Annotated in this window: 44 protein-coding genes and 3 pseudogenes (2 of these 47 running past the window's edge); 30 read left to right on the forward strand and 17 right to left on the reverse strand. The window is 58.1% G+C overall.

Features of this window, described 5'->3' with window-relative positions:
• Positions 1-719: the final stretch of a mercury(II) reductase gene (merA, locus tag SM754_RS16170; RefSeq protein WP_103992927.1), read on the forward strand. 736 nt of this gene lie to the left of the window's left edge; the window shows 719 of its 1455 coding nt (coding positions 737-1455); its start codon lies beyond the left edge, outside the window; it ends in the stop codon at positions 717-719.
• A gap of 3 nt (positions 720-722) precedes the next feature.
• Here merA and SM754_RS16175 read toward each other — a convergent pair whose 3' ends face one another.
• The gene (locus SM754_RS16175) at positions 723-1130 is read right to left on the reverse strand and encodes a CopG family ribbon-helix-helix protein (protein ID WP_011222470.1); all 408 of its coding nucleotides are present in this window, start codon (positions 1128-1130) and stop codon (positions 723-725) included.
• A gap of 103 nt (positions 1131-1233) precedes the next feature.
• Between SM754_RS16175 and SM754_RS16180 the strand changes: the two genes are divergently transcribed.
• A complete protein-coding gene (locus SM754_RS16180; protein ID WP_103992928.1) occupies positions 1234-2055 on the forward strand; it encodes a sulfite exporter TauE/SafE family protein in 822 nt (273 codons plus the stop codon).
• Here SM754_RS16180 and SM754_RS16185 read toward each other — a convergent pair.
• Positions 2002-2601, reverse strand: coding sequence for an ArsR/SmtB family transcription factor (locus SM754_RS16185; protein WP_103993006.1), 600 nt, complete (start codon positions 2599-2601; stop codon positions 2002-2004). The two genes, SM754_RS16180 and SM754_RS16185, sit on opposite strands and share 54 nt — an antisense overlap.
• Positions 2602-2732: 131 nt before the next feature.
• On the opposite strand from SM754_RS16185, the gene SM754_RS16190 reads away from it, so the two are divergent.
• Positions 2733-5009, forward strand: coding sequence for a heavy metal translocating P-type ATPase (locus tag SM754_RS16190; RefSeq protein WP_135830602.1), 2277 nt, complete (start codon positions 2733-2735; stop codon positions 5007-5009).
• On the opposite strand, the gene SM754_RS16195 is transcribed toward SM754_RS16190, so the two are convergent.
• Entirely contained in the window at positions 5006-5212 is a 207-nt protein-coding gene (locus SM754_RS16195; protein ID WP_049938502.1) for a heavy-metal-associated domain-containing protein, read from the reverse strand. The two genes, SM754_RS16190 and SM754_RS16195, sit on opposite strands and share 4 nt — an antisense overlap.
• A gap of 131 nt (positions 5213-5343) precedes the next feature.
• On the opposite strand from SM754_RS16195, the gene SM754_RS16200 reads away from it, so the two are divergent.
• The 4 genes from SM754_RS16200 to SM754_RS16215 all read left to right on the forward strand — a co-directional run bounded on the left by SM754_RS16200 (position 5344) and on the right by SM754_RS16215 (position 8120).
• On the forward strand, positions 5344-5559 hold the full coding sequence (locus tag SM754_RS16200) for a DUF8129 domain-containing protein (RefSeq protein ID WP_089649990.1): 216 nt from the start codon (positions 5344-5346) through the stop codon (positions 5557-5559).
• A gap of 123 nt (positions 5560-5682) precedes the next feature.
• Positions 5683-6684, forward strand: a complete 1002-nt coding sequence (locus tag SM754_RS16205) for a DUF6610 family protein (protein WP_011222476.1) — start codon at positions 5683-5685, stop codon at positions 6682-6684.
• A 71-nt stretch (positions 6685-6755) separates the two neighbouring features.
• Entirely contained in the window at positions 6756-7103 is a 348-nt protein-coding gene (locus tag SM754_RS16210) for a DUF8013 domain-containing protein (protein ID WP_089649951.1), read from the forward strand.
• 87 nt (positions 7104-7190) lie between these two features.
• On the forward strand, positions 7191-8120 hold the full coding sequence (locus tag SM754_RS16215; RefSeq protein WP_135830603.1) for an ArdC-like ssDNA-binding domain-containing protein: 930 nt from the start codon (positions 7191-7193) through the stop codon (positions 8118-8120).
• A gap of 124 nt (positions 8121-8244) precedes the next feature.
• Here SM754_RS16215 and SM754_RS16220 read toward each other — a convergent pair whose 3' ends face one another.
• Together SM754_RS16220 and SM754_RS16225 are read right to left on the reverse strand one after the other, a co-directional pair.
• Positions 8245-8940 (reverse strand): nucleotidyltransferase domain-containing protein, encoded by a 696-nt coding sequence (locus SM754_RS16220; RefSeq protein WP_103992930.1) that lies wholly within the window; start codon positions 8938-8940, stop codon positions 8245-8247.
• Positions 8937-9608 carry a helix-turn-helix domain-containing protein gene (locus tag SM754_RS16225; protein ID WP_049909607.1) on the reverse strand — a complete coding sequence of 224 codons (672 nt, stop codon included), beginning with the start codon at positions 9606-9608 and terminating at the stop codon, positions 8937-8939. The genes SM754_RS16220 and SM754_RS16225 overlap by 4 nt, the downstream gene beginning before the upstream one ends.
• Before the next feature lie 228 nt (positions 9609-9836).
• Between SM754_RS16225 and SM754_RS16230 the strand changes: the two genes are divergently transcribed.
• The 3 genes and pseudogenes from SM754_RS16230 (at position 9837) to SM754_RS16240 (ending at position 11842) form a co-directional block, all read left to right on the forward strand.
• A complete protein-coding gene (locus SM754_RS16230; protein WP_103992931.1) occupies positions 9837-10655 on the forward strand; it encodes a hypothetical protein in 819 nt (272 codons plus the stop codon).
• Between the two features lie 172 nt (positions 10656-10827).
• Complete coding sequence (locus SM754_RS16235; RefSeq protein ID WP_004594473.1) at positions 10828-11151, forward strand: DUF6788 family protein; 324 nt, start codon at positions 10828-10830, stop codon at positions 11149-11151.
• A gap of 93 nt (positions 11152-11244) precedes the next feature.
• Positions 11245-11842 (forward strand): annotated as a pseudogene (locus tag SM754_RS16240) (DUF8170 family protein).
• A gap of 454 nt (positions 11843-12296) precedes the next feature.
• On the opposite strand, the gene SM754_RS16245 reads toward SM754_RS16240, so the two are convergent.
• The 5 genes from SM754_RS16245 to SM754_RS16265 form a co-directional block, all read right to left on the reverse strand.
• On the reverse strand, positions 12297-13553 hold the full coding sequence (locus SM754_RS16245; protein WP_004594472.1) for an orc1/cdc6 family replication initiation protein: 1257 nt from the start codon (positions 13551-13553) through the stop codon (positions 12297-12299).
• 637 nt (positions 13554-14190) lie between these two features.
• The gene (locus tag SM754_RS16250) at positions 14191-15219 is read right to left on the reverse strand and encodes a Cdc6/Cdc18 family protein (protein ID WP_323677253.1); all 1029 of its coding nucleotides are present in this window, start codon (positions 15217-15219) and stop codon (positions 14191-14193) included.
• 159 nt (positions 15220-15378) lie between these two features.
• The gene (locus SM754_RS16255; protein WP_323677254.1) at positions 15379-15738 is read right to left on the reverse strand and encodes a hypothetical protein; all 360 of its coding nucleotides are present in this window, start codon (positions 15736-15738) and stop codon (positions 15379-15381) included.
• Between the two features lie 47 nt (positions 15739-15785).
• Positions 15786-16241, reverse strand: a complete 456-nt coding sequence (locus SM754_RS16260; protein ID WP_323677255.1) for a hypothetical protein — start codon at positions 16239-16241, stop codon at positions 15786-15788.
• A gap of 132 nt (positions 16242-16373) precedes the next feature.
• Positions 16374-17282 (reverse strand): hypothetical protein, encoded by a 909-nt coding sequence (locus SM754_RS16265; RefSeq protein WP_323677256.1) that lies wholly within the window; start codon positions 17280-17282, stop codon positions 16374-16376.
• Between the two features lie 209 nt (positions 17283-17491).
• On the opposite strand from SM754_RS16265, the gene SM754_RS16270 reads away from it, so the two are divergent.
• From SM754_RS16270 to SM754_RS16290, 5 genes are read left to right on the forward strand one after another with little or no spacing between them, the layout of a single operon-like run.
• Complete coding sequence (locus SM754_RS16270) at positions 17492-17719, forward strand: hypothetical protein (RefSeq protein ID WP_004594467.1); 228 nt, start codon at positions 17492-17494, stop codon at positions 17717-17719.
• Entirely contained in the window at positions 17712-21011 is a 3300-nt protein-coding gene (locus tag SM754_RS16275) for an ATP-binding protein (protein WP_323677257.1), read from the forward strand. Before SM754_RS16270 ends, SM754_RS16275 begins: the two co-directional genes overlap by 8 nt.
• Complete coding sequence (locus SM754_RS16280) at positions 21011-21652, forward strand: DUF7680 family protein (RefSeq protein WP_323677258.1); 642 nt, start codon at positions 21011-21013, stop codon at positions 21650-21652. Before SM754_RS16275 ends, SM754_RS16280 begins: the two co-directional genes overlap by 1 nt.
• 7 nt (positions 21653-21659) lie before the next feature.
• Complete coding sequence (locus SM754_RS16285) at positions 21660-24548, forward strand: DUF1156 domain-containing protein (protein WP_315908817.1); 2889 nt, start codon at positions 21660-21662, stop codon at positions 24546-24548.
• 17 nt (positions 24549-24565) lie between these two features.
• Positions 24566-28513, forward strand: a complete 3948-nt coding sequence (locus SM754_RS16290; protein WP_323677259.1) for a helicase-related protein — start codon at positions 24566-24568, stop codon at positions 28511-28513.
• Between the two features lie 79 nt (positions 28514-28592).
• On the opposite strand, the gene SM754_RS16295 is transcribed toward SM754_RS16290, so the two are convergent.
• Positions 28593-30032, reverse strand: coding sequence for a DUF8612 domain-containing protein (locus SM754_RS16295; protein ID WP_323677260.1), 1440 nt, complete (start codon positions 30030-30032; stop codon positions 28593-28595).
• A 329-nt stretch (positions 30033-30361) separates the two neighbouring features.
• Between SM754_RS16295 and SM754_RS16300 the strand changes: the two genes are divergently transcribed.
• The 4 genes from SM754_RS16300 (at position 30362) to SM754_RS16315 (ending at position 42066) form a co-directional block, all read left to right on the forward strand.
• Positions 30362-33010: a Piwi domain-containing protein gene (locus SM754_RS16300; protein ID WP_323677261.1), complete on the forward strand. Its 2649-nt coding sequence runs from the start codon at positions 30362-30364 to the stop codon at positions 33008-33010.
• A gap of 109 nt (positions 33011-33119) precedes the next feature.
• On the forward strand, positions 33120-37673 hold the full coding sequence (locus tag SM754_RS16305) for an AAA domain-containing protein (RefSeq protein ID WP_323677262.1): 4554 nt from the start codon (positions 33120-33122) through the stop codon (positions 37671-37673).
• A 138-nt stretch (positions 37674-37811) separates the two neighbouring features.
• Positions 37812-39257: a metallophosphoesterase gene (locus SM754_RS16310; protein ID WP_323677263.1), complete on the forward strand. Its 1446-nt coding sequence runs from the start codon at positions 37812-37814 to the stop codon at positions 39255-39257.
• A 142-nt stretch (positions 39258-39399) separates the two neighbouring features.
• Positions 39400-42066 carry an AAA family ATPase gene (locus SM754_RS16315; protein WP_323677264.1) on the forward strand — a complete coding sequence of 889 codons (2667 nt, stop codon included), beginning with the start codon at positions 39400-39402 and terminating at the stop codon, positions 42064-42066.
• A 376-nt stretch (positions 42067-42442) separates the two neighbouring features.
• On the opposite strand, the gene SM754_RS16320 is transcribed toward SM754_RS16315, so the two are convergent.
• The 3 genes from SM754_RS16320 to SM754_RS16330 are packed head-to-tail and all read right to left on the reverse strand — an operon-like array spanning position 42443 to position 44734.
• Complete coding sequence (locus tag SM754_RS16320) at positions 42443-44002, reverse strand: ThiF family adenylyltransferase (protein WP_323677265.1); 1560 nt, start codon at positions 44000-44002, stop codon at positions 42443-42445.
• Positions 43993-44442 carry a hypothetical protein gene (locus SM754_RS16325; RefSeq protein ID WP_323677266.1) on the reverse strand — a complete coding sequence of 150 codons (450 nt, stop codon included), beginning with the start codon at positions 44440-44442 and terminating at the stop codon, positions 43993-43995. Before SM754_RS16325 ends, SM754_RS16320 begins: the two co-directional genes overlap by 10 nt.
• A 1-nt stretch (position 44443) precedes the next feature.
• Positions 44444-44734: a hypothetical protein gene (locus SM754_RS16330; RefSeq protein ID WP_323677267.1), complete on the reverse strand. Its 291-nt coding sequence runs from the start codon at positions 44732-44734 to the stop codon at positions 44444-44446.
• Positions 44735-44798: 64 nt separating this feature from the next.
• On the opposite strand from SM754_RS16330, the pseudogene SM754_RS20590 reads away from it, so the two are divergent.
• Positions 44799-45177, forward strand: a pseudogene (locus SM754_RS20590) (TRAM domain-containing protein).
• A gap of 161 nt (positions 45178-45338) precedes the next feature.
• Positions 45339-45611 carry a hypothetical protein gene (locus SM754_RS16340; protein ID WP_092635495.1) on the forward strand — a complete coding sequence of 91 codons (273 nt, stop codon included), beginning with the start codon at positions 45339-45341 and terminating at the stop codon, positions 45609-45611.
• An 82-nt stretch (positions 45612-45693) separates the two neighbouring features.
• On the opposite strand, the gene SM754_RS16345 is transcribed toward SM754_RS16340, so the two are convergent.
• Together SM754_RS16345 and SM754_RS16350 are read right to left on the reverse strand one after the other, a co-directional pair.
• Entirely contained in the window at positions 45694-46389 is a 696-nt protein-coding gene (locus SM754_RS16345; protein ID WP_323677269.1) for a hypothetical protein, read from the reverse strand.
• Positions 46386-47060 (reverse strand): helix-turn-helix domain-containing protein, encoded by a 675-nt coding sequence (locus SM754_RS16350; protein ID WP_323677270.1) that lies wholly within the window; start codon positions 47058-47060, stop codon positions 46386-46388. Before SM754_RS16350 ends, SM754_RS16345 begins: the two co-directional genes overlap by 4 nt.
• Positions 47061-47468: 408 nt before the next feature.
• Here SM754_RS16350 and SM754_RS16355 point away from each other — a divergent pair, with 408 nt between their 5' ends.
• From SM754_RS16355 to SM754_RS16380, 7 genes and pseudogenes are all read left to right on the forward strand, one after another.
• Entirely contained in the window at positions 47469-48287 is an 819-nt protein-coding gene (locus tag SM754_RS16355; RefSeq protein ID WP_323677271.1) for a ParA family protein, read from the forward strand.
• Positions 48284-48691, forward strand: coding sequence for a DUF8160 family protein (locus SM754_RS16360; protein WP_323677272.1), 408 nt, complete (start codon positions 48284-48286; stop codon positions 48689-48691). The genes SM754_RS16355 and SM754_RS16360 overlap by 4 nt, the downstream gene beginning before the upstream one ends.
• A 273-nt stretch (positions 48692-48964) precedes the next feature.
• Positions 48965-50206 carry a site-specific integrase gene (locus SM754_RS16365; RefSeq protein ID WP_323677273.1) on the forward strand — a complete coding sequence of 414 codons (1242 nt, stop codon included), beginning with the start codon at positions 48965-48967 and terminating at the stop codon, positions 50204-50206.
• 254 nt (positions 50207-50460) lie between these two features.
• A pseudogene (locus tag SM754_RS16370) lies at positions 50461-50820 on the forward strand (transposase domain-containing protein); the annotation flags it as partial.
• A gap of 1425 nt (positions 50821-52245) precedes the next feature.
• Positions 52246-52524, forward strand: a complete 279-nt coding sequence (locus SM754_RS20595) for a DUF8139 family protein (protein ID WP_501993811.1) — start codon at positions 52246-52248, stop codon at positions 52522-52524.
• A 173-nt stretch (positions 52525-52697) separates the two neighbouring features.
• Positions 52698-53936, forward strand: coding sequence for an AGE family epimerase/isomerase (locus SM754_RS16375; protein ID WP_323677274.1), 1239 nt, complete (start codon positions 52698-52700; stop codon positions 53934-53936).
• Complete coding sequence (locus SM754_RS16380) at positions 53924-54985, forward strand: lactonase family protein (RefSeq protein WP_323677275.1); 1062 nt, start codon at positions 53924-53926, stop codon at positions 54983-54985. Before SM754_RS16375 ends, SM754_RS16380 begins: the two co-directional genes overlap by 13 nt.
• Positions 54986-55018: 33 nt before the next feature.
• Here the strand turns inward: SM754_RS16380 and SM754_RS16385 are convergent, their stop codons facing one another.
• Positions 55019-55786 carry an SDR family NAD(P)-dependent oxidoreductase gene (locus SM754_RS16385; protein WP_323677276.1) on the reverse strand — a complete coding sequence of 256 codons (768 nt, stop codon included), beginning with the start codon at positions 55784-55786 and terminating at the stop codon, positions 55019-55021.
• A 342-nt stretch (positions 55787-56128) separates the two neighbouring features.
• Here SM754_RS16385 and SM754_RS16390 point away from each other — a divergent pair, with 342 nt between their 5' ends.
• Together SM754_RS16390 and SM754_RS16395 are read left to right on the forward strand one after the other, a co-directional pair.
• The gene (locus SM754_RS16390) at positions 56129-57073 is read left to right on the forward strand and encodes a mannonate dehydratase (protein WP_323677295.1); all 945 of its coding nucleotides are present in this window, start codon (positions 56129-56131) and stop codon (positions 57071-57073) included.
• Between the two features lie 10 nt (positions 57074-57083).
• Positions 57084-57671: the 5' portion of an NAD-dependent epimerase/dehydratase family protein gene (locus tag SM754_RS16395; protein ID WP_323677277.1), read on the forward strand. Its footprint extends 303 nt past the window's final position; the window shows 588 of its 891 coding nt (coding positions 1-588); it begins with the start codon at positions 57084-57086; the stop codon falls past the right edge of the window.

Genomic DNA, 57671 nt, shown 5'->3' on the forward strand with positions numbered 1-57671 from the left:
GCACGCTAGCAGCCGACGGCGGCGCCGAAGCGATTCAGTCAGGCGTCGCCGTCGAAACGACCATCGACGGAGACGAGCGAACGGTCACCGGCGACGCGCTGTTCGTCGCGACCGGCGTCCAGCCGAATAGCGAGGGCATCGGCCTCGAAACGGTTGGGATCGAAACGAACCCCGACGGGACGATTCGTGTCGACGAGTACTTCCAGACGACGAATCCCGACATCTACGCGGCGGGCGACGTGATCGGCGAGCCCGAACTGGAGACCGTCGCCGCCAAGGAGGGCAATCACGCCGTCAAGAACGCGTTCGGCAACGAGGGCGTCAGCATCGACTACGACGCGGTGCCAGCAGTCGTGTTCACCAGCCCGGAAGTCGCCGCAGTCGGGACGACAGAACGCGAGTATATGGACGAGCACGGCACCTGCTCGTGCCGAACCGTCCAGATGGCGGATGTCCCGCGAGCGAAGGCCGTCGAGAACACGGATGGCCTCGTCCAAGTCGTCAAACACCACGAGACTGACGAGATCGTCGGCGTCCACATGGTCGGCCCCCGTGCCGCCGACATAATTATGGAAGCCACGCTTGCGGTGACGTTCGGCCTCACGGTCGACGACATCATCGACACCGTCCACCCGTTCCCGACGTTCTCCGAGGCGTTCAAACAGGCCTGTCAGGCGTTCCGACGGGACATATCGACGATGAGCTGCTGTATCGAGTGAATCTCACTCCGGGTCGGCCGGCGCAGTACTGCGGAGGAGCATCGTCTTCACACGACCAACCCCATCGAAATCACGGAGCCGATACACGAGTTCCCGCACCCGCGCCGCATCGCCATGACAGAAGACGGTCTCTAAACACCACTCGCCCTGGTGGGTATGGCTCATCGTTTCGATGACGTCCTGAAACTGGTGCTGGGCCGAATGGAGATCGTGAATCACCTCGTGGTGCTGGTAATCGAATGCCAGTACAGCGACGACCTCGCCTGAAACCTCCTCGAGTTGTGAATGTCCCTCGATGTATTCCTGCATCGCTTCACGAATCGCCCGCGAGCGGGAGTCCAACCCCTCAGCCTGCCATGTCTCGTCGAACTCCTCGAGAATGTCCTCAGACACGTTCAAGCTCGTGCGCATACTCCCCAATTGATCCCCTACTGTCTTGACCCCTCGATTATTACGGAATTCACGTTTCAGTCTTAACAACCGCTATACAGCGCAGGGATAGAGGAATATATGAATGCTCCACGGCGAGGCGTTTCCACTGTTGGTCGGCGCGATTGCGCTCGGATTCGTGCACGGCATCGAGCCCGGACACGGATGGCCGGTCGCCGCGAGTTATGCACTCGATCAATCCAATAAGTGGCTCTACGGACTCGCCGCCAGCTCGCTGATCGGCATCGGCCACCTCATTAGCAGTCTGGCGATGGTCGGCGTGTTCTTCTACGCGAAATCCTACTTTCAGCTGACCCAAGTGAACGAGCCGATCTCGATTCTTGGCGGCGTTTCCATCGGCGGTCCAGTCAGCATCGTCGCAGGCGTCTTACTCATCGGACTCGGGATTCGAGAGTACACGCACGGCCATTCTCACCAGCACGAGGACAGCCACGGACACGACCACGATGAGCATACGGAGGAGCAGTCGAGCCACCACAGTCACGGCACGCCACCCACGCACGAACACTCCCCGGATGGGCTCCTTACACGGGTGAAAATTCGGCTTGGAAAAATCGGAGGGCACTCCCACGAGCACGGGACCGATCCGGCTCCTGACGCCGACCGCGGACTCCTCGGAATCGCCTGGTTCGCATTCGTCCTCGGGTTCGCTCACGAAGAAGAATTCGAGATTATCGGCCTCTGTGCCGGTTCGACGTACTGTCTGGAGCTGATGACTGCGTATGCGCTGACGGTCATCGTCGGCATTGTCGGGTTAACGATGCTCCTCATCGCCGGCTATCAGGAGTACGAAGAAACAGTCGAGCGGTATACACCGTACCTGCCGCTGTTCTCAGCGACCGTCCTCATCGTCATGGGACTCGGCTTCATCGCCGGCGTCTTCTGAATCACGCCGAACACTCTCCAGCGTCCCATTCTCAGTAAGGTCAATAAGCGCGCGATTTAGCAGTTCACGGAGGACGAACTCCTCGTAATGCTGTGTTGCACAGTACTCGCACGGCTTCATTTCTCGTGCCACCGCTTCGATGTCGTCGCCGTGCTCCCCATAGAGCGTCTCAACGAGCCCTGCTAATTCGGCTGCCGCGGTTTCCTGCGCCCCAGCGAGCGTCTGCTCAGCGTCCTCTGGTAGGTCATACGAAAAAATCCGCGTGTTCGACTTGTAGTACTTCCGCGTCCCCCCACCAGCTTCTTCGAGCCGGGCAATCTCGACCATCCCCGCATCCTTCAGGACGTTCACGTGGTGGCGCACCGTCGTCTCCGCCTTTTCTTCGCCACGACGATGCAGTTCGTCGTGGATCTCCTCGATCGTCATTTCCTCGGTTGCGAGCATGTCGAGGATCTTCACCCGGACATCGTTCTCCAGTGCCTTCGCTTTCTCCGGGTCCGTCGTCACGACTTCGCGGATCGGCACGTCAGATTCGAGGAGCGCCATTCTTGTGACGACATAGACGGACAACGACAGTAAGAGTAACGCCATTCCAACGACAGTGGTAGTATGATATCGAGACCGCTATAACTCTCGTCATAATGGTTATCCGCGTCGCACGATAACCAACAGGTACGATGGGAACGACACACGACCAATTCAACGTCGGGGGGATGTCCTGCTCGTTCTGTGCCGAGAGCATCAAGAAGGCCTACAGTCGAACCGACGGCGTTGAGGACGTCGACGTGAGTCTCGCCCACGAGGAAGTTCTCGTCGAATACGACGACGACCTGCTGAGCGAGGTCGAGGTAAAGGACACGCTCCGAGACCTCGGGTACACCATCCGCGACCCTGACAAAGCGAAGCGGTACGAGCAACAGCAGGCCGAACTCTCCGACGGCAAGCGTCGCCTCCTCATCACCGGTGGCGCATCCATCGTTATCGCTGCCCTGATGGGATGGATGATTTTCGTGATGGGGCGCTTCGAGTCAACATCTCTCGGGATGGATCTGGTGACTCTGGGGCTGGCACTCGGGACGATGTTCGGGCCCGGCCGCTATATCAAAGAGAAAGCCTTCCAGAGCGTGCGCCGGGGTATCTTCAACCAGCACGTCCTCCTGGAAGCGGGCGCGTTCGCCGGACTCGTGGGTGGACTGCTTGGCCTGTTCGTCTTCCCGAGCTTCCCGACCGTTCACTTCTTCGCCGTCTCCGTGTTCATCACCACCTATCACATCCTTTCGGAGTACACCAGCCTCATCGTCCGCACGCGAGCTTCCCGAGCCGTCCAAGGCCTTCTCGACCTCCAGCCCGACACGGCACGCCGCGTCAGTGATGACGGTGATGTCGAGGAGGTCCCTGTCGACGACCTCGACGTTGGCAATCGCGTCCGCGTCAAGCCCGGCGAAAACATCCCCGTCGACGGCACGGTCGTCGAGGGCGAATCGATGGTCGACGAGTCGGTCGCTACCGGCGAGTCCATTCCCGAAGAGAAGGCCGCCGGCGACGCGGTGATCGGTGGCAGCGTCAACGAGACCGGGACGCTGCTCATCGAAGTAACTGCAACCGGGGAGGACGCGTTCCTAAACCAGGTCGCCCGCGAGATCGAGGAGGCGCGGGCGATGAAGCCCGGCATCATCCAGCTCGCCGACCGCGTGCTCAAGTATTTCGTCCCCGGCGTCTTGACGATCGCCGCGCTCTCGTTCCTCTTTTGGGTGGTCGCACCACTCGCGTGGGGGGCAGCCCCCAACGTCCAGCGCGGGGCGTTCGCAGCCTTGGCGGTTCTCGTCCTCGGCTATCCGTGTGCGCTTGGGATGGCGACACCGCTCGCCCTAATTCGGGGTGGCGGGAAGGCGGCGAACCGCGGCATCCTGATGCGCTCCGGTGACGCCTTCCAGATATTTCCCGACGTCGACCACATCGTGTTGGACAAGACCGGCACCATCACCGTCGGCGAACCCGCCGTCAGTGAAGTCGTCGCGTTCGGTGCCGACGAGGTGGATGTACTCACGACTGCGGCTAGCGCGGAGGCCTTCTCTGAACACCCGCTCGCAGATGCGATCCTCGAGTTCGCCGACGAGCAAGATGTCGAGTACGCTGACCCCGATGATTTCGACTCCGTGACCGGCAAGGGCGTCCGGGCAACCGTGGCCAGCGACGACGTGCTGGTCGGGAAACCGGGATGGCTCAGCGACGAGGGGATCGACCTGTCGAAGGGGAGCGACGACATCGAGCGACTTCAGGGCCACGGCCTCACCGTTGCCGGAGTTGTTCGTGACGGTGACCTACTCGGTCTGATCGGTATCGGTGACGAGGTCAAGAGCGACGCCGCTGCGACCATCCAACGGATGCGAGACGCCGGCATCACGCCCGTGATGATCACTGGAGACAACGAGCGCACCGCAGACGCGGTCGCCGAGGAGGTCAGTATCGACCGCGTCATGGCCGACGTGCTGCCCGACGAGAAACGCGAAGAGATCGGTCGCCTGCAGGACGAGGGTCACCGCGTAGCGATGGTCGGCGACGGCATCAACGACGCTCCCGCACTCACGCAGGCCGACATCGGGATCGCCATCGGCGCCGGGACCGACATCGCCATCGAATCGGCGGACATCGTCCTGATGGGCGACCGGCTTGGTGGCGTGATGGACGCCTACGAGATCGGGAACGAGAGCTACCGGAAGACCCGTCAGAACCTCGCGACGGCCTTCGCGTTCAACGGGGTCGGTGTCGCCGCCGCGACCACGGGGCTCGTTCACCCGGTGTTCGCGATGCTCGCGATGGTGCTGTCCGTCTCGGCCGTCCTCGCCAACAGCTTCGCTGGTCAGCTCCTCTCCGGCGAGGGTGTCAACACCGAGTTCGCCCTCGACGACCGCACCGACGGCGAGCGTGGAGACGGCCGAGTGACAGCCGATTAAGCCACTACGTCGTAGCCAGCTTGTTCGATTGCCGCGTTCACGTCGTCGTCTGAGACTCCATCCTCGAGGACCACGTCGACCGTGTCAGCTTCGTGGTCGGCCTCGATCCGATTCACATCATCGAGGTTTCGCAGGGCGGTCTCCACGTTCTGTTCGCACCCGTTGCAGGACATCCCGGTGACTGAGATCGTCTTTCGCTCCATGCGGGCCTGTAAACACTCGCGGGGAATGACCATTACGGTAACCGTTGTATCGGTTTCATCTCTATTAGAGGTGGACATTATCGTCCGGAGAGTTGTTTGTGTCGGCCCCAAAGGGGTGGAGGCTCTTTGAGATGGGAACCACTGACGACGAAGAGAGCGACGAATTCCCTCCAGAGAAGCGTCTGGAAGCACCGAACACGGGCCTGATCAAGGCAGGGATCGCGACGATTCCCGATATGGAAACCTTGCAAGAGTGTGTAGCCTACGAGAACGCCCACCAAAATCGAACGCAGATTCTGCGCCGGCTCAAGTGGAAAGCTGAAGAGTTGCGTGAGGACGAAGGGTAAGCGCTGTCCTTAACCAACACACTCCGCGTGAGTTTCCCTATTGTTGGTTAATATGCTGTGCCGCGGTTTTTCGGGCCCCTGAATGGGCGCGGGGCGACCAACAGCCGCCTCGCGAGTTCCGTTATGTCCCTCGGTTTGAGTCCAGACTCCAGCACGGCTAGCGACATCGCTGTCGCCAGACAAGCGGACCATGTGGCGTTCCTCCATCGAGCCCCATTCGTCGCCGATTCTCTCGCCCTCGGATTTCTCCCCGGGTTTCGGGAAGACTGTGGGTACCAGACGGACCAGTACCTGAACCTCGAGATTCCTGTCGGGATGCTCGACAACGATTTTCGGGATCCCGATCTGGAGCGGTTCGTCGACCGCTTTTTCGAGTACGAACCACGTGTCGGGGTCATCGGGGACGTCGACGAAATCGACGACGTCGACGCCCACGTCGCTGCTGCTCGTGAAATCCAAGCGAGCTACCCCGAAGCTGAGCTCATCGTCGTTCCGAAGTCGCGGGCGGTGATCGACGCGATACCTGAGAACCTCGTCCTCGGGTATTCACGGGGATACGCCGACCGCCTGGCCCACGATTTCTCCGATCCAGCCGATTGGAGAGGGCGGCGCGTCCACATTCTCGGCGGGAGTCCGCCCAAGCAGCTCGACGCTATTCGACAGTTGACCCGACCGACACTCACTGACGAGCCACCGGCCGATATCGTCGGCGTCGACTGGAACGGGCTGCATCGCGGCGCACAGTTCGGTGAGTTCTGGACGGCCGACGGCTGGGACGACAGCGGTCGCGACGCCGACCACGTCACCGTCCGAAAGACGGTGCGCCACAGCCTCGCTCGGGTCCGTGAGTTCTGGAGGGCGCACGGAATCTGGCCCGAAACGACACCGCAAGACGAGGGGCTCAACGTCGAGTACGAGGGACCGAGCCCTGCCGATCTCGAGGACGCCGCCTGTACCGAGTGCGGGACGAACGTCTGGCGAACCCGCCGCGGCCCGTACGTCGCCGAGTACGATACCGGCGCAATCTGTGGATACTGCAGCTACGAGTGCTACTTCAGCCACCGTCATCGGAACAATCTAGAGGAAATCGCCGGCGATCAGAGCGTCTACCTCCCGCCGGCGTGACTTCGCGACCTGTTTTTCGTGCCCCCAGAGAGGGCGAGGGCTCCTTCGAAAGCTCTCAGAGGTGACTTCCAGTGAGTCAACAACAGAGTCCCGACAACGTCTCGGTCGACGATATTCCCGTCGATATCGACAACACGCAATCAGCGGAGGTCGATCCAGCCGACGTCCCCGACGAAATCGAATCCATCACCCGTGGGCTCGCCGGTGAGCAGCCGCCGACGAATCCCATAGTGGTTCTCAAGGCGGCCCGGTGGTGGTACATTCACGGCAAGGGCGGCACGGATCCCGCCTTCCAGTGGGCCATCGAGTGGGCGCGTCATCTTGCGACCGACACGCCCAGTGACGTCGAGCAGTTCGACGAGTTCCTCGAGTACCTCGTTACGGTCGGCTTTGCAGACGAACGTCACGAGCTCCGCTAACCGACAGAGCGGTTTTTTGGACGCCCCTGAAGGGTGCGGTGCGGTCTGAACAGACGCAGTCGCCGTGAATTCGATTCGGTGATCACGATGTCTACGACCAGAGACTCGTCGGTCTCCTTCGACCAGACCGACACGCGATCAGACGAGATGAACAGTACCATCGAACAGTGGATCGACGACCTTGTCGCCGGCGTCGACGACGCGCAGGCCAGCGAAGAGTTCCAAGAGTGGCTCGATGTCCAGAGTCGTTTCCACGACTACTCCTACCGGAACACGCTCCTCATCAAGCGACAGTGTCCCGAGGCGAGCCGGGTGGCTGGCTACCGGACGTGGCAGGAGGAGTTCGACCGCCACGTCAAGGAGGGTGAGTCGGCCATCTGGATCTGGGCGCCGATCATCACCAAGCAGTGCCCGGAATGCGAGAACTCGCCGAGCTACCACGAGGACAGTGACTGTGAGTACGACGAGACGCCGCCCGAGGAGTGGTCGAAAGGACTGGTTGGATTCAAACCAACGGCAGTCTTCGATGTGTCTCAAACCGAGGGCGAACCGCTCCCCGAGCTGGAAACCGAGGCAGCTGGTGACGCCGACGACCTGGTGCCAGCGCTCCTTGATGCAGCAGCTACGCTCGATATCGACGTCCGTGTCGTCGACGCTGCCGAGTGGGAGCATGGCGACGCGAAAGGCGTCTGCAAACACCGGACTCTCCACGGATGCCAACCCGTCGTCGAAGCGAAAGCCCGCTCAAATCAGGCCGATCTCGCCGTGACGTTGATTCACGAGTACGCCCACGCACTGCTCCATTTCGATGTCGACGACGAACCCGAGCGTGCAAAACGCGAGATCGAAGCCGAAGCCGTTGCGTACATCGTCGGGCGGTATTTCAACCTAGATACGAGCGGATCAGCGTTCTATCTTGCCGCGTGGCAGGACGACGATGCGGAGAGCATTCAGGAGCGACTCGGCCGGATCAGTTCGACCGCGCAGGAGGTCATCGGGACAGTTGTAGACGGCTGAACACCTCCTTCCCGGCTGTTAACCAACGCCGGAGGGTACTATCCCACTCTGTTGGTTAATTCGTTCGGCGTCCGACCCTGCGTGTTTCGATCGGTCTCAAGACATACCCCACCGGCAGTCGATGTTATAGTTCAGAATCGATTCGGCGCTGCTGGTCACGAAGGAACTCAACGACGGCATCGATATCCTGTTCGGGAACCGTTTGCTGTTCGAAGACCCCTTTGAACGCGTCCGCAAAATCTTCCGACGTGAGCCGGTCGAGAACAGTCTCGATGCGACCAGCGAGCTTCTTGGACACCCCGCGATGAAGATGGGTCGCGATCCGGTCGAAATCCGCGTCAGCAGCCAGCACCACCAGATCCCGGGAGTCTGCCTTGCGGCCACTGTGAAGTTTCACGGCAAACAGCAACTCCCGTTCCGGAATCCTGGCTGTTACCGGGCGCCCGGTTCGCAGTTCCTGGGTGACGGAGTGCTGGGCCAGATAGCGATACGACCATTCAGCTTCCGTCTGGCGACAGCCCAGCGCGTCCACCATCGCGTCGAACCGAACCGGATTCCCGATGTCTTTCGTGAATCGAATAGTACGGCCCTCGTAGAGCTCGTTTCGCTCGACGTCGGCCGTTTTCTCGTAGCCGCGGGCGGTGAGAAGGTCGGTGTAGTCGTCGACCGCTTGTGCCGGAATGACGACGTCGACGTCCGTGGTGAAGCGCTGATTGAACGCCGCGATCGCCCACCCACCGACGAGCACGTACGGCAGGTCAGCGTCAATGACTGTCTCCAGGGTGTCCAGCAGCTCGTCTTCGCGTTCGCCGAGGCTCATGCATTGAGACGCGGATCCTCGTGGGACGCGTCGATATCACGGTCGTACTCGTCGGCGATCATCTCCAACGCTGGCTCGTAGTTCACCCGGTACTCCAACATGTGCTCGATTGTCTCGTCCAACGGAATGACCGGATTGCCGTCGACCCACTCGCGAGTGATCTCCCCACTCGTCGGGAACAACACGTACGAGACGGTCGCGTCGTAGTCGCTCGCATCCGGCCGCTCTTCAATCCGGCTCGGAATCCCGAACTCATCAAAGAACGCCGTCCACTGTTCGACGTCCTGATCGGCGACCTGGATGAAGATCGGATAGTCGTCGTGGCCGCGGGCGATCTGATAGCCGCCGTGGGTCCAGACGTAGACGCCGTCGATTTTCGTGTACGCAAAGGGCATCCCGGCGAAGTGCGGAATGACGTAGCCGTCGTCGATCGAGGGGGGAACAGCGCGAGAGATGGCCGCGACGAGATCGTAGTAGCGATCCCTGACAGCGTAATTCTCGATGTAAACGCCGTCCTCACGCCGGATGAAGCCTGCGTCCTCCAACCGCTCGATCCAGTCGTAGACCCACGAGTAGGAGCCGTCGATCTTCTGGGCGATTCGCCGGATCGAGTCACCCGGCCGGGCCGCGACCATGATCTTCGCCGCGGTCTCGTCGACGTACTCCATCATCGCTAGTTATTGGTATCGCATCTAACGGTATTAGTCTTGTCCCCCGTATTCCCTATAAAATTATCTCTATACAGATATACCATTCTTGGCTCCGGTAATCCGATCCGGCTCAGAATTTGAGCGGAGATGAATTAACCAACAGAGGATACGATGGATCGCTATTCGTTGGTTAAGTTTTTCAGCGCCCGCCGAAGGGCGGAGGCGCACTCCTGTCTCCACCGACCTATGACCGACCGATATCTAACGACCGTTCTCGACGAGGCAGAGCGAGTCGCAGAGCACCATGAGCAGGTCGCCCAATCTTCGGACCATCCGGAACACGAGTATCTCAGGTACGCCGTCCTTCGGCTGCTCGAAGGAGAGGCTGACGACACATCGGTGGAAGTACCGCAGGTTGACGGCGTGACTGTCGGCTACGGAGAGGACGACGCGATGTGCAACAGTTGGGACGACGACGTCGAGTGGTGGGAGACGGTTCCGCCGCAGGAGGAGTGTACTCGGTTCCGGGTGTTCTACCCCGACGAGTACGACGCTGTTCCGCGAGTCATCGTCGACGTGATGGCAGCACTCGGGGCGTGGCGTGTCTGGACTGGGAGCGCTGCCGCCTGTGGCTCCTACGACCATCGCGAGCGGCGGGAAGTCCACTATCTGTGGCCGGAGGGCCATCCAGTTGAGGCCCTGCTTGCGGATCGTCTCCAGGATCCCAAGGCTGCGGTTGCTCCAGACGGCGGCCGCACCGGCGACGTACGCGATCGGATGGTCGTCACGGAGCACTCAACCCAGCACGACGACCTCGAGCCGCGAACCAGACGTGCCGTCGACGAATCGATGGCCGTCTCGCTGCTCGAAAAGGGTGGCCGCTATGAGGTCCGATCGGCGTCCGGAAACTGGTATGAAGTCGACGTGATCAGCGAGTCGTGTACGTGTCCAGACTGGCGGAAGCGTACGCCCGAGGGCGGCTGTAAACACCTCCGGCGAGTCGATCAGGAGATCAAGCAGGGGCGGGTCCCACGACCTGATGGGCGTCTCCCCTCGAACTCGTAGGATCGCCCAGCGTTCGAGATCTCCCGAGGCTACTGTAACATCAGACGAAACTCCTTGATGGAGAGTTTCGAGTATTGATACAGCTGCTGGAGAACCGGTGAGAGCCGTTGGTAGCGGCTTAACCAACAAAACTATGCGGTTTGCGCCTTTGTTGGTTAACACAGATCGGCCCATGTCCTACGAGCCACCGACGCCCCCAGCGGACCTCCCCACCGACGTCATCGACACACTCAACGACTATTCACCCGAGCTGCTCCGAGACGTTGCCCACTATGCCGAGGACCTCGCCGAGCATCGCGAGCGCCAGGCCCGCCTTGCCGAAGCGGAGGAGGAAGACGAGATCGACGAGCGACCCGATGACCTCCCCGATGATGTCCCGACGAAGGCGACGATCACGATCAAGGAGATCAACGATAACCGCTACTACTACTGGCAGTGGCGGGAAGGAGATCGCGTCAAATCAAAGTACAAATCCCCAGTAAATCCGGACGAGTAGACGGACTAGTACCTCAGTCGGATGGCCAGTTGTTCGGGGAGACACCCCGTCTGCGAAGTGAAAGACGCAGGGTACGAGAGAAGTCCCGAGTTGATGAGTGAGGATCCGGTCACTGTCGACGAACTCGTCGAGAAAGCCGACGAGTATCTGCACGAAGCCTCACCCACACCGGAAGAATACGAAGCGCTGAAACAGAGTGTTGCGGAGCTCACGCCGATCTTCTCAGCTGAGAATTCGTACTTTGTCCTCGGCAGCTACGGGAAACCCGAAATCCGTCCTCTCCAGCTCGTAAAAGATCGCCTCAACCGACAGCCCGGTGCGTACGCGTTCCTGATGATCGACATTCGAAGCGAGTGGACGAATACCTACCTCAAGTTCCGGCTGCTCGCCGATCATACAGACGTCATCCTGGGCGTCACCGAACACGCCCAGGGCTGCTTCCTCGTCGAGCAGGGCTACTTCACAGCCCTTGAGGAGTACTTCGCGAAGACGCACGTGTTCAAACACGACGTACAATACGATAGATGTGGACGCGATCGACACAAACGTAGCCGTCGAGAGTCCCTACAGTGGAATGCAGACCGCGATCTTCGAGATGCTCAACGATGCTAGGCGTCTCTGCCGGTGGACGACTGAGGACGACCTCGTCGAGTGTACCGAGGCTCTCGTGAGTGATCAGGAATACCCGTAGACAGAGACGAATCGGTTACTCCCACCCCCGACGTTTCTGTCGTTTCTCCACGAAATCCTGTTCACCGATGGCCCAGACAACGAATGAACTCGAACAGGAAGACATCCCCCGTTTTCGAGTAGTAAGTGCGGGGTGAATCCGTGCAAGATTGGGTCTTCGAACCACGAACCCTTACGCGATAAGTAGCCCACTGAAGAGCGATTGCAAATGCTCGTAAATGAAATTTCGTTTAAATGCTGTCAGACACTCCACTATTGCCAGTAAAATCGGAGGACAAGACGCTATTTGATGAAATTGGCAACGGTGGTCCTGATAGTAACTAGTCGGATTGATTAGAACAAGGAAGTTACTGGCAACACCGGAGAGGGTACTGGAGAAACTGGCACTGACGGTTGCGCGGTTACTGGCAAAAGTGGAGAGGGTATTGGCAGTACTGGTGTTGGCGGTTGAGAAGTCACTCCAGAACCCGATGCCGCTTGGCAGTTTCACGAATGTCGTTGAGCTCACCTAGTTCGCTCTCGAGTGCGTCGAGGGCCGACGACAGAGAGACATCAAGCTCGTATTCGTTGTAGTTCCCGCGTCCACTCGACGAGTCGACCAACCGTAAGATCCCGTGGAGGCTCAAATCCGACAGGTGGTCGTGTACTCGCCTGCGTTTCAGTGGTTCACTGCCGTGATTACGAAGAACCTCTCGATAGCGCTCATAGATCAGTTTCGTCCGTTCGGGTGTTTCTCCCTCTGCCGCTAGCTGACAGACAGTCAGCAATACATATTGCCCCTGCCGGGTCAACGAATGCATCCCTTCGACAACCTGTTGTCGTTGGATCTGATGCTCGGCCTCCCGAACGTGGTCTTCGGTGATTTTCGCCTCTCCACCCGCCATCGCGTCGTTCTCGGCGATATCAGCTGCTTTCCGGAGTAACCGTAATGCCTGCCGAGCAGATCCCGAGTCCTGTGCAGAGAATGCTGCGCACAATGGGATTACATCTGATTCGAGGACATCGTCGTAGAGCGCGATATCGGCTCGGTGCTTGAGAATATTCTGCAGTTCAGTCGCGTCGTACGGAGGGAACAAGATTTCCTCTTCGCAGAGAGTGTCCTTGACTTTCGGAGAGAGGTTTTCTCGGAACTTGAAGTCGTTCGAGATGCCGACCACACCGATTTTCACATCGAGATCCAATTGCGAGCGTGCTCGTGGAAGCTCGTACAGAATATCGTCATCCGAGCCGATGTTATCGATCTCGTCCAGAACCACGAGAATAGTCCCACCGATCGACTCAAGGTCGTTGTAGAGTTCGTTGAAGATGCGTTTTTGTTGATACCCGGTTTCGCTCATCGGTTCGCGCGAAGACGAGACTGTGGTGAGAGGGTGAGAAGGAGAGCGAATCTCGTTCACGAGATTGACCGCTACCTGATAGGATGTGGTGCAGCCAGTACAGTTGAGTTCAATAACGTTGAGATCGACGTCGTCGTACTCTCCGGCGGATTCTTGCAGCTCCTCAAGAAGATCGTGCGTAGCAGCTGTCTTCCCGACGCCGGTAACGCCATAGAGAAAGACGTTGTTCGGTTGCCAGCCCTGAATGACGGGACGGAGAGCGGCCGCATATTCGTCGAGTTCTTCGTCCCGCTCCTCGAGTGTCTCTGGCTGGTAATCATCCCGGAGGACGTCTTTGTCTTGGATGATGAACGATTCTCGATTGAATCGGCCCATAGGCGGACTCAAGACGAAGAACCATCATAAAACCATGGGTTCCAGTATCACCACTAACCCACCACTCGAACCAATTATGCCAGTGTCGCATCCACTTATAAAACACACACACTCCACTATTGCCAGTAAACCTTTGCAACAACTGGAGGGGGTCAACGACCCCCTCTCTAATTAGCGATACTCTTAATACATTGTACGTTAAACCATACCCGCACTAACGAAAACTCCACTAGTTGTAGTAGGTTTAGATAACAGTAACTAGACTAGAGACGTGACAGTTTCTGCCCTCCCGTCCATTCTCCCCTCGTTACTGGCAATGGTGGAGTGAGAGAGGTACTTAAACGACGGTATTATTGGCAATACTGGCAACTCTGGTCGCCCTCTCCCTGCTACCATCGTTGCCTGGCCGATATTCCAGTCGAAATCTACCCTTCCCGACACCAGTCGATGATGACCGTGGACCTCTTTCGGTTAACCAACAAATCGTATGTATTAACCGTCTGTTGGTTAACTGCTCATGGCCTATGCTCGATTCGCAGTCGGCACTCAGTACTAGTATCCCGTGATTTCGGCGTTTCGCGATTCCGCAAGGGTTCGCTTGATTGCCGCTCGATCTCACCCAATCGGAGACAGGATATTACTGCATCGGCGACGCAGCTTCCGAACCGACGAGTGAGTACTCCCGGTCCCGGCTCGTGCCTTCCGCATCGACGAGGTTGTACTGGACCATCTTGGAGAGATACGTCCGCACTGTCCGTTTTGTCCGAGGATCGTCGACCTTCTCGGTATAGTGGTCGTGAATCTCGCTCGGCCCGAGTGGCTCGTGATCGCGAACAATGTTGTAAACGACGCGCTGGTGTGGCGTGAGTGAATCGATGCTCTTCTGCTTAATCTGGGCCCGGGCATCCTCGGCGGCGTCCAGGAGGATGTCGTTGGTGATCCGCTCCTGGTTCTCGCGGTCAGCCTTGCCGGCGGCTGTTCGAAGGATGCCGATAGCGAGGCGGGCGTCGCCGGCGGCTGCATCGGCGATCCGGTAGAGCTGGTCGTCGGTGATGACGTTCTCGTCGAGCCCCCACTTCGCCCGCGCACTCAGGATATCGTACAGCTGCTCGTCGTGGTACTTGTCCATCCGGACGTGTTCGCTGGAGCGCAGCCGGCTCACGAGGCGGTCGTCGACGCGGCTGAACAGCTCCTCTTCCTTGTTCGCGATGCAGATGATCGCGAACTGCGGGAGGCTGTGGAGGTCGTAGATGACGCTGGGATCTTCGAGCTGATCGACCTCGTCGAGGATGACGACTGTACGGGGGCCATCGTGCTGCTGGAGGCGGTCGACGAGTTCGTCGTGCGGTGTCGACTGCCGGTGGATGTCGATGGTCGCGCCGAGGTCGTCGAGGATCTGGTAGAGCGTCCGAAATCGGGTGTAGTTACGCCAGCAGTTGACGTAGGTGGCCTCGACGTCGAGGACCTCTTCTCGAAGTCGTTCCGTGACGAACTTCGAGATGCACGTCTTCCCGGTTCCGCTGGGTCCGGTGACGATAGCGGTGTCGGCGGGTTCTCCGTTCGTGATGGGCTCGAGAACGCTGGAGAGGTGGTTGACTTCGGCGTCGCGATGCTCAACTTCCCGAGGGACGAACCCGGCGCGGAGAACGCGAGCATCGCGGATCATCGTTGCTTGATAGACTGGTTTTCTGGCTAGTACTAAAAACGTGACCGGGTTGCTTCCGGAAACACCCCATTTAGCCCCCTCGAACCTAACTAAATCCTCGCGCAGTAACGTGATTCCTGTTCGTGGAAACTCAAGGTTTCCGGGATTTCCGGAATCAGGTCACGGGCGGGAACTCGTGACACCAGGATTTTGCCAGTCGTCGGCTTCGTGTTCATTCCAGGGGATGAGGTATACTCCGTTGTCAGCGCGACTTTGACAGTCCAGCTCATCCATCAAGTTATTCCACCGTTCTTCGATCGTATTGCCGGACTGCTCGAGGAGTGACTTATCGAGTTCGTCGATCAGCTGCTCTTGGAGTTTCTGGTGTCGTTCGCTTCCGTACTCGCCAAAGACACCCTCATATCCTTCCCCTCGGAGTAGTCGAACGAGTGTCGTGATACGGAGGGATCGGTCCTCGCTTATGTCAAATTCCTCTTCTAGTCGCATACACATCCTGCCAGCCCAATCAGATGCACCCATACTCCCCCCCTCTTGTCGTCAGTATAATAGATGTTCGTGGGCCCAGACTAGAAGCAGTCAGGACATTCCCATACGTACCCCCGACTTTTGCGCCGGTCGCTTTTTGGCATTTGAAGAGACTCACAGAGGCCGCAGGTCTTGAATTCGGATTCGGGAATTAGTTCTATGAGCTTCTTCTTCCAGATCCGAATTTCAGCCTTCTTGATGTTGTTTCGTTCGTTCTCTACCTTGGAACTGTTCCTGTTGAATTCCCACTCTCGATTTTCGTTACGGCGCCATTCAGCCAATATTCGGAGAACCTCGTCTTGTTCGTCCACGCCATCAAGATCCTCTTGGCAGTCCTCCACGACATCTCGCCGAATTTTCGGTTCCACCTTGTCCCAGACCGCGGGGTTGCTTCCATCTCCTTCGTGCCGCTCTTCCTGGCGTTTTTGCTCGTCTTCCAGCTCCTCGATTCTGGCATCAAGAGACTCTCGTATCGGGGCGAGATCGGGTATACTCATACGAAGATACCACGACTGGAACGTCATAATATTCTGGTGCTGTACCGCTTCTGTCTGGTTTAAACAGGTGTTGCGAATCGCCTGATTCTATCGTGTTCAGCTCTCACGATCAGCGATCAGCCCGAATCGACACTATTCTCTGGGGATCAGGTGTCGTTTGACTTCTCTAGAACAATGATTGCAGAGTGCCGCTGGCATCGGGAGCGTATCTGGGGAGAATTCCCGGCTGTCGCCTGAACGGGCTTCATGACCACAGACGGTCGTCCCAGTTTCATTCTGTACGAGGTGGTACTTCGCCTTCCCCGATTGGCGGAGCGAGAATGCAGATTCGTCTTCTGTGGGATAATCGTCGTCTACAATATCTTCGACCGTTGCCGAGGAGATCCAGTATCTGCTGAGATCCGTCCACCAGGTGTTCGAGCATCGAATTTGCTGGCGGAAGAGCTGCCGGTAATCAACCGTGAACCGTTGCGAATCCTGCTGAATGAGGTCATCGGTGTGGAACTCAAGTGTCCGTGGGGATCGCTCTTCTCTGTTTGATTCAGGCTCTAACTCGATGGTCCACTCCGTTTTGACGTACGCTCCACCGGTGTATTCGACAGTGTCTGCGCTTACAGACTTGGTACGGTCACGAAGCCAACGAACGGTCGGTGGACGGAGCTTCTCAGTAAGTTGCTCTGAGAAGATGTCGTGTAGCAGTTCATCCGTGACGAGTGCGTCTTGGAGGGCGGTTCCGAGCTCTCGAGGTGCCGTCTGGTTCGTATAGTTCTCTGCCTGTGCGATGAGTGTCTCTCGAGCTTCGGCAATCCCATCGACGGTCAACCAGAATCCGTACGGTTCGTGACCATCGGTGAGCACTTCGCCATCGGTGAGCCGAACCAGCATCGGCCGGATATGGTCAGGTGCCGGAAACAGATGTAACTGGTATTGGTCGGTGACCGGGACTACTGGATAGGGGAACTCCTCTCTAGAGGGTACTCCCCCCTCATTACGGGGTATGGAGAAGCCTCCCAGGTCTGCTACCGGGACGTGCTTTGGCATACACTCCGGGATACGATTCCAGTACGTCCCATATCGGTGGTCGCGAGGACCGCGATTAATTTGCATTGTGAGTAGACCGATTACCCCCAGTCACTTAGTATTCAGGGGGTAGTGGGGGGAGGGACTATAGAAGAACTACCATACTACAAATCGGGAACTTAGACTAAGTAAAGGTTATAACATTCCCGCTAGGTGATGTGACTATCCAGATGACTCAGAAGACAATTGGACAGAACACCGGCCAATCGGGCCGGGTGAATCTGTCGGGACCCGAACTCGACCAATTCGATGCGGAGGTTGGGGACGCTATCAAGGTCGATGTCGCGGAGTCGAAGGGGATCGCCAAGGCGATCATCGAGAACAGCACGGAGTGTGAATTCGTAATCGTATCCAAACCAGAAGCTGATTCCTCACCCACGGAGGAAATCGATGAGTAGTGAGTACCCTTCTCTCTTCGAAAGCTGTCAGCCACGAGACGACGTCTTAGACGGCTCGCTCCAGGAGGAACAGTTCGCTGCGAAACTCTCGACTGTCGTCCACAACCCTGAGAAGGCAGCACCAGTCTATCGAGACCCCGACTCGTTCTACGATATGACCTATCCCACGGAGGGTCTCCGCACGCTGCTCTCCAATCTCACGGGGCGTTTCTTGGCGACCACAAAGTACGACCCCGGCTCGTATACTTCGAGCATTCTCTGTCTCGACACACGGTTCGGTGGTGGGAAAACGCACGACCTCATCGCCTCTTACCATCTTGCTGAGAACCCCGTAGATATTGACGACCTCTCACACTACCTGCTGGACGGCGACGAGGAGCTTGCGGCCGACTATCAAGATGCGGTGGCAGAGGGCCTCGATATTGCGACGGGGGTCTTCATCGGAACGAAGGCTGATAGCAAGGATGCCCGCCATGCCGACGACGATCCGGATGCTCCGAATACCCGGACGATGTGGGGTGAACTCGCGTACCAGCTCTATGGGCTCGATGGCTACGAGTACCTCAAGGACTACGACCAAGACCGGGACGCCCCCGGTGAGGGGACCCTCTCGAAACTCTTCGCTCAGCACGACCAGCCGGCCCTCATTCTGATCGACGAAATCGCCGACTACATGAACAAAGCCGCGGGCACGCCTGTCGGCGACAAGACGCTCGCCGATCAGACGCTTTCGTTCGTGATGGCGCTCCTCGAAGCGGCTGCCGAATCGGAGCACGTCACGGTCGTCTACTCTATCGCGGATACGGCCTTTGGTGAGCAGGCTGACCGGGTTCGTGATGGCGTCCGTGACCATATCGAGGAGGTCAACGAGATCGGCCGGCGGCAGCACAAGACGGTCACACCGACCGACGAAAACGAGATTGGACAGGTCCTCCAGCACCGACTCTTCTCGGAAGTTCCAGAAAACGCCGCGAGCGAAGCCGCAGACTCATACTTCCAATTCTATGACCAGGAAGACCGGCAGTATCCACAGGAAGCCACCGACGCTGGCTACGTGGATGTCCTCGCTCGCGAATACCCCTTCCATCCCTCCTTAATCGACGCTCTCACGGACAAGATCGATACGATCCCTCGATTCCAGCGCACGCGAGATGCCCTCCGCTTACTTGCTCGAGCCGTCTACTACCTCTGGAATCACCAGCCCGACAGTTACGACCGCCACTGGATTCGGATATACGACCTCACAGTCGCCGACGACGATCCTGGCGGTGGGATTCAGACGATCCTTCGTGAGCGCCTATTCGACTTCGTCGATCTCGGTCCCGCAGTGACCGCCGACATCTACGACGACGATGGTACCGCGCACGCCCAGCTTGAGGACCGAAAATGGACCGAAAACGGTCTCCCGCCTCTCGGTACCCATCTGACGACGACAGTTCTCTGGCACAGCCTCGCATACGGAGAACAGGCTGCAGGCCTAACTCACGCCGATTTGAACCTCGCCATCGGTCATCCCGATTTGAACTTCGACGACTACGATGCCGCTCTATCCGCACTCCGGGGCGACGATATGGACGTCGCGTGTTACTTCCTCTACGAGGAAGAGCGCCTCCGATTCAAGCAAGAACCAAATCTGATCCGGATCATCGACCAGCGGATCGAGTCTACCCCCGAAGCAAGCGCTCATTCGCGTTTCCAGAACCGTCTCACCTCGAAGGAAATCGGCGATGGTGGCTTCCAGCCGGTGGAGTTCCCTGAATCGCCGGCGGACTTACCGGATACCCCGGATACGCCGAAGCTCGCGGTGATGCATCCGGACACCGCTGCTGTCGAAGACGGCGGCGATACGCCGCCAAATCGTGTGACTCAGCTCTACGAGCAGCAAGCCGCAAAACACGAGGGAGAGACTGAGACGCGAATCTACAAGAACTACGCTCTGTTTCTCGCCCCTGACGCTGATCGAATGGATGCTGCAATCGACGAGGCTCGGCGTCTCGAGGCTATAGAAGCCCTGCTTGATAGCCCTGAACAGAAAGCCGACCTCTCCTCGGAACAAATCGAGGAGCTTCGAGAACGGAGCGACGAGGCACAGCTGATGCTCGGAGAGCTCGTTCGGAACGTCTACCGGCACCTCTACTACCCCGACCGGGACGGGCTCACCCACATCACCATCGGTGCGACCGAATCCAACGGCGGGACGACACTGGTCGACGCTGTCCAGACAACACTCGAGGATAAGATCGTGAAACGCGACGCCGGCGCTCGTGGGTCCGCTCACGTCCAACAGAAACTCTGGCAGCAGACCCAGGACGCTATGTCCACCGAAGCGCTGGTCAACCAATACGCGAAGAAGCCGGGGCTGGACTACCTCTTCAGCACAAAACCGATTCGAGAGACTGTCTCCTCCCTCGTTAGTGACCACGGGTACGCATACTGGGATGGCGAGTCTGGGACAGCGTACTGGGTCGGGACAACGGAGCTTGAAACGTGGCCGCATCCGGAACCGTTCGCGAAATCTCCCGATGTCGAGACCTCGATTCGGGACAGCGATGTCCAAATCGGGAGTGCCTTCGTCGTTTATCGAGATATCGACGCGCTCGTCGACGACCACCTCGACGAAATCGACCGGCCAGAACAGACGGTTGCTACCTGTGCCGAGTGTGGGGCGGAGGTTGAAAACCCAGAAGGAAGCGAACCCTACTACTGTGAGGAACACCAGTCCGATACGACCTGTAGCTCCTGCGGAAAAGAGGTCGCTAGCGAGCAGCTGCTGGACGCACGCGGACGCTGCGAGGAATGCCAGCCAGACGAATCCTGGGAGGCGAGCAAGAAGATGATGTCCGCTTCGCGGGCGTTCTCAGAGGTTCGTCGCGATGCGGAATCGAAGGCCGGAACTGACCGGACGCCGCTGCTTGAAGAGGTGACCATCCAGGTCGGTGGGGACGAACCTTTCCAAGCGGCCAAGTTCATCAGTCAGCGCCCCGGATTCAAAGCCCGCGAAGACTCGGTGACGGTTCGAATGCAGTACGAAACCCGGACTGACGACGGGACGTACAGCGCGGAATTCACGGGGTCACCGAGCCGATTCCGGGACGTGATCGACCAGCCCGGCTCGTTCGGCGATGATCGAGAGACCATCCAGTTCCGCTTCCAGTTTGACGAGCCCGAACCGATCACAAACGAGGCCGACGACCTCCTCGCTGCCCTCGATAATGACCTCGATTCGGGCAACATCGACGTCCGGGTCGAAGGGCGTGGCCCGATTCAGGCGAGCTCGGAGGTGACGGTCTGATGGCGAGTCGCGGTTCGGAATTTGAGACCTCACCCGCCGAGGGGACAGAGGAGGATCGGCTGGTTCGCTACGGGACGAGTATGTTCGGTGGCCGCCCGACGTTCACACTCGTCCGACGAGAGACAGACGGCGGCGGAGAGTGGACGCTGCATGAACTACTCCCTCGCGAACAGGCTGAAGCCCGCCGTGATCGCCTGGAGCGGGATGGTCGTTCGCTGAGTATCACACCAGCCGAGGATCTCGTCTCGGACATTGCTGGGGACGACCTCCTATCCAAGCTCGATGGTTGGACGTGGGATGAGTGGGCCGGCGCAAAGGTCGCACGGCTTGACCCGACCCGCGTCCGTGCGCTCCAGGACGTCGTCAGGGAAGCGATCGAGGGCACGCCAGGAGATTCCTCAGAAGTTCTCACTGGCGGGGCTGGGTTCGTGTTCCTACCCGAGACGGCTGGTGTCCGGCTTGCTGTTGCTTTCCGTGGTGTGAAGCCGCTCCAACGAATCGACCGGATGCGGTCGCTGGCTCGCGGCGTTGCACGGATGAGCGATGAGGAGTGTTACTACTGGTACGCAAAGTGTCGGTCTCCGTCGAGTCCGAACGGTGAAAAGGCCCTTCGAGTGTTGCTGACGGACCATATTGAGTGATTTAACGATGAGCCAAAATCCCGAAAGCCAGGACAGTGATTCGGAGCTGAAGCGTGTCGCAATTGAGGGGAACCTCCCCCTGAAGGCGGTTGGCATCGAGAATCTGAAAGAGGCTAACCCCTACTTTATGCCGCCTCATCGGTATCTTCACCCATGGTTTGCACGTCGTCCAACTCCAGCTTCTAGACTGGCTATCCTTGCGTCCATACTTCCTCCAGAGGTGGACGCCAACACGCTGCTGGATTGGATGCAGATCAAGCCTCGTGACGAAATCGACGTCGATATTGAGGAATACGTGGCAGAAAAGAAGCGTACTGAAGATGATCGGGATGGAAACTTAGAGGACCACTACGGATATCCTCGCCCGTACACTCGGACACCGACTACAGATGAGAAAGCGGAGATGCACGAGTTGCTTCGGGAGCATTGGGACGGAGAGCTACCTACTGTCTTAGACCCGACTGCCGGTGGGGGCGTTATTCCGTTTGAATCTCTGCGCTATGGCCTACCGACAGCAGCGAACGAACTCAATCCCGTCCCGACTGTGATGCTTAAGGTTCTTCTTGAGTATGCGCCGAGTGTTGGTTCTCTCCAGAGCGAACTCAATCGGTGGGGTGACCGAATTGATGAACTCGCTGAGGAGGAGCTTGAACCTTATTTCCCCAGCGAGGGTGAACGTCAGACCCCCTCACACTATGCTTGTACCTATGCAGTAGACTGCCCGGAGTGTGGTTGCGATATCCCTATGGCAAAGAAATGGTGGCTACAGAAGCGATCCTCCTCGAAAGGAGTTGCAGCACGTCCTTCCGTATCCGAGGACGGGACTGAGATTGAGTACGAGGTCGTTAGGCTACCGGACGATGTCAAGAAATCTGAGTACAATCCGCAGGACGGCCCCCATACTCGTAGTGGTGCTGAGTGCCTGAATTGTGGAATCGTGATGGAATCGGATGCAATACAAGACAGAATTCGTGATTCCGAATTCAGATACGAGATCTATGGGGTGAAATATGAGAAATCATCCGGTGGAACTGCTTGGCGAGCACCCACACAAGCAGACTACAAAGCACAATCTAAAGCCGCAGATCGTATTGACACAGACTTTGAGCTAAGTACACTCCTTGACGTCAAGCGATATATTGGCGATGAAGATAGAGCAGGTCCTTACGGCGTTACAAAGTGGAGAGATGCTTTCACTCCAAGACAACTTGTAACCCAGTATGAATATCTCCAAGCATACAAGCAGTGTCAGGAGGAGATACTCAACCAATATGATGAACAGAAAGCTGAGGCGGTGCTCACAATACTGTCCTTGGTAGCTAGCAAAGTCATCGACAGAAATACACGATTCTCGCCCCTAGACACAAGTAATGGGCTTCTGGGCGATGCATTAGGTGGTAAGCACTTTACTCTCCAATGGGCTTTCGTAGAGAACAATCCTGCTGCAGGCAACCAAGACCACCAGGACCATCTCGATCGTGTTCGAGACTCTTACGAAGAGATAGCCACATATCTGGAAGATGAAGATGCTGATGATGTTCAAATCTCACAGAGGGACGCGGCAGATCTACCGATAGACTCGGATTCTATCCAATCCATTATTATTGACCCCCCATACTACGATAGCATCATCTATTCTGAAATGTCTGATATGAGTTATGTTTGGCTCAAAGAGTATCTCCAAGATATTCATCCAGAAGTATTCACTGACGACCTTACTGACAAAAGCCAAGAGGCGGTTGCCAATGTGGCCGAATACGAGGAGGTCGCTTCGGATTCCAAATCTAAGTCCGAATTAGCTGCCGAGGACTACGAGAACAAGATGGCGGAGATTTTCCAAGAACTCTACCGTGTTCTCGAGCCCGGCGGTGTGATGACTGTCATGTTCACCCATAAGGAGTCTAGTGCCTGGGACACTCTCACAAAGTCGCTGATTCGATCTGGGTTCACTATCACATCAACCCACCCGATCACTAGCGAGATGCCCCAGCGGACCGACACCCGTGGTGGAGGTTCAGCTGACAGTACTCTGCTGCTCACAGGGAGAAAACCGCACGATAGTAAGACGGAATCTGAAGCGGTTCCAACACTGTGGAGCGATGTCCGTGCTGAGACCCGTGAAGTAGCGAAAGAGGCAGCGAGAGACCTGCTTGATGCTGGCCTCTCTCTGACGAAAACAGACGTCATCATTTCGGCGTTCGGGCCGACACTGCAAGTTTACGCAGATGCCTATCCTGTCGTCGACGACCAAGATAATGAGATTCCTCCACGGCGAGCTCTAGAAGAAGCACGCGAGGCCGTAACGCGAGTCCTCGTCGAGGAATATCTTGAAGGCGAGCGACTAGACGACTTGGATGACATTACAGAGTGGTATATCCTCTCCTGGCTGGTTCACGAATCCGACACCTTCCATTACGATGACGGCCATCAGCTGGGGCTCGGTATTGGTGTCGACATTGACGATATTAAGCGATCTACGAAAATTTGGGGGAAGAAACGTGGGGATATTCAGCTGAAAACTCATGAGGACCGCGTCCAAGACATCACTCTGCCACCCGAAGAGAGATCTAACCGGACGCCCGTCGATCCTGAAGCGCTGTCCTACACGATCGCCCTCGATGCGGTTCACGCCGCTATGCACGTCTACGAGAAACAGGGCGAGGACGTCGCCATCGATTGGCTCAAAGAACGCAACTTCGACACAGACGCGGGCTTCAAGGCAACACTGAAAGCTCTCCTGCAAGTTCTTCCCCAGAGGAGTTCGGAATGGGAAGCCGCTCGTGACCTCGCCTTAGGTCGAACCCACGACGCACTTGGTCTCGAATTCACCCCCACTGATTTCACTGACGTCTCAGAAGACAGGGCCGAACAGACCGAACTCGGTGACCATGCCTAACTCGAAACTCCTCTAGTATGACTAATCTACGTGACCGCGAGTGGCAGTCCATCTACGAGAGCAAACCCGAGCAGGGACGCGCCCATCTCGTCAAGGACTTCTACGAGCCCGCATTGGAACGCAGCCAGCAATACGACCGGATTGCGGGCTACTTCTCCAGTACGGCACTCGCGGCTGCTGCCAACGGCATTCACGCCCTCGTCGAGAACGATGGTGAAATGCGCCTCATCGTCGGCACCGAACTCTACGAGTCTGACCGTCCGGTTCTAGAGACGCTCACCGACCGCCTCGAGGAAAACCTCGAGGACCTCGATGACGAACGCCTAGATGCGAATCTCCGTATTCTCGCGCGTCTCCTCCGCGAGGGGCGGATCCACATCAAGGTCGCCTATCCACGCTCTCCCTCTCACGATTGGGAGATCTTCCATCCGAAAGTTGGACTCTTCCACGATAGCGACGGAAACACGATTTCGTTCGAGGGCAGCGTCAACGAGACGGTCGGCGGCTGGGCTCGCAACTACGAGCGGTTCAAAGTCCACCGTTCGTGGGTTCCTGAACAGGCGGACTACGTCGCCGGCGACGAGGGGACCTTCGAGCGACTGTGGAGTGATGAACACCCCTTCGTCGAAGTGTATGACCTCCCCGAGGCGATCGAAGAGGACATCATCGATTGGAAAGCCCCAGACACCGAGAGCGATCTCCAGGAAGCGATTCAGATCGCGAACGGTACAGCTCCGCCGACGGAGCGCGACAAAGCGAACATTATTCAGGATGGACCACTCTCGCCCGGTGGGCTCGCACTGGCCGAGGAAGCGAGCACGATCACGCCGTGGCCCCATCAACGAGTCGTTTCGGACACACTCGTCAACACCTATCCACAGAGTTTCCTGCTGTGTGACGAGGTGGGACTCGGGAAGACGATCGAGGCCGGCCTGACGCTCTCCCGGCTTGGACTCACCGGCGAGCTTGAAACCGGGCTGTTGCTGGTTCCGGCGAGTCTGCAGCGGCAGTGGCAGGAAGAGCTCTGGGAGAAGTTCAACATCAACGCCGTCCGATTCGACCGGGACACAGCGGGCGATCACGTATTCCGGGACGTCCGCGGTCGCGACCACTATCCACCATCGGCAACGGACCTTGACCTCACTGGAGAGCGCGAATGGGCGGACAGCCCCATCTGGCGGTTCCTCTACGAACAACAGTCGACTGATACCGACGCATCGTCGCCGCTGGATGGACCGACGGTCGTCATTATGTCCTGGCACACGGCTCGTCTCGACGACCGGTGGGATCAGGTCGCTCCCTTAGACCGAGTTTCCGACCGGTCTCGGGACGTCATCCCGGCAAGCTGTCGCGGACGCGACCACGATACGGAAGACCGGATGGGCGTGTGGGACGCCGTCATCGTCGACGAGGCGCACAACGCCCGGCGTGGCAGTAATTTCTACGCTCTTCTCGAACAGCTTCGCGATTATACGCACGCCTACTACCTGCTGACGGCTACCCCGATGCAATTGCACTCTGGCGAACTCTACGACCTGATGCAGTTGCTGGATCTTCCGGGTGGTTGGGATAACCGGGATACCTTCATGGAGTTCTTCGAAACTCGAGACGGGCTGTCGCAGGCCCTCAACGAGGTTCTCGACAACCCGAGTTCAGAGTCCGACGAAGCGGAGGTTTCCTGGGACACGCAAGCCACGCTCGATGGACTGGAACACCAAGATCGGCTCCCGACGGACCGACCATTCTCCTCAAAAGTCTTCCAGCACCTTGCAGACGAACTCGAGATCAATGAGGACGGACAGGACCGTGCCATCGCCAAAGAGCGTGTGCTGACTGCGTGCCGGCTCTCACGAGCCTATGGAGACGCCTACGACGGCTATCTCGACCATGTCGACGACGCGATGGCAGATTATGACATCGACCGCTTCGAGGCGAGCGAGGATACGAAACTCAAACGGCTCCTCTATCCTGAAGACGCCGACGAGTGGTTGATGGCGTCCCGCAGCGACCGACAGGACGCACTTGACGAACTTTCCCCGGACGGTTGGCGAGTCATCCGCGATGTTCTCGCAGAGTCCACGCCCGTCGACGCGCTCATTCACCGGAATACACGGGATACACTCCGGAAGTACGAGGCGGTCGGTCTCCTCGATACGACCGTTCCGAACCGAAATCCCGAACAACGGAAAATTGAACTCACCGAGGAGGCACGGGCGGTCTACGACCAGATCGACGAGTACACACGTGAATTCTACAAGCGAGCCCAACAGACTGACGAAGCCCAAACACGCGCCATCGGGTTCGTGATGACCACGTACCGACAGCGACTCACGTCGAGTGTCTATGCGATCAGCCAGAGCCTGAAACACCGGCTTGAGACACTCCGGGCACAACGAACCGTGCTCGCCGGTCGGGAGCGCGCTCGTGACCGGGACTATGGTGATGCGGAGCAGGTCGTCCTCGAAACGTTACAAAATGCGGACCTTGACGACGGGGACGTTCTGGATGAACTCGACGCTAGTAGCGACGACCTGGACCTCTCTGAACTCATCCCCAGCGTGACTGAAGAGGGGAAACAGCTAATCGAGGAAGAAATCGAGGCTCTGGAAGCGTTCGTCAATGACTTAGACTTGGTTGATACAGACCCGAAGATTCAGCAGCTGTACAACGACCTCGACGAGCTGGACCGGGCTGGCCACAACCGGGTGATTGTCTTCACGCAGTACGCGGACACAATGGACTTCATCCGGGACAGTCTCGCGGACCTTCTTGGAGCGACAATCGCGACGTACTCCGGTCGTGGGGGCGAGCTGTACGACCCCGAGTCTGAAACGTGGGAGCATGTCGGGAAAGAGCGCGTGAAGCGTGAATTCTCACGCGATGATGGGCAGGTCGATATCCTCGTCTGTACCGACTCCGCGAGTGAGGGGCTAAACCTCCAGGAGTGTGGGGCGCTCATCAACTACGACCTGCCGTGGAACCCGATGAGGGTTGAACAGCGTATCGGTCGGATCGACCGCATCGGCCAACGATTCGACGAGATTCGTATTCTCAACTATAGCTACGAGGATACGGTTGAGACGGACATCTACGATCGCCTTGACGACCGGATTGGCCTCTTCGAAAACGTCGTCGGAGAGATGCAACCCATACTCTCCGGCGTCAGCCAACAGATTCGGGATGCGACCTTGAACGCCGACAGCGCTGACGACCAGTCTGCGGTCGAATCAGCTGATCGCGAGTTCTCTGAAGAACTCGAAGAACGCGATCAGGGCGACCGCGTCGATGTCGGAGAGTCACTCGAGGACGTCGACGACCTCGTCGCTCAGGACGTCGTCGACGAAGCAAAACTTGATGCGTGGCAGTCCTACAGTCACCCGGACCTCGTCGATGTCGGTGAGGAAGAGTACGAGTATCAACCCCCGTTCGAGACACCGAGTCTCCAGTCAGTGTTGGTCGATAACGACGCTCTTGCCGAGACCGGTGTCGAATTCACCCCGGTTCACGAGATTGACTTCGAGTACGATGACGGGGACTTCGACTTTGCGGACAGTACATATCGCCTCTCAGTAGGTGACGCACCGATTGAGGTCCCAGCCGGGGATGGGAAACAGACGATTGCACAGGCTATTGCGACTGCTGCTGATGAAGTCGCGGTGACGTTCTCGGCTGTGTGTGCTGACGAGTTCCCATCGGTTCAGCATCTTGCACCAGGTCATCCACTTCTCGTGCAGCTCCTCATAGTACTGCAGGATGCGAGTGAGGATCCGTCGCGACTCCAACAGCGAATCGTAACTCGACCCGATCAAGACCAAGAGCCAGTCGTGTGTGCGTGGGGGCGGGACGGCGTGTTTACCCGGATTGCAGGCGATGGGACAGTGACTGAAAATGGACCGATGGATTCCCTTCCGACGTGGTGTGATCAATTCCTCGATAACCGAGAGAAGTCAACAAAACCGCCATAACTGCTGTTGGAATCGATTGTCCTATCTATTACACCTCATCCTCTGAGTTTGTAATTAGTACTGATCGTCTAATATCTATCTAACATATGTAGAGTAGCATCCAGAGTGGAAGACGAAGGACTTGATCATCACCAGCGTATGGTTGCCGGATATCTTCTCCCGCAACAACTCCTCGCGTAGCTTCTGTGTCGTCAAGACAGTCGATGACCGCTTGCGTCGCAGCATCTTCGCCCCGACGAGTACTAAGAGCGACAGGGACTGGAGATCCGTACACGTCAAGGACAAATTCAACCGTCTCATTTGCTTCGTCCCAATAGCGAACTGGCATATCAACGTCGGTGTAATCGTTCATATAGAAGCTAAGTCGACGGAGATGATCATACACAACCGAGTGGATGAGATTCTCTCGATGATCATCCGTCCGTGGGGCTGAATCGGTATCCGATAAGAGATTCAGGGCACTCACGTACCGCGGATCCCGGAGGTACATCCGGAGAGTCCGGTGTCGTTCGTAGCCCCACTTGTACGAGGGGGAGAGGACGAATAAGTCCTGAAGAATATCGAGATACTTCCTGATTGTCCGCCGGTCGGTATCTAACTGGTTCGTAAGTTGACTGAATTGATACTCCTGAACAGGTTCTTGAGCCACTAACACACAAAGCGTGAAGAGATCCCCTGCATCCTCAATCGAATAGAACTGCTGAACATCTTTGTATAGCGCCAACTGAAGTCGTTGTTTGATCGTTGAAAGTCCTCGGCCCTCTTCATCACGAAGCCCACTGTTGAATAGATAATTGTCTACGACAGACGACAAATCATCACATTCCGTGGCGAGATAATCGTGAAGTGTGAGACATTCGTCGACAATCGTTGTGAGGTCTACCCCACGCTTCGCAGCAATACCATCTCGGATATGGTAGATGAAATCCTCTTTGTCTGCTTCAGGAACACCCGCTTCGATACTCGCAAAGTCATAGAACTTCGGTGGGAGAAGAATGGATCGATTATCCGATAGTGACCCATCGAAATCTTCGATTTCAGGCACTTCTGTCGGCAACGTCACAGCTACGTGGAGCGACTCCGAGCGAGCAAGTAGCTCATTGACCTGCTCTGCCCAATTTTCCAGCTGGTGAATGTCATCGAAGAGGAAATAGATCGATCCGTCCTCCGATGTCTGTCGGCGGATGTACGAAGTGTACCACTCGTAGATATCGATGATGAACTGATCGCTTTCGAGTGCGTAAATTGGATTCTCGAGCGGAACATACACGACGTGGTCGGGCTCAACGTCGTAATCAACGATGAGATCATGGACAATCTGATAGAGCGTCGCCGTCTTTCCGCTCCCGTCTGCTCCTACGAGTGCGTAAAATGATTGCTCGCGAACGCTGTCGAGATGATTCTTGTAATCACTGCGTCGCGACTCTCGATACGGCGAGTCGTCTGAGCTAGGTGGATCTCCACTCTGCCACCACTCATTGTAGAGTGGGAGATCCCGCTGGAGTCGACTTGTAAGCACAATCCTAGTATGAACTAGAGGGACAAGTGCTTTGCGATACTACTAATACTCTTATAAACTATGTTTAATGAAGCCCGAACACTCACTATAACATCGGAGTGTTTCAATTTCTACGTTGTAATGTGGGTATCCGATATCTTTAAGCGCTAGGCCGTCGTTGAGGGTGGTATGCTGCATCATACCGGCGTGCGACCCTCTACCCGATCACGACGACCACGAATTTCAAGGGGGCCGAAACCGAGCCCACAAACCGTCAAATACCGACTATCCGCCGTCTTGGGCCCCGATTATCGCCACTGGACCAGATCTCATTCATCTGGGGTGTATGTATGAACACGCGCGAGGACATCACTGACGGCGAACAGCTGACTATTGAACTCTGCGCGACGGAGATCATCGGAATCCACAAGGGCAGTCTCGCGCGGAAGGTGCTCTTCGAGGATGCCGACGGCGCTGATGTCCCGCTGGTCATCTTTGAGAGCAACGACTGTGTGACGTTCGACTGGGACGAGGGTCGCTGGTACAGGCTCGAAGGAGCCGAGGGCAACTACTACGAGAACTGGGATGAACTCCAGCTCGTCCCCTCGTGGGACTTCGAAATCGTTCCGCTTGATGAACCGCCGGCTGCTGCGAGCGATCCGACGAACCTTGCCAGCACGGCCGAAACATCGGATACGGCGCCGAACAGTACGGAATCCACCGAGGCTGACGAGTCCCACTTCCAACCCGCCTCGGACGTTCGACAGACTGGACAGACGACCGCCGACGGCGGCGCCGCGTTGGCGCAGCAGTCGCTTGCCCCCGGCAACTATCTTCTCCACTTCCCGCTGGGCAATCTCTCACAGTTGGATGTCCATAAGTACGAACTCGATGTTCCTGGGGGCCTTGACCCGTCGGACGACGATCTCGACAACGGCGTGCTAGGTTTCACAGCCCGGGCCGCAGCGCGCTTCCGCTACCAGAGTGAGGCACCTGTTACCACGAACGGCCCGCTGCGGGTATACGCGGTCGACAAGCTCCACGAGAACCTCTCAATCAACGGATACACCGTTCGTCCTGTTCACCAAGGGGTCGCGACGCTCGAACCCCAGTCGTTCGACGATCAAGAGCCACTGCGTGAACTCGTCAAACAGGACGTAAAGGCGTCTCTCCGGGGGAAATATGTCGTCAACGCGATCAACTCGATCGTTGAGTTCGCCCCGCAACTCAAAGCGACCAGCGGTGACTTCACTGCTGCTCGTGAGTACAAGTGTCGGATATGGGTGGACTCCGACGGAACGGTTATCTGTGGCGTGAACGTCGGCTTCCGTCTCGCATCGACATTTTCGGCGGCCGAGTACGTTCACCGTGGATACGAAATCGAAGGAGTCAGTGTCGAGCACGACACGGACGTCTACGACAATTCTGGTACAGGAACCGTCACCGAACTCGCCGACACGGGGTACACCGAGCGTGTACCCGAGATGGGTTCGTCAATCGCTGAGTATCACGACCAAAGCGGCTACGTTGAGGAAGACCTCATTAAGAGCGTCGCAGCCGGCGAGCCGGTGATGGCCCACATCGACTACGGTTCATTCAGTGGGCTGCAGGCGCTCGACTATTGCCGGATCGTCCCGACGCTCGATCAACTCAAGATCGTCGACCCAGACTTCCACGAGCGGTTCCAACGGTCCGCCCGACTGACGCCGGATGAGCGCTATTCGATCGCGACGTCTTTCGTGAAGTCGCTGGGGATGACACCAGCGCTCGGGCTCGAGCCTGCAACGCAGCCATCCAACACCTGTTACGACGAGCTCACAGTCAACACGCGGAGCAACAATCTCCGGTTCGGTAGCGGTCAGACTGCCTCCTACGGCGCTCGGGGGCTGGAAAACCACGGCGTCCACCAGTCACCGGAATCATTTGACCTACTCACCGTCTACCCCGAGCAGTACAAAGAAGGAAGTCGGGAGTTCGTTCGACGGCTTCTCTCGAAACTGAATGACTACGACGCGAACGCGACTCGCCTCAATCAGGAAACCTACAGTCTCGGATCCGAGTTCGCGTATACGCAGGTGGCCGAACAGGCGACCGAGTATGACGGTGTCGTCGCGGTCGTTCCCGATCAGGACTGGCTCAAGACACAACCCGACATCGACGATCCGTACCCCGAATTCAAGCGCCAATGGGGGCAGGAAAAACTCCCCTCCCAGATGATCCAGGTCTCCAACCTAGACGAGGAATCCTATCTGGGAAACATCGCCTCAGGTTTAGTCGCGAAGTGCGGGGGAATCCCATGGCGCATCCATGAAGTTCCGGGACAGACGGACGTGTTCATCGGGTTAGATGTCACGTACGATCCCGCCACCGGCCAGCATCTTGGTGCCAGCGCGAACGTCGTCCTCGCCGACGGGACGATTCTCGCGTCACAGTCCGTGTCGTTGCAGAGCGGTGAGACGTTCGAGATCGACGACATCGTGGATATCATCAAGAATCTCCTGTCGGTATATCTCCGTGAGGAAGACGATACCCCCCGACACGTAATTATCCACCGCGACGGGCAGTACTATCTCGATGTCGACGAGCTGGCGGAACGGCTCGACCAAGCCGCCGAACTAATCCCGAAGTTCGATCTGGTGGAAATCCGGAAGAGCGGGAACCCTCGGATCGCTAACTACACCGGGGACACATTCGAGGTAGCGAACAAGGGGACCGGGTTCGTCGCGGAGCACGCTGATCACGCGTACCTCGCAACGACCGGGGATCCGGAACGCGTCCCAGGAACGCCTCGGCCGATTCGACTGGTCAAGCGTCACGGCTCGACCGACTTGGAGACGCTTGCGAAGCAGGCCTACTGGCTTTCGGAGGCCCACGTGGGCTCGATCAGCCGGTCGACTCGGCTCCCTATCACAACCTACTATGCGGATCGCTGTGCCGAGCATGCGCGGAAGGGGTATCTCCTGAGTGGGGAACTTATCCGGGGGGTTCCGTACGTGTGATCAGAGGGATGCAGCATTTCACGGGGCATTCTCCTCGGTCTCTCGGTCAGATAGCTGTCCTGAGCCGAACGATTATGACGGCTGTCACAACAACTAGGGGATACTAAATATGGCCACGTCATCGACACCTCCTCCGCCCATTGAGGTCCCCGCCGAAGTGCTTGAGAAACCGCCAGTCCTTCCATCGAAGCTTGGGCGCTTCGTCAACCTTGATGGCTGTCCGCAGTGGTTCCAGTTCGAGTATGACGACGAGTACGCCGCCGAACGACGGCGTGAGCACGATTACAAAGAGGCCTTTCACCCGCTGAACCTACTGCTGGCAAAAGACGGGAACGACTACGAAGAGCAGGTCGTCGACGAGCTCCGAGATCATGCCCACGTCCGCGATCACGATCATATTGAGACGTGGGAACGCTCTCGGCCAGCGTTGCTCGATACGTTCGATGCGGCACTCGATCTTCCTGATCCTACGGTGCCACTCATCCTCGAACAGGCGCGACTCGGCAACCATCTAGACGCGTGGCCGGTCGCCGGAGATGCCGACCTCCTGGTGTGCTGGCCCCTCCCGCTGGATGCCGAGGAGAACGACACCGATCGGGTGGGGCTACGATTTCGCATCCTCGATATCAAAGCCGCCCACGAGGAGAAGACCTATCAGCAAATTCAGGTTGCCTGCTATACCCTTCTCCTGCGTCAGTTTCTCGAACACGTCGACGTCGACTTCCCCTATGTAATCGAGGGGGGAATCATCATCCGTACTGACGAGTTCGACGACGCGGCACCGGAGGCCTTCCCTTCGTTTGACCTCCGAAACCGCGAGGTAGACGTACGTCGCCTCATCCGGGAAGACGGTCCACTCGATGACCTCTACAACGCTGACCCAGACCAGGTCACCTACCAACTTGAGCCGAAATGCCACGGCTGTGCGTACAAGGAAGCGTGTTACACTGAGGCACTCGAATCGGGATCTACTGCACTACTGGGGTTATCGCGGAACGACCAGGCAGTCCTCGCTGATTATGGCGTCGACACTATCGAGGACCTCGCCGGACTGGCGTACCCCCCTGGTGAGCCGCGCCCCTACGACTATAACGACCTCCGTCCTCGCGACCGTGAGACATACCAGGCGCTCCTTGACGAACCGGGGGTCTCGGAGCGGCTTCAAAATCACATCCAGCGTGCCCAATCGTTCTGGGGGCGGGTCGCCCCTGGAACGACGTTTGCAGCTGGCGGGCGTACGCCCGTTTGGCTCGTCGGGAGCGGCGATGGCGCACTCCCCGCTGACGATCCTGGATTCGATCTCAATCAGCCCATCGAGCGGGGTGGGATGATCCGGATCTACCTCAATATCCAGCGAGACCACCGCTACGACCGAATCAACGCGATCGGAGGGTATGTGTCCGCGTCGAACGCCGATGATTCCGTCCGGTTCGGCCATGTCGCATCGGCTGTTCCCGACTCGGTGGCCGAGGCCACCGCGCTTGAAGAAGAGTTACTCACGGACGGACTGGAAGATCTGTTCCGTGCCGTCCAGACCCTCGGCGCAGCGATGGATACCGATCAGGCCGCTGTCCACTTCTATTTCTTTACGAACAGTGAGTACGAGACCCTCGTGGAGGCCTCGACTCGGCAGGAAGTCCCTGGAGCGTCCGCAGTTCGTGACCTGCTTGGGCTCCGGGCGGCTCTTAGTGGTCGGGGCGACGAAGCGTTCGATCATGACGAGCAGGCAATGGTCTCTATTGTCCAGCGGGAGCTCCGTGAGCGGCGTGCTCTCGGCATTCCCACAGTCGGGCTTCTACCAGCACTTGATGTCTGTGAAGCCGATGAGGATCCCCTCTATCGGCGTGACTGGGAGTATACCCGGTCGGACGGAGTGGAGGTTGATCTCAAGGAGGCGTTCGACTACAAGCTGTTTGACTACACCGTTGGCTATCGGCGGGAGCGCCCTGGCCTTGCCCTCTATGCCGAAGACGATCGCGATGGCTACTATCCCTCCCGACCACGGGGGAGAGCGGAGATCCCACTGGAGTACATATGGGCCGCTCACGAGGTGCTCACACCTGAGTGGGCGGCAGAAATCAAAGAGGAGTCAGATGGCTATCAGTCTGTCGAGCCGTTCAGATGGATCGATGAAGACGCTCAGACCACTCGGATCACGATTGAGGATCTCGAACAGCTCGTGATGCGGTTCGCTCACGGCTGTGCCCATCTAGAACGCTCTCTCGAGTACCGCAATGCGGACCTCACCAAGCGACCGGTCGTTCTTGACGAGCTCTCCACGTTCACTCTCGGAGAAAGTCATACTGCCCGGGCCGCGACGGAGTTTCTCGCACTCGAACATGAGTCGGGTCGACGGGACCAGCTCAAATCGTACGGCCTGCCAGTTACCCAGCGCATCAGAAATGGCGAGGCTGTCCCGGTTGTCGTCACCGACGCCTGGGTAGATGGTGATACAAACATTCTCCACGTCGACGGCCATCTTCCCTACGATCCACTCTTCGACGACGGGGAACGGGTTGCCCGGGCCTGTCGACTGAAAGAGACCGACGGTTCGACGATGGGCTCGTGGGTGGTCGCGAACCGATTGGATCGGCACGCCGATCCACAGGATTCCCCACAACCGCAACATATCGAACACGGGCCCGCGCTCACCGTCGAGGACCTCGATATTGAAGAACGAACGATCCATCTCACCGCCTTCCCGTCTCGGGGGCAAGGAAACCGCGAGTATCGAACGTGGCATCAAGGATGGACTATCGATCCAGACGACGAGGACGACAGCACATACCTGTTCGCCGAGGACGAGATCTTCATTCTCGACAAGCAGACCGACGATATCGTCGCTCAGCGTGCCTACGATCTCCTTGGGGAAGCACAAAACAACACGCTCTGCCGCCTGCTCGACGATCTTGCGGCCGGGCGAATCGAGACCCCAACAACGGACGCGATTTCGGATGCTGGTGTCCAGGGCTACCTCAATTGGGCCACACCACCAGATCGAGAGACGGTCGATGTCGGTGACGTCCCAGAGGGGGGTCCCGAGGAAGACGGACCCGACTTAGGCGAAGGAGATACAGCTGAACTGACCGTGGACCCTCCACCGAACACAGAGCAACAGGGATTCATCGCGGAGACAGCCGCCCAGTTAGTCCTCCTGCAGGGTCCACCAGGCACTGGGAAGACATCGGGGGCACTCGCACATGCGACCCTCGCCCGGGTACGAGCCTATGCGGTCGACGACTGTGATTGTGCCGGGATAGTGGCTGGAGAGTCGAACAAGGCCGTGGACGAGGTTCTTGAGGATGTCCACGCGGCTCTAGTCGCGTATCGAAATGAGGGGGAACGCGCTGAGGATACCGGTTGCGATGACCTGCTCGATCACCTCGAACTCGTTCGGCTGACGTCCGACGAACCTGACGACTCCTTAGAGCACGTCACCTATCTTGATTACCACGAAGACGATGCGGAGCTTCGGCGGATCGTCGGTCGACTTCGTCGCCAAACAGGCCAGCAGACGCTCGTCTTTGGCACGCCCGCCCGGCTGTACAAACTCGTCGATAACTTCGACGTCATGCAGGGGGGCGACCGGACCCCTGAGGACTGGCTGGCCGGAAACGCGTCGTTCTTCGATATACTCGCTGTTGACGAGGCTTCGATGATGCGGCTCCCGTCGTTCCTTTCCGTCGGGGCCTTTCTTCATGATGACGCGCAGATGTTGGTCGCCGGTGACCAGCGACAGATGCCCCCCGTTCGCCAGCATGAGTGGGAGAGTGAATTCCGACGAACGACTCAAGAGCGTCGCCCATCGCTTTCAGCTCTCGACTACTGTCGGCTACTCCGGGGGAACTATGTCGGTGTCGATGACCGCAATCGAGGCGATCATCCTGCTGAGCGCTGTGTCGTTGCTGGCACAGCTACGATCCCCTTGTATCAGCTTGAGCAAAGTTATCGGTGTCACGAGCGAGTCGCCGAGTTCCTCCGCGAGCATGTCTATGAACAGGACGGGATCCCGTACTACTCCGAGGAGAGAGAGACGGTTCGCCGACCAACGCCAGTTAGCCGAGGGGTGGGTCGAGTGCTCTGTGATCCGGACATTCTTGACGCCGAAGATGCTGTCCCGCACGCGCTGACACTCATCGTCCACGACGAGGACACCTCACGCCAGTCGAATCCAGTGGAGGCGGCCATTGGGGCGGCGATCGCCGAATCCAGCCACCCCGACGACGCTGTTGGGATCGTCACGCCACACAACGCTCAGCGCGGTCTCCTGGACACCTATCTGAACGATGTCGAGTGCGACACCGTCGAAAGATACCAGGGCGGGCAGCGGCCGGTTATTCTGGTGTCAGCGACTGCTTCGGATCCCGATTTCGTTCAGATCGAGTCGGAATTCCTGCTGAATCCGAACCGCCTCAACGTTGCTATGTCCAGAATGCAGCGGGGTCTGATCGTCGTCGCGTCCGAGCAGGTGTTCGATGTCATCCCGCCAGAGGTTGAGGAGTACGAGCGCGCGGGTCTCTGGAAAGGCTTGTTCGATGACCTTGACGTGCTTGACCACCCACCGGTATGGGAGGGGACACTCGATGCGCTCGTCGGCGATACCGATTTGGGCGCTCTCGACCCACCGCTCGATACGCAGCTCGAAGTCCACACCCTTCACTGACTACGAATCCATGAGTAGCATCCAATCCACATCGACCGCCGCACCGTTCGCCCAATATCAGGAAACCGCCGAATCGGTCCTTGAGAGCTGCCTCGATACCGTTTCGAGTAGTACTAGCCGTTGTATGGGGGTGTGCCTATGACCGTCCTCCTCCACACGTCGGACACTCATCTTGGGTATCATCAATACCATCGCCAGGAGCGGGCCGATGACTTCGCCGCAGCGTTCGAACAGGTAATCGACGACGCGATTGATCTCGACGTCGACGGTGTTGTTCACAGCGGAGACATGTTTCACGATTCGAATCCGCGCATCGGGCCGCTTCTTCACGCAATCCGACAACTCCGTCGGCTCCAGGCAGCCGATATTCCCTTTCTCACCGTCGCAGGGAACCACGATTCGACTCGCGACGAGCAATGGGTTTCCGTGTTCTCGGAGGTCGCTGATGCGATTCACCTCAATTATGAGCCGACAGTCCTGGACGACGTGGCCGTCTACGGGCAGGATTACGTGTCCCCATCGCGACGAGATCAGCTGGAATACGATTTCGAACAGCACGATGCCGAACACGCGGTGTTGGTCGCGCACGGCGCGTTTGAGCCGCTAGTCCCGCATGCTGAGTGGTCGCTTACCAGCGTTCTGTCCTCGTCCTCTATTGGATTCGACGTGGCGCTTCTCGGCGACGATCACACGCCTGCCTACGAGGATATCGGGGGAACGTTCGCGACCTATCCCGGCTCGACTGAGCGGACGGCGACCGACCAACGGGCCGAACGTGGCTACACTATTGTTCAGTTCGGGGCGGATGCCAGAGCAGGGGATGAGCGTGAAGATCGAGACGACGTGTGCCCCGCAGGGGTGTCCTACGACCGGATTCCGCTCGACACGCGCCCTCACGAATACGTGGATATCGAAGCGACCGAGGATCAGGACGTTGACGCGGCGGTTCGAGTGGAATTACAGGAGCGCAATCTCGAGGGCGCAGTAGTGGCAGTTCGGATCATCGGTGAAGGTGATCCAGTGACGGTCGGGCCACTCGAAGACTTCGCACACGAACTGGGTGCGCTCGTTGCCCGCGTCTCTGACAGACGGCAGCGTGGGAGTGATCGCGTGGCAATCGACGTTTCGTTTGCCGACCCCGAGGACGCGGTCGAGCGGCGACGGCAGACACTCGGCCTCAGTACCGTCGTCGATGAACTAGAGCAACAGGCACGCGCCGAGACCCCTCTCGATTCGAATCTGAAGGAGGAGGTCAAGACCGATATTGAGGCCCGTATCGAAGAGGAGGCAGAATCGTTTGCTCCGGTGGAGCCAGACCTCACTAAAGAGGAACTGCGTGAGCAGGCCGGAACGATTGGTGACACCGCTTCGGAGACTGAATCGACGTCCAGGGCTGAAGCTGCCGAAAGTGAGGGGGCAGACGGCTCTGATGAGTCAGTATCGACGGACACCGCATCGGCTGGTGATGACCCGGATCCGGTTTCCTCAAGCGAGACAGCTGATGTGGAAGAGGATTCCAAGACTGAGGGATCGACTGCCGAGGATACGACGGCTGACAAACAGGTGGGACTCGATGATTACTGATTCTCCCTCCCAGAATCAGTGGGGTGTCAGATCGGACATCGTTGGTAGGGCTCAACGCTCACACTCCGATTTCGAACGCCGATCCGGAAGCTACGAATCGCTCGATAACTACGCCAACCAAGTCAACACCCAGAGCTAATCCATGCAATTCACACGCATCCAATTGGACTCGTTCAAATGCTTCGTCGACGAATCGATCGAACTCCAGGCCGGCGTGACGGCTATGTACGGAGCCAATGGCGCAGGGAAGACCTCGCTCCTAGAAGGTTGCTTCTTTGCCCTCTATGGGGCCGACGCTCTCCCGTCCGGAAAGAACCTTGTCGATGTCATCGAGAAAGGCGAGGACGAAGCGGTCGTCGAACTTTGGTTCGAACATGACGGTAATCAATACCACGTTCGACGTCAAGTCCGTGAGTACGAGACTCAGACTGATCACGACGTCACGTTGACGACACCTGACGGGCCGATCGAGGACCCTGGCCCCGTCGATGACGCAATCGAGGACCTGTTTCGGTTGGACGCCGACGCGTTCCTCAACTGTGCATACGTCCGTCAGGGTGACATCAATAAGCTGATCACCGCAAGCCCGAGCGACCGGCAGGACATGATCGACCAGCTTCTCCAGTTGGGGAAGTTGGATCGTTACGAGAATCGGATGGGGATGACTCGAAACGGTATCGAGAGTGTGAAAGATGCCAAAGAGGGGACGTTGGAAGGGGTAAAGAGTGACATCGACGCGCTTGAAGATCGTGAACTCGAGCAGCAACTGGAACGTGTCGAATCGGAGCTTGATGAGATCGGTGACGAGATCAGCACTCTCGATGATAGAATCGCGCCGCTAGAAGATGAACAGCGGGAGGCCAATGAAGAGCTTGAATCTCTACAGGAATTAGAGTCTCAGATCAACGACCTCGAGACGGAGTATAGACAAGTACGATCCAACCTCGGCGAAGAGCGAAAGAAGCGAGTTGACTTGGGAAACGAACGAAATCAGTATGTGACCCAGATTGCATCATGCGAGTCAACCGCCGCGGACCATCTTGAGGAAACGTCGGTCGAGAGTCTTGATTTAGATGCTGTCAAGTCGCGGATCGAGGAGATTGATAGGCGCTTGGACCAGATCGAGACAGCTCGTGATGTCGCGGACGAGAGAGTCAGCGAGTTCCACGACGCTGTAGAGGAAGCCAAGACAACTGCTGGAGAGCTGGAGAGTGACGCTGACGACCTCGAGGGGACCGCGCAAGAGCGTCGTCAAGAGGCGGATGAGAAAGAAAGCGACCTGAGCGACCCCAGGGGGACGTTGGAGAACGTAGAGAGTGAGTTGGGAGACATCGAGAAGCGGTTCGCACAGAGTTCTACCACTCGTGATGCTGTTGAATCCTACATGGAAGAGAAAATAGCCGAACTGGAGGCTATAAGGGGAGAACTGGAGGGCCTCCGGGGGAAGCTCAGAACCGCTCGCGACAGTGTGGGCCATGCACGATTACTACTGATCAGAGGCCGATGCCCTGAGTGCGGACAGGAAGTCGAAGATGCTCCCAATGTCTCGAGTTACGAAGAGGATCGCGATAAGGTCCGTCGCCTCAAGCGAGAGATTCAGGACAAAGAATCCGAGGTTGCGGCGAAAGAGGGGACAGTCGAAGAGGCCCGCAGTCTCGCAGACGCCGCTGGAAGGTACGAATCATTAGAGAGTCGGAAGGAAGACCTCCGTAGGGAGATTCGGGGTCAATCTGAGACGATTGAGGCCCTACGTGAGGAGGCCAATGAACTCGAAGAGGAGGCCACCACAAAACGAGCACGGGCGGCGTATAATCGCACCGCTATCCCTCACCTGGAGGCTTTGGCCGATCGAGCAGCTAGAGCACGCGCGCATCTGACCGACGAGATGGAATCCCTGGACACCGAACAGAGGGCGCTTAGCGAGGCACAAGAAGTCCTTTCGGAGGCAGACCAGAAACACCGGGAGCGTGACCGGATCGACGAACGGCTGGAGGAGGATGTCGATCCGCAAATCGACCACTGGAGAAACGAGCGGGATCGAGTGGAATCCGAACTAGAAGGGACCCGAGAGGAGTTAGACCCTGGGCGCATTCAGCGGCTTGAACGTCGGCGAGACGGCGCTGCTCGGTGGCAGTCAGTACTTGAGCAGCGGCGTGCGGATCTCGAATCCCGACAGGGCGAGCTCCGATCTGAGAAAGGTGGGATCAATGAAGCGCTTAATGAGCTCTCTCGAAAGCGTGAGCAACGGGATACCCTCTCGGACCAGATCGACCGTCTGGAAACGGGTATCCATCAGTGCGAAGTGGCGGAGCAGATGTATCGTGACCTCCGAGAGGACCTCCGGACGCGGAACGTCGACGAACTTGAACGACTCCTCAACGAGTTGTTCGACTTGCTTTACCAGACCGACTCCTATGCCCACTTTGAGCTCTCTGATTCCTACGAACTGACTGTGTACGAGAAGTCGGGAGAGGCACTTGACCCGACAGATCTCTCTGGTGGTGAGCGAGCCCTGTTTAATCTCGCCCTCCGGTGTGCAATTTATCAATTGCTCACAGAAGGATTGAGTGGCAGAGCACCGCTTCCCCCACTTATTCTCGACGAACCCACCGTCTACCTCGACGAGCAGCACATCAACGAACTCTCCGGCTTAATCACTCGAATGCGAGAGCTAGGGGTGGATCAGATCATCCTCGTCTCGCATCAAGAGGAGCTCGTCGACGCTGCTGGTGAGCGAATCGAAATCAGACAGGATAGTACAACGAACCGGTCGCATGTTCGCGTCGAATCTCGCGACTTGCTCGCATAGTGTTATCAAATGAATCGGTCATCCGGCGGTCTCGGCCCCGCTCGTCGGTCATGAGGAGTATGTCTCGGCACTCGACTTGGAGCACTTTGACGGGGAGTATATCCACATCTCGACGCAACTTCCAGCTGAGTATCGGCGCAAGTGGGATAGCCTCACCGTTATTGGAGGTGGTGCAGAGGCTGGATACGCCGATACACCCCTTGTCGCCCTCGACTGCCGGGACGACGGGAGCGTGCTCACACGATCACTGAACCGGTCGCAACTTGGGCTCCGAGCGCTGTGATCGTGATCATTGAGGTTGTTTCTGTTCTAAGCATTAACACGAAATCGCCGAGGAAGAGTGCCTTGACGGGCTTATTTATTCCCGGTTCTCAGCTCAATTACCGGCCTCACGAAGCCGTTTATACGTCCAGTCTGTTCCGAGATTGAGGTTAACTGTGTCACCAATGCCGATTATCTCTTGGTGCACACACCCCTCGTTGTGGCTGATGAGCTTTGGGCGCATCTCCCAAGTGAGGGGATTAAACCGCATCTCGGCTGGTATACCGCCACTCAGCCCGAGGACGAGATCCAACAGCCGGAGCTGCATCAGACCAGTGGCAACCAGATTCGTGGGCATCATGCTGATGACCCGGTCGTCATCCTCAAGAACATCATCAACGCCATAATTGTCGGGTCCTCCCTGGTCGTTCCGTTCCATCGCCTGCCGAGCGGATTCGTCGTCATATGTCCCGGCACACCGCTGGCAGGTATGTTCCGGACCGACGACAATCGTGGAGATAGCAGCACGCTCACCGAAGGTTTGATCTCCTGGTTCGACGTTGGTGTCGGTGCCGCCGCCGATGACGGGAATGAGGTGGGCGTGGGAGATCTCGTCCAAGACGCGCGTGGCGTTGTCGGCATCAGTGGCGTCGAAGATGATATCGCAGTCTAACAGGTCGAGGATAGCACTGTAATCAGGGTGGTCTTCGGATACCGACGCCTGTACTTCTCGTACCGTGAACCCGGGGTTAGTCGCGGCAGCTCGGGCAGTCCGGGCTGCGACCTGGACCTTGGGGCGATGAACATCTGCGTCGACAGTTGTCGCCCCCATCGCCCGATTCAGATTTGCGTGATCCACGAGGTCGAAGTCGACTAAAACCTCTTCGGCCACGCCCAATCGGGCTAGCGTTGGTGCGAGGATTGAACCTCCGCCTCCAAGCCCGACGATACCGACGCGGAGTGCGCTGAGACGAGCCTGTCCAGCGGCTCCCCAAAAGTTCTCGACGTCGATGCTGTCGTGAATCTCCATATCAGCATCGGTCAACGCGGAAGCTGCACCGGTTGCCTCAACGTCTGTGGGAATCTTTTGGAACCTGTCACCGAAGATCCGGACAGCGGACGCACGCCGCGTTCGAGCAGCATATTCGCTGTAACCTCCGTCACCGACCTCCTCTGCAACACTCGGCGTGTCAAACTCGAATGACATAATGGACCACCCCCCGTCCTCCGTGACAATGCCCATAGCGAATGGGCGGTCATCACCAAGTTTGCGGGCGTCTCGGAAGAGAGAGTCGCGCGCAACTTCCGTATCCTTTGCGCTAGGGGTGTTGCCTCCCGGCAAATGAGTGTGTAAGTACAGGAGGCCCGCTTCATCTCGTGCCTGCGCGAGCTCGCGCGCCCGGCGACTGTACTCCCGGCCGAAATCCAGACCGCCATCGAATTGGATGTCGCCTTGCTCGGGAGGAACGACCTCCTCGATGAGGTATGTTACACGATTCTGCCCAGACGACGGCCGGAGGACGGCAATCAGCCCTCGCTCCGGCATCGACCTGAATCGATCATTCTCGAAAAGAAGCGAGCGGATAGTTTCGCGGGTAGCCTTGGTGAGTGCGACGTGGAACTCGTCAACTGTCGCCGGAGTTGCTGTCTGCTCGTCTTGGATGCTCAATCCCATGGGTACTCAAGACACCTCCGAACGTGCGAAATGACCCGCTTGATGTCCTCCGATTCCGTGACGTCCACTTCGTCGGTGAACCGGCGACTCCAAAACAGCGTCTCCTCGGTGTCTAACATATCCCGGAGATCATCGCCTAGATCACGATTCTCCCGGGTGTTGTCCGGATACTGACCGTCGATAGTAAGGCGCTTGACCGTGACGAACCCATAGTGGTCACCGTCGAGGCCCCGCCGGTCGAACCGGTGGTAGATGACTGTCTCGTCCTGGTCGTAGTCTGGACCCAACCGGTCAAGGTCGAAGGTGCCCAGCCGGACAAAAATGTAGTTACCTCCATCGTCCGCAGCTGGTGCCACCTCTTCATACTCGGACTCTAGGGCGGTAAGGCCCTTTAGGAGGTCGCTCTCCACCGCAGTGACGTCGAAAGCAGAGGCGTTCATCTCAGATGTAACCACCCGGCGGAACATCAATCTCAAAATGACGCCGGTGTGGCTCCGTCAGGTCGACTTCCTCGTCGGCGTCGAATTTCTCGTCGACGGGGCCGTTAGGACCCCGGAGCGCGTCGAGTTTGGCGTCGTCATCAACTTGCTCTTCTGCGACGAGGAAGAGCTCGCTTGCCTTCACGATGTTCTCCTCGAACTTGTCGTCAATGCCGTCTACGGTGACTGGGTGGACTGCATTACTGTGTTCTTTGGCCGGTCCTCCATTCGTCTCGTTGTTATCGGAGCTCATCTACAAGCATCTATTTCCCCCAGACGTATAAATCTCTCGGATAATAGCATAGCGATGAGCCTATTTGAACATCAAAGTGTGGATAGGTAGTGATATCCCTTCCACTGAAGTAGATTATGAAGCGATGTCAGCTGACGAAACGTATCGAGTAGCGATTCTTGAGTCTCCCATCTCGGCGGAGCCATCGATACAACAGGGGTCATAACAACGCTCCTCTCAGGAGATTGTGAGCCGCGCCCCCTCAGAACCCTCTGTCGATGAAGGCGAAGTCTGCGATGTGACAACCGAACCCGTCGGCGATCAGGGCGACTGTATTTCGAAAGCGATCACGGGGGTACGTCGTGCTCGTTCCCGGCGCTCAACCCGATGACGAGCCAACAGTCGAAATCGAACAAGTTCAGGAGCACGTCGCGTTTGCGAGCATTGTCGATAGCGATCCGTGAGCACTCTAACGTGTTGTCCCTTCTGTGGATCGGGCTTCTTCTCGGTAAACCATCGGTGTGAGAAGGCTCCGTTCGCGTTTGTCTGATGGAGGTGGTTCTGAAAGTCACGTTTTCTTCACGCGCTCGCGATGGCACAACCTTCCAAAGCCGAAATACAATCTATGACAAAGGAACCGATTGAGGTACTCGACGACTTGGCCGACCAGGTCGCCGATGAGTTCGAGGCGTATAGACAGCCGGACGAATTCAAGGATGTCTCGCTCGTGATCGAGAACAGCGACGAGGAACATCCGACGCTGATCGTCCACGTCGATAGGGAGGATGCGGAGTCCTTAGCCGACCGTATTGATGAGTTCCTCCGCGAGCACGGTGCTCGTACTGAACGGGAACGACATTCAGCTACGGACGTCCGTGTGTTAGCGACGGTCGACTGACACCGCCCCTCCATTTTTTGACAGACTGCAGGCACGCCGAAGGCCCCTATCTTCACTTCCGATCTACGAGGTCCCGACCGCTTCAGCTCAGGTGGTCAATCTGCGAAGACAGATACTCTTGAAGAGTGGTGACCGTCTCTTCTGAGACAGCTGAGGCCCCGAAGTCACTCCGATATCCGTGTTTGAGTTCGTCACTCTCCAAGATCTCCAGACCACGCTCAAGTTGCTCCCGGAGTTCATCGTCGTCCCCCCGCCGCAGGTGGGGCGTGACAGCGTCAAGGTCGATCTCTTCCGCCACTGCCAGAACGTCCCGAAGGTCTGTCTCGCGGCCGCTGTGGAGCTTTGCTGCGACGAGGACTGCCCCATCGATCACTCTGGCCGTCGTCGTCACTGTGCCCCCGCTCACCTCCTGTTGGTGGCTGTGGTCGTACAGGTAGTCGAACGACCACTGTGCCTCGGTCTGACGACACCCGAGTCCGTTCACCAAGAGGTCGAAGCCGATCGGTTGTTGCGGCGTGAGTCGCTTCTCGTACTCGATCACTTCGGTGTCGTAGAACCACTCCTTGGCGTGGCTGTCCGTTTCCTCGAAATCCCGACTTTCGAGGAATTGGACGAACTCGGCCTTGGAGTCCGGTGCGACGACGATATCGAGGTCCGTAGAGAAGCGTGCGTTGAACGCTGAGACTGCGTAGCCGCCGACGAGAACGTATTCGTGGCCTTCTTGGGTGAGCTCTTCGAGCAGTTCGATGAGTGCGTCACTTCGATTGTTGAAGCTCATGGCTGTGCCCGTTCCGTCTCTCGATACGTGACGCCGAGGTCGAGGTCCTCGTACATCCGGTCGAGCATTGCTAACGCCGACTGGAACTGAGCGTAGTTCTCACGCATATACTCGATTGTCTCTGCTCTCGGGATCACTGGGTACCCTTCGACGTGCTCGATATCGAGTGACGCGCGTGGCTCGAGGACGATCTGCAGCGGTCCGTCCAGTTCGTCTCGGGGCTGTCGTTCGAATGCGGTCGGGAGGTCGAACCACTCGAAAAATGTCTCCCAGGCGTCGACGTCCTGCTCACGAACAGCGAGGAACAGTGGATAGTCGTCGGGCTTGCGACCGACCTGGTAGCCGCCCTGGGCCCACACGTAGACGGCGTCGATCCGTGTGAATGCGAACGGCCAGTCACCGAACTGCGGGATGACGTAGGCCTCCTCGATGGATGGTGGACTGACGCCGGCGCTGGCAGCGACGAGCTCTCGTGCTGCGTCCCTCACGCGCTCGTCGACGACTGAGAGGCCGTCGTCATAGCGGACGTAGCCTGCGTCTTCGAGTCGGTTGACGGCCTGTCTTACCGTCTCGTACGGCGTGTGGAGGTGTTGGGCGACACGACGGATGGAGTCACCACTCTCGATAGCGAGGATGACCTGCGCCGCGGTGTCGTCGAGTACCTCGTACATCTGGTGGTTACCAATAATCCGGTAACAGTTAAAAGTCTTACTCGAATGGCCATGAAGTCACTATCTCTCTCCATACTCTCGAAGGTAGTCCTGATTCCCGCTGAAAACACGTGGAACGACTATAACGAATTCAACGAACAAAACGAACTGAACGAGAAAAACGAATGTATTGAACGCATTCTGAGGAACGAACTGGCACCCTCTACTCGATGAACAAAACGAGGGAAACGAACGTAACGAACAGAACGAATCAATTGATGGCAACGAGTGCGTTTGATTCAACGAGTGGAACGAACAGTTGGTTTTAACATCGTAGTAATCCTCTCACCGAGTGAAACACCCTCACCGAACGCACCGAACTAAACGACCAAAACGAACGAAACGAACACAACGAGAGAAACGAAGATAATGACCGACACCAACACCGCACGAATCACGGTGGCGAATCAGAAGGGAGGCGCGGGGAAGACAACCGACGTCATTCATACTGGCGGCGCACTCGCTGCCCGAGGCCACGACGTCCTCCTGGTCGACATCGACTACCACGGAGGGCTCACCTGCTCGCTTGGCTACAACGATCTGTACTACGATACCGACCGTACGACGCTGTTCGACGTCCTCGACTTCGACCAGATGGAGTCGGTGAACGACATCATCGTCGAGCACGAGGAATTCGACATCCTTCCCGCCAGCGAGAAGCTCGCGAACAACAAGAACATCCAGACGCTGCTTGAGGCGCCGAAGAGTCGCGAGCGGTTGGAGATGACACTCGACGAACTCGAGAGGGACTACGACTACATCATCGTCGACACGCCGCCATCCCTGAACGTCCTCACCGACAACGCCCTGGTCGCGACCGGCAACGTCGTCATCCCCGTCATTCCCGAGAAGCTCAACGCCAACAGCCTCCAGATTTTCGCGAAGCAGCTGAGTTCCCTCGAACAGGCGTACGGAGACATCAATCGGCTCGCGATTGTCTGTAACCGCGTCGAGCAGAACGCTGAACACCGCGACACCATCGAGGAGATCAAGTCGGCGTACTCCCTCCCGGTGTTCGAGATCCCGAAGCGGACCGACCTCTCCCAGTCGATCGGCGAGGGGGTGTCCGTCTTTGGCTTCGGCAAGGAGAACCAGCGCGTCGAGGATGCACGCGACCTGTTCAACGAGATTGCCGACCTGTTCGACGAGACGTTTGAGAAGACTGCCCCTGAGGAGGTGGAAGCATGAGCGACGGCTGGGGTGATGCTTCCGGCATCGAGGGCAACTACGAAGAGGAGGACGACGAGGCTGATTCCAGCGAAACGAGTGAGGTGAGTGAAACGGTGGAAACCAGTTCATCGACCGAAACGACCGAATCGACTTCAACGAGTGAAACGAACGAAACGAGCAAAACGAAGACAAACATCAAGGACGAGTGGAACGGGCGGACGATCTACATTCCCGACGATGTCCTCGACGAGATGGAGGATACCTACCTCGAGTCCCAGCTGAAGCTCCGCAAGGCGGGCCAGGACGAGTTCAAGAAAAATCGCCACTTCTACCCGCTACTCGTCCAGTTCGGTGTTGAGGCGCTCTCTGAGGCGGATGCCGATGAAATCCAGGCTCGGCTTTCGGAACTCGGCGACGAATGACCTCGCAGAGAACGAGGCTTGAGATTTTGTATAGCGATATACGATATACATCTTTCTGTAGTGCGGAGTTCCGACGCTAAGAGACTCTAGACCCCCGAATCCTCCCGATGGCTCAAATACAGCAAGTGGTCCTGATTATGCCCGTAATCACGACCACTTTGAAGTACCCCGGCGCCGTCGGTGAAGCACGAATGCTGCAACCAACTCACGACGACGCTTCCCCCAGGGTAGAGGACCCGAGACCGGGGCTGCAGGACGGTGGAGGGCCGGTGAATGCCTGACCGAGCGCTTTCGACGCCGCTCGACGACAGCTTCGAGCGCTACCTCCAAGACAAGGGGAAAGGCCGGGGCGGCGGCGGTGGGAACTATCGACGTAACGCTGCACGCGAGCTCGAACGGTTCGCCGAGTGGGCCGCCGGCGACCGCGGCGCCGACGACTGGACCGGGATCGCCGACGACGTCGGCCGCGAGCCGACCTTCGACGATCTCGACGAACGCGTGTTCCGGGAGTACGCCCGGCATCTTGGTGGAGATCGGGGGCTCAAGCAGAATACTGTACAAACCTATTATCGCTATATCTCTTCGTGGTGTGGCTGGTGCGTCAACGAGGGCTACCTCGAAGCGCACTACGCGCAGCGGGCCAGTGCGATGGCGCCACTGCCGGAGGACGACGGCCGCAAGCCCGGCGACCAGCAGGCCTGGACGTCGGACCAGCGCCACGCCCTTACCCGCCACGTCGACGAACGGGCTCGCGACGCCGTCGAGGTGTACACGACACTCCGGGAGGATACTGACCCTATCGACAAGCAGCGAGCGCGCTACGCGGCGCTAAAGGCGGCTCGTGACCGGGCGCTGGTGTTCGTCCTCGCGTACACCGCCGTCCGCGTGGGCGAACTCCTCCGGGACCCGAATGACCCGCGCCGGCGCGGTGTGCGCTGGGAGGACCTATCCCTTGACGACGGGAGTATGGACGTCTACCGGAAGAAACAGCAGTGGGACGCCGCGAGCCTCCCCGATCCGGTGATCTCGCCGTTGCGGAGCTACCGCCAGCTGATGGACCCACCCACGGAGCGGTGGCCGGTGTTTCCGACGTTCGACCAACGGACGCTCGCAGAGCTCGTCCGGGAAGAGCTAGCCGAACGAGGGGAACGCCCGGAGGCAATCGCTGAACGCCGAGCGGAGTACGCTCGCGACCTGTTGCTGGCGCTCGATGAGGATATTCGGCCGCCGTCGATTACCACGGACGGCGCACGGTCGGTTCTCCAGCGACTCTCTGAGACCGCAGAGATCGATATCGACCATCCGAAACACGATTATCTTGCCCCGCACGGTGGTCGACGTGGAATGGGCGAGGTACTTGTCCGCGCGTTCGGGTACACGGTAGCGGCGCGGTATCTCGATAATTCTGAAGAAATGGTTCGAGAGCGGTATTCACACATCGAAGCGGGAGAACTCGGTGATGTAGCTACTGAAGCACTCGCTGAGGTAGATGGTGATGTTTCAGACTTTAATTAGTTTCGCGGATTATATCATAGTAAGGAAGATGATACATCAATTTTATGCTATTTATTGGACGTTATGATCCTGGTACTACTAGTTGAGTGAGTTTGAGAAGTGGCAGGTTTGGGATTAACTTGGTCGAATCACTCAACTAAACTGTGTCATCAATCTCATGTTGTCAAGAAAGCATTCAATAAGGCCGAGGATAATAATGAGGGCAGTGTTCAGATAAGGATTGAAAGGTGAGGCGGTGCGGTTTTCAGGTGTCCATGCCAGAAAACGACCGTTTCAGCAGTTTTTAGACCAGATCGACTTAGATTTTGTTGAACGAGAAGCGATACTACAGCCGCTGATGAAGCTCAGTATTCAGCTGCATCTTGCTGAACTCTCGCTTTCGAACACTGTCTCAATTCTTGAGATATTTGGTGTTGAACGCGCACGATCTACTGTTCATTAACTGGATTCACAAGGACGACCTACAGCCCGAGTTTGGACGGACTCCGGATCACGTTGCGGTTGATGAAACCGTGATCCGACTCAATAACGAGCAGTACTGGCTGTACGCTGCTGTCGATCCGGAAACAAACGAATTACTCCATACAGAGCTTGAGCTGACGCGTACGAACGTAAACCAGAACAGACCCCCAACGGCGCAAGCGTGTCGGTGACGCCCGCAAGATATCCAAGATACAATATCAGCCAGATCTCCGGAACCGGATTCCCTGACTGAGAGACGCATCCCTATCTCAAAGGACGGTGCTGTTCTGGTCTATGAAACCACAAACCGGGACCAAGAGGAACCGTACCGCGCCGTTCCCAGCAGACGGATATAACGCTAACGTGCAAACTTATAGAGATAGGCAAATTCGGCATCCGAGATAGCTTCACGAACGGTCGAGAAGGCGCGTCCCGGTTTTGGTAGGTAGCCCACACTCCTCGACACGAGAAATCACCCGGTTGATATCGTATTCTACTCGGCGGAGTTCGACTTCGTCAACGGCAGTATCGACCTCGCGTGCGGTCGATACATCGGAGACCTCCAACTACTCATCCAGAGAAACTTCGTCAACCAGTTTGAGAACGGCTAGGAATGGTATGGAGTCCACGACAAAGGCCCGATACTGCGGTGACAAAGTATGACGTGCTGAATAGAGGCTGAGTCACGGTTAGAGTTGCTCATAGAACGGTTCGATGGTCAGGATAGTGAATACAACGGCGGTCAAACTTGGTTACCTGTAGTGACGAGCTTTTCTAACGGCAGGTGTGTCCGGGTTAACGCTGGTCAGTCAGATTTGAGTAGGCAGAGACTGAGGCTACACCCACTTACAGCTGTGTTATCGTAAATGTAGATTGAGTATTATTATGTTCTGGCTAAGGAATAGCGGGACTGATATGGGGGATGAATATAAAATCCAAAATAATATCATATTTATAATGCGTCTATTTTGGATGGTGATAGTGTCGTCGACAGTTACGGGGTAGACACACAACTCACCGGCAGTTCCCGGACGAATCCATCAAGAAACGCCGGGTTCAACGGTGGACTCACCGTCAGCGCGGGAGTCAATTCCGTTCAAGTAGAAGTGGGTACCCCTGCCGGCAGTAGCTATCGATCATTCGTCATCAGTAGTGAGTACATCCTTTGATCGGCTCGGGTCTGAAGATGCGTCCCTGGGGCCGCTTCCTCAAGGATATCGACAATCGTGTCGAGTTGGATCGGCTGATAACCGAGAATCTCGACACCGACGTTCATTCGTTCCTCGTCGTAGAAGACGAACGGGAACTCGTCTAAATCGTTGTTGTGATGGTGTCCTGGAGGACCCAGCCGTCCCAACTCTCTGGATGTCTTCAGGGCGGTGGGTACAGTAGAACTCGTAGCCACAGTGTTCGAGCGTGCAAGCATCAACGACCGGAAACGGGGCCTCACTAGGCTCGAGGCTAATGTCATGGTTTCCGCGGACGAGGAGATTTGCATCAAGTTGGTCAAATCGCTAAAAACTGAATTGGAACAATCGCTCAGTGAGACTGCAGATGTAACGATGGACTGACAGGGTTTGTCGATTCAAGACGAGACAATAGAGAACATCCCGCAACCGGGTAATTCATATCCGGTCGGTGACCGGGTGCAAATCTACGCCGGCTCTGACGATCCTGGCTCTCGGTATCACGGTGTAGTTTATGAGATTGTTGAAGTTCTAACGGACGACCTTGGGACGGAAACCGGACGAACCACAGATGGATACTCGTACATTCTTCAAGGCGTAGAAACAGACGAAGAACTTCTAATTTCGTTTCGTCATCAGGATTTAGTACCGGCTGAAGGCGCTCAGTAATTCATCTATATTTCGCAAGTTGGGGGTGTCCGAGAACACTCAACGAGACGAATGGTCGCCCGCAGACCTGTGCATCATATCTCCACCTTCGGAACACGTTGGTGATGTTGGGCTGAGAACATGCCACAGTTACCCCAACGCATTTTGCGCCGGAATAGGAAGCCCAATCCAACATGGTGCAGGGGACCGATGCAGACAGAGCGCAGTTACTCGCTACGCTCCGGATACAGTATCCGGACACCCTGGCCGACGCGGGCTATTCACTCCTTGACCCCGTCTCCGGCGAACAGTTCGGTACGAACGAAAGGCACCTCGTGGCGACGTGTCGCGCCGTGGCTAACTTCTCGATGGGGACGATAGCGAACGGACCCGAATGGTGTCTTCCCGCGGCCGAACACGGACTCGAGTTCCTGGATACAGGACATCGGGCAGCCGACGGTGATGGCTACTACCTCGTCGTCGACGGTGACGGGAAGCCGATGGATGAGACGCGATCGGCCTACGCTCACGCCTTTGTGCTGCTGGCCTACGCCAGGGCCGTACAGGCGGGGATCACCGACGTTACGGCTGGTCTGGAAGCGACACACGACCTCCTTGAGGAGAAGTTTCGGGATGACCGAGGGTTGCTCCGGAGTGACTGTGATACGGACTGGAACGAACTGGAAGCGTACCGGGGACAGAACGCGAACATGCACGCCTGCGAGGCGTACGTCGCGGCCTACGAAGCGACCGGGGAGGAGCGCTATCTGGGCCGGGCCAGGACCATCGCCGCCGGCATCACCGTCGAACTGGCCGCGGAGACCGGCGGCTTGCTCTGGGAACATTACACCGCGCAGTGGGACCACGACTTCGGGTACAATCGCGACGAACCGCACCACCAGTTTCGCCCGCCAGGGTACCAGCCCGGCCACCACGCCGAGTGGGCGAAGCTGCTGGGCCTGCTCGACCGTCACGAGACCGATCCCGCGACCCGCCCGAGAAGACTGGACACCGACGGTGGGTGGTATTCGCGTGCCGTCGAACTGTTCGACGCGGCGGTCGACCTCGGCTGGACGACTGATGGCTTCGCCTACACGGTCGACCGTGACGGGGAAATCCTCGTGCCGGACCGGTACGGGTGGGCCGTGGCCGAGGGGCTCGGTGCGGCGGCCGTCCTCCGTGAACGGGCGGAAGTACACGGCGACGAAGAAGCGGCACGCCGGTTCGACAAGTGGGGCGACCAACTCGAGGCGGCGGCCGACGGCTATCGTGGTCCGGCGGGTCTCTGGTACGAGAAATGCCTCGCGGCGCAGGAGTGTGGCGACCCGATCCCACCGGAGCCACCCGGCGTCGAACCCGACTATCACCCGGCAGGCGCCTTCTTCGAGTGCTGGCGGTCGGCGGAGGACGCTGCAACGGTATGGGACCGATGACGGGATCACGGGAGAACCTCGCCGTCGTCGGGACGTACACCGATGACGGGGGCGACGGACTGGTGACATTCGCCGTCGACCCGGATCAACACACACTCGAGCAACGTGATATCGTCAAGGCGGCCAATCCCTCCTTCTTCGCCTTTCACCCCTCGAACGAGACGCTCGTCGCCGTCGAGGAAGTCGAGGACGGGTCGCTCGTCTCGTGCCACCTTGACGATGAAACCGGCCGGCTCCGTCAATCCAATCGAACCTCCTCCGGCGGGGATGGGCCGTGTCACGTCGCCATCGACCCGACCGGCAAATACGCGGTCGTCTCCCACTACGCTGGCGGGTCGGTCGGGCTCGTCGGCCTCGGGTCCGAGGGGGAATTCGCCGGTGTCGTGGATTGCCAGGAGCACGATGGGAGTGGCCGGGATCCGTCGCGACAGGCCAGTCCCCACCCCCATTCGGCGAACTTCGTCACCGACAATGTCGTCTACGTGCCAGACCTCGGAACCGATCGTCTGTTCGTGTACGAACTCGATCGAGCGGCGGACCGGCTCCGGCCGGTCGAATCGGGTCACCTCGACGTCCAGTCGGGCGCCGGCCCGCGCCACTTCGTCAGGCATCCGGACGTTCCGGTCGGCTACCTCGTCAACGAGCTTGACTCGACAATCACGGTCCTCGACCTCTCCAACGTTCGGCACCCGATGGCGACTGAGTCGATATCGACGCTCCCTCCGGATCCCGATCCGGGCGAGAACATGGCCGCGGCGATCCACATCGATCCGCGGGGCGAATACCTCCTGAGTTCGAACCGCGGCCATGACAGCATCGCCCGCTTCGATGTCGCGGCGGAGCCGTCCACGCCAGAATTTGTCGGCACTACCCCGAGCGGCGGCCAGTGGCCACGCGAGTTCACGTTCTCGCCCGTCGGCAGCACAATCTACGTTTGCAACCAGCACTCGAACGCAGTCCTCCCACTCGAGTTTTCGGACGGCGACTTGCGAGAATCCGACGCGGCCGGCGTTTCCATCGCCGCACCGGCGTGTATGAAGTTCCGGTGACGGACCGTCCCGCCTATCCCGGCGTCGATCGCGTCAGCGCACGACGTAGCCGCCGTCGATAACGACTGAGGCGCCAGTGACGTAGCTGGCGGCGTCGGAGGCGAGGTAAACGGCGAGTGGCGCGATGTCCTCTGGATCGGCAAACTCGTCCAGCAACATCTCCTCGCGCCAGGTCTCGACCCAGGATTCATCGACCTCGGCGATGATCCCCGTGTCGGTGTAGCCGGGATTGATGTTGTTCACGCGGACGCCGTCGTCTGCCCACTCGGAGGCCAGCTGGTTCTTGAACGCCTCCATCCCGCCCTTCGAGGCCTGGTAGTCGACCTGGTGCTGTGGGTAGTTCGCGATGAAGGCCGCGTTCGAGGAGATGTTGACGATCACGCCGCTGGCCGACCGCAGTTCGTCCTCGGCGAACTTCGCACAGCGGTAGGCGCCCGTGAGGTTCACGTCGATCGTCTCCTCGAACTCCGCGATGGATTTCTCCGAGACGGGGTTGTGCTGGGCAATCCCGGCGTTGTTGACCAAGATGTCGAGGCCGCCGAACTCCTCGACCGTCGCGTCGATCAGCGCCTGCACTTCCTCGTCCTCCGTCACGTCGGTCGGAACTGCCAGTGTATCGGTCCCGTGCGCTTCGGCGATCTCGGTCGCCGCCGCCTGACAGCTCTCTTCGCTTCGGTTCGCCACGACGACGTTCGCACCCACCTCGGCGTACGCGTCGGCGATCGCCTTCCCGATCCCCTGGCCGCCACCCGTCACGATCGCCGTCTCACCATCTAGCCTGAACTGGTCTAGAACTGCCATACGTACCCCTCACGTAGTAACCCAATAATGGTTGGGCATCCCCGCGGCGAACCGCTGGCAAGGGTTGATGGCGACAGTGTCAGGACAGCGATGATCGGCCGAAATCGAGGTGGAATGCGATCGTAGTCACCCCAACGTATTTCGAGTCCGTGTGTGAATATGGAACCACATGCGCGTGACAAGCGAGCAGCGACGAGACCCGGAGCTGTATCGATCCGATTCGATCGGAAGCACTCGCGGCTTCGTCGACAAGCGGGGCGAGCAGGCATGACAGCTGAAACGGGCGCTGACGCCGACCGCGGTGCTAGCCGGGCCAGGGCCGACGATCCCGACCCGGACGCCATGCAGCCGGCGCTCATCCTGCCACCGCGGCCCGACGAGCGGTGGACCATCGCGAAGCAACTGGGCGTCGACAGCGCGGTCGTCCGCTTCTGGGGCGAGGAGGAGTGGTGGGAATTCGACCACCTGCAACGGACCGTAGCCCGTTTTCGCGATCACGGCTTCGACCTCGACGTCGTCGAGGACCGCCCGCCGATGGAGAAGACCGTCCTCGGTGAGGATGGCCGCGACGAGGAGATCGAGACGGTGAAGACCCTCATCCGGAACATGGGGCGGCTCGATATCGACACGTACTGCTGGGTCTGGACCGAGAATCCCGTCGGCGTCGTCCGGACGTCGGATTCGCTACCCGGCCGCGGCGGGTCCGAGATGATCGGCTTCGACAGCGAGTGGCTGGAACGGGCACCGGACCACCCGGCAGCCGGGATTACCGAAGCGGAACTCCGGGAGAACCTCGAGTACTTCCTCGACCGGGTTGTTCCGGTCGCGGAGGTGGCCGGGGTGAATCTCGCGCTCCACCCGGACGACCCGCCGCGGTCGCCGATCCGTGGCGTCCCCCGCATCGTCACATCGGTTGAGGACTACCGCTGGATTCTCGACCTTCACGACAGTCCGCGCCACGGCATTACCTTCTGCCAGGGGAACTTTTCGGCCATGGGCGCGGACATCCCGGAGACGATCGGGGAGTTCGGCGATCGCATCCACTTCGTCCACTTCCGTGACGTCGCGGGCGACAGCGATTCGTTCGTCGAGACGTGGCACGACGAGGGGCCGACGGACATGAAAGCGGCCATCGAGGCCTACCGAGAGGTCGGCTTCGACGGGCCGATCCGGCCGGACCACGTCCCCCGCATGGTTGGCGAGGACGACCGCGAGGAGGCGATGGCCGGCTACACAAACATGGGCCGGCTGTTCGCGATCGGCTACATTCAAGGGCTGCTAGAGTGAGTATACCACGATGACGATATCCACAGTCGCCGTCACCGGCGGGAACGGAAAGATCGGCAGCGCGATTCTGGCCCACCTGGCCGACCACGGGTACGAGACCGTCGACATCTCCCGGGGGAAGCGCCGCGAAGAGGTCGCCGACTCGTACATCACGGCGGACCTCCTCGACGCCGGAGAGACCTACGGAGCCGTGGCCAAAAGCGACGCAGACGCGATCGTTCACATGGGGACAATCCCGAACCCCTACGGCAATCCCGACTACGAGGTGTACCGGAGCAACGTGATGTCGGCGATGCACGTGCTTGAGGCCGCGGACGGCCTCGGCCTCGAGGCGGTCTGTCTCCCCTCGAGTATCAATGCACTCGGCAGCGAACACCAGGAGCGACCGGCCGACGTCCGATACCTACCGGTGGACGAAACCCACCCACGGACGCCCGACGATTCCTACGGCATCGCCAAACACGCGATGGAGGTCACCGCCGACGGCGTCGGACGCCAGCCGTCGACCGATCTAACTATCGCCTCCTTGCGGTACCCGTGGGTGACGGCCGAGGAGGAGATGCGAGAGTCCTTCGTCGAACCCGATCGCTCGCTCAAT

The sequence above is a fragment of the Halorubellus amylolyticus genome (genome assembly GCF_034808145.1).
Lineage (GTDB): Archaea > Halobacteriota > Halobacteria > Halobacteriales > Natrialbaceae > Halorubellus.

Excerpts from the sequence above, each read along its gene's own strand:
- SM754_RS16255 (WP_323677254.1), bottom strand. The coding sequence starts at position 15,738 with ATGGGTGCATCTGATTGGGCTGGCAGGATGTGTATGCGACTAGAAGAG.
- SM754_RS16345 (WP_323677269.1), bottom strand. The coding sequence starts at position 46,389 with ATGAGCTTCAACAATCGAAGTGACGCACTCATCGAACTGCTCGAAGAG.
- SM754_RS16320 (WP_323677265.1), bottom strand. The coding sequence starts at position 44,002 with ATGGGATTGAGCATCCAAGACGAGCAGACAGCAACTCCGGCGACAGTT.
- SM754_RS16375 (WP_323677274.1), top strand. The coding sequence starts at position 52,698 with ATGGTGCAGGGGACCGATGCAGACAGAGCGCAGTTACTCGCTACGCTC.
- SM754_RS16175 (WP_011222470.1), bottom strand. The coding sequence starts at position 1,130 with ATGCGCACGAGCTTGAACGTGTCTGAGGACATTCTCGAGGAGTTCGAC.
- SM754_RS16355 (WP_323677271.1), top strand. The coding sequence starts at position 47,469 with ATGACCGACACCAACACCGCACGAATCACGGTGGCGAATCAGAAGGGA.
- SM754_RS16230 (WP_103992931.1), top strand. The coding sequence starts at position 9,837 with ATGACCGACCGATATCTAACGACCGTTCTCGACGAGGCAGAGCGAGTC.
- SM754_RS16185 (WP_103993006.1), bottom strand. The coding sequence starts at position 2,601 with ATGGCGCTCCTCGAATCTGACGTGCCGATCCGCGAAGTCGTGACGACG.
- SM754_RS16365 (WP_323677273.1), top strand. The coding sequence starts at position 48,965 with ATGCCTGACCGAGCGCTTTCGACGCCGCTCGACGACAGCTTCGAGCGC.
- SM754_RS16315 (WP_323677264.1), top strand. The coding sequence starts at position 39,400 with ATGCAATTCACACGCATCCAATTGGACTCGTTCAAATGCTTCGTCGAC.
- SM754_RS16250 (WP_323677253.1), bottom strand. The coding sequence starts at position 15,219 with ATGATCCGCGATGCTCGCGTTCTCCGCGCCGGGTTCGTCCCTCGGGAA.
- SM754_RS16360 (WP_323677272.1), top strand. The coding sequence starts at position 48,284 with ATGAGCGACGGCTGGGGTGATGCTTCCGGCATCGAGGGCAACTACGAA.
- SM754_RS16225 (WP_049909607.1), bottom strand. The coding sequence starts at position 9,608 with ATGGAGTACGTCGACGAGACCGCGGCGAAGATCATGGTCGCGGCCCGG.
- SM754_RS16390 (WP_323677295.1), top strand. The coding sequence starts at position 56,129 with ATGCAGCCGGCGCTCATCCTGCCACCGCGGCCCGACGAGCGGTGGACC.
- SM754_RS16275 (WP_323677257.1), top strand. The coding sequence starts at position 17,712 with ATGAGTAGTGAGTACCCTTCTCTCTTCGAAAGCTGTCAGCCACGAGAC.
- SM754_RS16180 (WP_103992928.1), top strand. The coding sequence starts at position 1,234 with ATGCTCCACGGCGAGGCGTTTCCACTGTTGGTCGGCGCGATTGCGCTC.
- SM754_RS16350 (WP_323677270.1), bottom strand. The coding sequence starts at position 47,060 with ATGTACGAGGTACTCGACGACACCGCGGCGCAGGTCATCCTCGCTATC.
- SM754_RS16220 (WP_103992930.1), bottom strand. The coding sequence starts at position 8,940 with ATGAGCCTCGGCGAACGCGAAGACGAGCTGCTGGACACCCTGGAGACA.
- SM754_RS16260 (WP_323677255.1), bottom strand. The coding sequence starts at position 16,241 with ATGAGTATACCCGATCTCGCCCCGATACGAGAGTCTCTTGATGCCAGA.
- SM754_RS16330 (WP_323677267.1), bottom strand. The coding sequence starts at position 44,734 with ATGAGCTCCGATAACAACGAGACGAATGGAGGACCGGCCAAAGAACAC.
- SM754_RS16205 (WP_011222476.1), top strand. The coding sequence starts at position 5,683 with ATGTCCCTCGGTTTGAGTCCAGACTCCAGCACGGCTAGCGACATCGCT.
- SM754_RS16235 (WP_004594473.1), top strand. The coding sequence starts at position 10,828 with ATGTCCTACGAGCCACCGACGCCCCCAGCGGACCTCCCCACCGACGTC.
- SM754_RS16270 (WP_004594467.1), top strand. The coding sequence starts at position 17,492 with ATGACTCAGAAGACAATTGGACAGAACACCGGCCAATCGGGCCGGGTG.
- SM754_RS16290 (WP_323677259.1), top strand. The coding sequence starts at position 24,566 with ATGACTAATCTACGTGACCGCGAGTGGCAGTCCATCTACGAGAGCAAA.
- SM754_RS16215 (WP_135830603.1), top strand. The coding sequence starts at position 7,191 with ATGTCTACGACCAGAGACTCGTCGGTCTCCTTCGACCAGACCGACACG.
- SM754_RS16300 (WP_323677261.1), top strand. The coding sequence starts at position 30,362 with ATGAACACGCGCGAGGACATCACTGACGGCGAACAGCTGACTATTGAA.
- SM754_RS16385 (WP_323677276.1), bottom strand. The coding sequence starts at position 55,786 with ATGGCAGTTCTAGACCAGTTCAGGCTAGATGGTGAGACGGCGATCGTG.
- SM754_RS16195 (WP_049938502.1), bottom strand. The coding sequence starts at position 5,212 with ATGGAGCGAAAGACGATCTCAGTCACCGGGATGTCCTGCAACGGGTGC.
- SM754_RS16380 (WP_323677275.1), top strand. The coding sequence starts at position 53,924 with ATGGGACCGATGACGGGATCACGGGAGAACCTCGCCGTCGTCGGGACG.
- SM754_RS16190 (WP_135830602.1), top strand. The coding sequence starts at position 2,733 with ATGGGAACGACACACGACCAATTCAACGTCGGGGGGATGTCCTGCTCG.
- SM754_RS16265 (WP_323677256.1), bottom strand. The coding sequence starts at position 17,282 with ATGCCAAAGCACGTCCCGGTAGCAGACCTGGGAGGCTTCTCCATACCC.
- SM754_RS16285 (WP_315908817.1), top strand. The coding sequence starts at position 21,660 with ATGAGCCAAAATCCCGAAAGCCAGGACAGTGATTCGGAGCTGAAGCGT.
- SM754_RS16305 (WP_323677262.1), top strand. The coding sequence starts at position 33,120 with ATGGCCACGTCATCGACACCTCCTCCGCCCATTGAGGTCCCCGCCGAA.
- SM754_RS16340 (WP_092635495.1), top strand. The coding sequence starts at position 45,339 with ATGACAAAGGAACCGATTGAGGTACTCGACGACTTGGCCGACCAGGTC.
- SM754_RS16245 (WP_004594472.1), bottom strand. The coding sequence starts at position 13,553 with ATGGGCCGATTCAATCGAGAATCGTTCATCATCCAAGACAAAGACGTC.
- SM754_RS16280 (WP_323677258.1), top strand. The coding sequence starts at position 21,011 with ATGGCGAGTCGCGGTTCGGAATTTGAGACCTCACCCGCCGAGGGGACA.
- SM754_RS16310 (WP_323677263.1), top strand. The coding sequence starts at position 37,812 with ATGACCGTCCTCCTCCACACGTCGGACACTCATCTTGGGTATCATCAA.
- SM754_RS16325 (WP_323677266.1), bottom strand. The coding sequence starts at position 44,442 with ATGAACGCCTCTGCTTTCGACGTCACTGCGGTGGAGAGCGACCTCCTA.
- SM754_RS16200 (WP_089649990.1), top strand. The coding sequence starts at position 5,344 with ATGGGAACCACTGACGACGAAGAGAGCGACGAATTCCCTCCAGAGAAG.